This window comes from Zhihengliuella halotolerans (assembly GCF_004217565.1).
GTDB lineage: Bacteria > Actinomycetota > Actinomycetes > Actinomycetales > Micrococcaceae > Zhihengliuella > Zhihengliuella halotolerans.
Genome location: NZ_SHLA01000001.1, coordinates 2,289,145 through 2,346,815, shown reverse-complemented (window position 1 = coordinate 2,346,815; position 57,671 = coordinate 2,289,145). Strand labels below are relative to the sequence as shown.

The window sequence follows — 57,671 nt, the reverse complement described above, 5'->3', positions numbered from 1 at the left end:
CGTGCTGGCCCTGTTCTTCGTCTACACGCAGGTTCCCGAAACACGCGGCCGCACCCTCGAGGACCTAGAAGAGGACGTGACCACCGGTGCGATCCACGTCGTCGCGCCCGAAGACATCAAGTAGTCACTGCACCTCCACCCCGACCGAAAGTACACGAAAATGACACGCGCCTCCGTCCGCATCGGACTCATCGGCACCGGCCGCATCGGCCAGGTCCACGCCGCCGCGATCGCCGCCAACCCCCACGCCGAGCTGACGGGCGTCGCAGACGTCTTCGTCGACGGCGCCCGGGCCACTGCCGCCAGGTTCGGGGGCATCGCCACCGACAATGCCGAGGAGCTCATCGCCTCCGGCCAGCTCGACGCCGTCCTGATCGCCTCGCCGACTCCGACCCACGTCGACCTGATTTCAGCTTCTGTCGAGGCCGGGCTGCCAGTGCTCTGCGAGAAGCCGATCGACCTGGACATCAACCGGGTTGACGCGCTGCTGCCCAAGGTTCGGGCAGCGAGTGTGCCCGTGGCGCTCGGCTTCAACCGCCGGTTCGATCCGGCGTTCGCCGCGGTCCGGGCCCGTGTGGCCGCCGGCGAAATCGGCTCGCTGGAGCAGCTGAGCATCATCAGCCGCGACCCGGCCGCCCCGCCGGCCGACTACGTGGGTGTCTCTGGCGGCATCTTCCGCGACATGACGATCCACGACTTCGACATGGCCCGCTTCTTCCTGCCTGACATCGTCGAGGTCAGCGCCACGGGGTCTCAGCTGTTCGACGACGGGGCGCGCACACATGGCGACTTCGACACCGCGGTGACCACGCTGCGCTCCAGCTGCGGGGCGATCGTCTCCATCACGAACTCGCGGCACAGCGCTGTCGGCTACGACCAGCGACTCGAGGCCTTCGGGGCCACCGGGATGCTGCAGGTCGCCAACGCCCCGACGAGCCTGGTCAGCCTGTCGACCGCGGCCGCCGTCGAGGCCAAACCGCCTTACCAGGACTTCTTCCTCGAGCGCTACGCCGAGGCCTACGCCGCCGAGCTGGACGCCTTCATCGCCCTGGTCCGAGGAGAGAAGTCCGACAGCCCGACCTACGAGGATGGCCGGGCGGCCCTGCTCCTGGCCGACGCCGCGCAGCGCTCCGCGACCGGAGGTGGAACGGTCGCCGTCGATCTGGGCTTTTCAGCCGTCGCGGGTGCGGCATGAGCTACCGGCTGGCCGCGTGCGCGGAGATGATCTTCGTCGACGAACCGATGGTGGAGCGGGTCCGCCGGCTGAACGATCTCGGGTTCGAGGTCGAGATCTGGGACTGGAGCACCAAGGACCTGCCCGCCCTGGCGGCCACCGGAGCCTCGTTCTCCTCCATGACCGGGTATCTGCGCGGGGATCTCATCACGGTCGACGGCTCCGCAGAGCTCGTCGCCACGGCCAAGGAATCCCTCGCCGCCGCCGAAGTCGTCGATGCGCCCCGGCTCAACCTCCACGGAACCGGCCTCGGCCCCGGGGGCCTGCCCGTCACCCCGGGGGAGCGGATCAGCGGCGGGGACTGGATCCGCGCCGCGGACACTCTCCGCCGCCTCGGCGATCTGGCGGTGGACGTGGGGCGCGTCTTCATGCTCGAGAACCTCAACCTGAGCGTCGACCACCCGGGCACGCCGTTTGCCCGGGCCGAGGACACGATCGAGTTGGTCGGCGCCGTCGATCACCAAGGCGTCCGGCTCAACCTGGACCTCTATCACGCGCAGATCGGCGAGGGGAATCTCATCGAACTGGTACGTCGGGCCATGCCGTGGATCGGCGAGATCCAGGTCGCCGACGTGCCCGGGCGCTGCGAGCCGGGGACCGGGGAGATCCGCTTCGAGGCGATCTCCGCAGCCCTGCGTCAGATGGGGTATGACGGCGTCGTCGGGTTGGAGGGGTGGGCCAGTTCAGAACCCGAGCGCGCCCTCGAGGCGTTCCGCGCGGCCTTCGCCTGACCCGCCGCGACCCGGTGGAACGGCGCCGCAGGTCAGCCGCAGGCGACTAGAGCCTCCGGCGCGGGGCCGCGGTGGTGCTGCGCTCGACGAGCTGCGGGATGAGACGCGTGGCGACCGGTTCGCGCCCCGGCTCCGTGAGCCGGCTGAGCAGCGCGGTGGCCACCTCGGCGCCGATCTCGCGGTTCAGGCTGTCGATGGTCGTCAGCTGCATCAGGTGTGTGGCGGCCAGGGGAGAGGCGTCGTACCCGATCACCGACAGGTCGGCCGGCACCTCGAGCCCGCGGTCCCGGGCCGCGGCGAGGGCGCCCATGGCCATCGAGTCGTTGCTGGCGAAGACCGCCGTCGTCCCGGGGTGGGCCTCCAGCAGTGTCATCGTGCCGGCGTAGCCGGTCTCCTCGGTCGTGGCCCTCGACGGCGTGACGACGACGGGCGCGAGGCCGGCGTCGCGCATCGCCCCCAGGTAGCCGTCGAGGCGCTGTGCGGACGCGCCGCCGCCCCCCGCGACGTGGGCGATGTGCCGGTGACCGAGCCCGATCAGGTGCTCGGTCGCCAAACGCCCGCCGAGCCGGTCGTCGCTGGCAGCGAGGTCGGCCCCGGGGATCTCGGTCTCGCGGTTGCCCGCGACGACGACCGGCATGTTCGGTGGAATCCGCATCGAGGCCGTGGGCTCCGTCGCGAGTACAAGCGCCTCCACGCGTGTGCTGAGGAACCCGTCCAGGGGGTCGGACTCGATGTGCGAGTTCAGCGTGCGGTCGGAGACGGCGATGCGCAGTCCGGCCGAGGTCAAGCCGTCCTGGAGGCCTCGCAGCAGCTCGACGAACCAGAGGTTCGTGTAGTCGTCGATGACGACCCCGACTGTCCGGCTCGAGCCTCCGGCCAGCGCGGCCGCGGCCTGGCTCGGGCGGTAGTCGAGGCGCTCGATCGCCTCCAGGACGGCCGTCCGGCGCGCCTCGGAGACGTGCGGGGAGTCGCGCAGCACCAGAGACACCAGTGACTTGGACACGCCGGCGGCTTCTGCGACGTCGTAGATCGTCGCCCGTCGTGTCCGCCTCACCATCTTCGTCCTCCGCTTCGCCGCTCGGCACCCTCGTCGTGGTTCTCGAGCCTAGCCGACGGCGGAGGCCGCGCGCGGCGGGCTAGGACGCGTCGGCGATCGCGTCCTCGCACATCTGAGCGGCCCGGTCCACGGCCGCCTGCGGGGCGGAGTCGCCCGACTCGGCCAGTTCCCGCAGCGGGTCCAACATGCTCGCCGGCACGCCGGCGGCTTCCGCCGGCTCGATCATCGTCGAGAGCAAGGTGATGTCCGAGGCGTCCAGCGTCCCGTCCTGCACCGGCTCGCACGCCCGCTTGAGGGCCTCGGCCTTTGCCGTGTCCGCGACCTGACCGGCCGCCGAACTCGCCGCCTCCTCGGCCGCCTGCTGCACCTGCGTGCAGCCGGTGAGAGCGCCCGCGAGGCCGAGGATTCCTACGGCGAGCAGGGTGAGAGATCTACGCATGCCTCGAGGATAGCGGCCGTGGCTGTGCCGCAGATGTGAGGTCCGGTCGCCGCCCTGCCCGGCCGGGGACGAGAGGTAAGGCAAGATGGTCCGGTGATGAATACCAGCGCAGCAAACCCCCAGGCCGACGTCACCACCCGCATCGCCGCCGAGCTCGGCGTGAAATCGTGGCAGGTCGATGCCGCGATCGGGCTGCTCGACGCCGGCTCGACCGTCCCGTTCATCGCCCGCTACCGCAAGGAAGTCACAGGCACCCTCGACGACGCGCAGCTGCGCACGCTCGAGGAGCGCCTGCGCTACCTGCGCGAGCTCGAGGAACGTCGCGCCGCTGTCATCGCGGCGATCGCCGAGCAGGGCAAGCTGACGGACGCGCTCGCCGCCTCCCTCGCCGCGGCCGCCACGAAGACGGAGCTCGAGGACCTCTACCTGCCTTACAAGACCAAACGCCGCACGCGCGCGCAGATCGCCCGCGAGGCCGGGCTCGAGCCCCTCGCCGACGCGCTGCTCGCCGACCCCGGCCTGGATCCGGTCACGGCGGCGGCGGCCTACGTCAGCGCCGACGGCACCGAAGGCGATACCGCCGTGGCGACTGCCGACGACGCGCTCGCCGGCGCGCGGGCCATCGTCATCGAGCGGGCCAGCCAGGACGTCGAGCTGGTCACCGAGCTGCGTGAGCGACTCTGGAAAGCCGGCGTCATCCGGTCCTCAGTCGCCACCGGAGCGGGCGACGCGACCGCCAAATTCGCCGATTATCACGACTTCGCCGAGCCCGTGCACAAGCTGCCGGGCCACCGCATCCTCGCCCTGCTGCGCGGAGAGCGCGACGGCGCCCTGAGCCTGGACCTCGGCGAGGCCGACCCTGCGGATGCGGAAGCGCTGGCCGCGGCGCGCGCAGGATACGAGGCGGCCGTCGCGCGCGCCGTCGGCGCGAACGCCCCGGCGGGCACCCCGGCCGCCGACTGGCAGGCGCGGACGGTGCGGCTCGCCTGGAAGGGCCGGATCCTCTCGCGGCTGGAGTCTGACGTGCGCTCGCGCCTCTTCGAAGCCGCGGAAGAGCAGGCGATCGGCGTCTTCGCCGCGAACCTGCGCGACGTGCTGCTCGCCGCGCCCGCCGGCAACCGGGCGGTCCTGGGGTTGGACCCGGGCCTGCGCACGGGCGTGAAGGTCGCCGTCGTCAACGAGACCGGACGCGTCGTCGAGACGGCCACGATCTACCCGCACGCCGGCGGCAAATCGGGCGCGAAGTGGGAGGCCTCACTCGCCGTCCTCGAGGAGCTGGCGGCCAAGCACGCGACGACGCTCATCGCCGTCGGCAACGGGACCGCGAGCCGCGAGACCGACCGCCTCGCCGGCGAGGTGCTCGCCCGGCTCGCGAAGAACCCGGCCTACGCCGCGGCGACGGCCTCCGGCCCCAAGCCGGCGAAGGTCATCGTTTCCGAGGCTGGCGCCTCCGTCTATTCGGCCTCGGCCCTCGCCTCGGCGGAGCTGCCGGATCTGGACGTGTCCCTCCGCGGAGCCGCCTCGATCGCCCGCCGCCTGCAGGACCCGCTCGCCGAGCTCGTCAAGATCGAGCCGAAGTCGATCGGCGTCGGCCAGTACCAGCACGACCTCACCGCGGCCAAGCTCGACCGCACCCTGGACGCCGTCGTGGAGGACTGCGTGACCGCGGTCGGTGTCGACGTCAACACGGCCTCGCCCGCACTGCTCGCCCGTGTGGCCGGCGTCGGCTCCACCTTGGGGAAGAACATCGTCGCCTACCGCGACGCCAACGGCCCGTTCGCCTCCCGCAAGGAGCTCAAGAAGGTCCCGCGCCTCGGCGAGAAGGCGTTCGAGCAGTGCGCCGGCTTCCTCCGCGTCACCGGCGGCGCCCCGCTCGACGCCTCCGCGGTGCACCCCGAGGCGTACGGCCTCGCCGAGCGCATCCTCGCCGCAGCCGGCCTGTCCAAGGACGACGTCGGCACCTCCGCCGCGTCCGTCGCCGCGCTCGATCCGGCACAGTTCGTGGACGACCGTTTCGGCGTGCCCACGGTCCGCGACGTCATGGCCGAGCTTGCCCGCCCGGGCCGCGACCCGCGAGGCGAGTTCGTCACGGCCACGCTCAAGGAGGGAGTCGAGACCATCGCCGACCTCGTCCCGGGCATGATCCTCGAAGGCACGGTCTCCAACGTGGCCGCGTTCGGCGCGTTCGTGGACCTCGGCGTCCACCAGGACGGACTCGTGCACGTCTCCGCGATGAGCAACCGCTTCGTCGCGGACCCGCGCGAGGTCGTCACCTCCGGTGCGATCGTCAAGGTGAAGGTCCTCGAGGTCGACGTGCAGCGCAAGCGCATCTCGCTCACGCTGCGCCTCGACGACCCGCTTCCGGGTGAATCCAAGCACGACGACGCAGCTCCCGCCGCCCGTGCCGAGCAGCGCCGCGACGCGGGGCCGCGCGGCTCGAGGCAGGACCGAGGAGACCGGAACCGGGGCAAAGCCCGCTCCGACGGGGGCCGCGGGAAGCCGGCACCGAAGCGAGACGGCGGCGCTGCCCCGCGTCAGGGCGACGACACGGCGATGGCCGAGGCTCTGCGCAGGGCCGGTTTGGCCTGACCCGGCTTCCGGGTCAAGGGTCGCGGGGCGGGCGTGAGGCCCGAGCCGGCCCGACGGCTAGGTCTGCGAGGGCGACACCGGCGCCCTCGTAGAGGTTGAACACGCCGTGCACCCCCTGCTCCGCCAGGTGATCGACCTGGTCCTGGTGGCGGGCCGTCGCGGCGACCCGCCCCTCGAAGCCAGCCAGCCGCAGCTGGTCTAGTGCAAACGTGTTGGAGTCGTGGATCGGCATCGCGAGGACGACCGTCTGCACGAAGCCGCCGGCGCACAGCCGGGTCCAGAAGTCCTGATCCGTGGCGTCGCCTTCGAGGACGGTGTATCCCTCCTCGCGCAGGCGGGAGACCACCGCGTGGTCGTTGTCGATGCCAAGGACCCGCAAGTCGGTGTTCTCGTGGATCCGCTCGTACGTCGAACGCCCCACCCGCCCCATTCCCAGGACGACGACGTCGGCCTGGCTCGTGTCGATCGGCCGGTCCTCGAGGCGGAGCCGGTGCGGGTCCTGCTCGCGGAACCAGGTCGCGATGAGCCCGGCCAAGTGCTGGCCGCGGCCGTTGATCACCGACGAGGCGACCATGCTCATCGCAACCGCCACGGCGATGACGGTCAACCAGCCGGCCTCGATCAGCCCCGCCTCGACGCCGAGCGCGGCGACGATGATGGAGAACTCGGAGAAGTTCGTCAATACGAGGCCCAGCTTGGCGCCCGTCCGGTTGCGCAGGCCGAACACCCAGCTCAGGGCCACGAAGCCGACGAGTGTCAACGGCAGCAGCACCACGCAGAGCGCTGCGGCGACCCCGACGTCGGCCCAGGTTGGCTGCGCCGACAGGCCGATGCTCAAGAAGAAGCCGACCAGGAAGAGTTCCTTGACGCTGAAGAGCGACTTGGACAGCTCGATCGCACGGGAGTGCGACGCGAAGAGCAGGCCCATCACCAGGGCGCCGAGGTCACCCTTCAGCCCTACCGCGTCGAAGGCGAAGTACCCGGGGCCCAGCGCCATGGCCACACCGAACAGGACCATGAGCTCGCCGTGGCCGACGTGGTTCAGTGCGCGGCGCAGGAGCCAGGACGCAGGGATGACCAGCACCAAGGCCAGAGCCCATGGGCTGGGCGCGTGGCCTGCGGTGATCGTCATGAACGCGACCGCCGCGATGTCCTGGAGCACCAAGATGGCGATCGCGGTCTGCCCGTAGTACGAGCCGTCGTCGGAGCGCTCCTCGAGGACCTTGACGCACAGCACCGTCGAGGAGAAGGAGAGGGCGAAGCCGACGAGCATGAGCGTCTTCCAGTCCTCGCCCCCGGCGATGAACCCGACCACCCCGAGCAGGCCCAGGGTGCCCATCCCGATCAGGACGCTGAACGCCATGTGGATCGACGCGGTCCCGTAGGCTTCCGGGCGCAGCAGGGAACGGATATCGAACTTGAGACCGATCGTGAAGAGCAGGAGCGTCACGCCGAGGTCCGCGAGGGGTTCGAGGCCGTCGAACGCCTCGATCTGGAGGGCGCCCAGGAGGAAGCCGGCGGCGAGGAAACCGACGAGCGGCGGAATCCGGCTGACGAGGGCCAACCAGCCCAGGCCAGCGGCGGCCAGCAGAGTTACTGCGATGTCTTGCACTGCGCTCCTCGTCGTCGTGGGCGGCCCGCTGCCTCGTTGCCCGCATCACACTCTAGGGCGTCGGCTCCGGGACCGGTCAGCGGCGGCGGCGCGACGCCGTCGTGCAGGGAAATGTGACCGGGCGGAGCAGGCGACTTTGGTAAGGCTGGCATGAAAAGGTTGCGAAACACTGAGGTGAACAATTAGGCGAGGCTTCGGTCAGTAAGGCCGAACTGCGGTGACAAGGCTGGAAAACAGGCCTATTTTTGAAGCATGGAACTTACAGGAAAGCTCGAAACCGCATTCAACGACCAGGTGACCCTCGAACTCGAGGCCTCCGTGGTGTACCGCCAGCTGGCCATCGAGATGGACATGCGCGACTTGCCCGGCATCGCCGGCTGGTTCCGCGCCCAGTCCGACGAGGAGACCGTTCACGCCGAGAAGTTCATCGCGCACATGACGGACCGCGACTCCAAGCCGCAGATCGGCGACATCAACGCGCCGAAGGTTGGCACGACGACCGTGCTGGAGGCGTTCGAGGCATCCCTCGCCCACGAGAAGAAGGTCTCCGAGGCGATCCGCAACCTCTACCGCCTGGCCCAGCAGGAGGGTGACATCGACGCGTTCCCGCTGCTGAACTGGTTCGTGTCCGAGCAGCTCGAGGAGGAGGCCTCGGTCGCCGAGATCATCGGCCGCGTCAAGCTCATCAGCGAAGACGGCAACGGCCTGCTGCGCCTCGACGCCGAGCTCGGCTCGCGCACGTCCAACGGGACGACCGCCGACTCCGAGTAGTCGCGACTCGTCCGACGACGGCCCGTCGCCGGGGTGCTTTCCCGCACCTCGACGGCGGGCCGCGTGCGTTTCAGGACAGAAGCCAGTCCAGTCCCCGGAGGAGCAGCGCGCGCCGCGGCGACGAGGCATAGGACGCGGCGTCGTGTCCCAGCGCGTCGTAAAACGTCCGGGCGCCGCCGCGGACGTGGGACCAGACGATCGGGTGGCGCCCGCCCTCGTGTTCGTGCGTGGCGTGCACCTCGATCCCGGCCGTCGTGCGCAGCCAGGAATAGCGTTCGTCGTCGAGGGTGAAATCCTCGAGTTCGGCGGTCAGCGCCGAGGATTCGAGCCGAATCCGGGCCGGCCCGTAGTCGGGGTGCATTGTCCTCCCGCGTACCCAGCGCCCGCCGAGGACGTCCTCCCAACACGGCGCGTCCACGAAGCTCGTGCTCGAGGAGTGCACGGCCAGCGTCGGCCGGCCGGAGCCGGCCCAGGCGCGCAGCCCCGCGTGGGCCGCCTCGGTGCCGGGCGACGTGCCGCCGTCGCGCGGCAGGCCGACGTTGACGACGAGGAGATCCGGGGCGTCCCCTGCGAGGGTTCCGGCCGCGCCGCGGGTCGGGGCGAGGCGCGCAAGGGCGGCGTCGACGTTGACGGCCGTCCGCACGTGGGCTCCGCGATCGGCGAGCAAGCCCGCGAGGGCCTCAGAGGTCTCGGCGAACGGGTGCCAGGGATCGCTGTAGCGGCCCGTCCCGCTGAGCAGCAGTGCATCGGTGGTCATGATGGCTCCGTTTCCTTCCGCGTCAGCTCGAGCCGCGGACGATCAGTTCGGGGATCAGGTCGAGGCGGTGCACCGGACGGCCGCGGCCCTCAGCGATGCGGGCGGCGAGGAGTTGGACCGCGCTGGCGCCGACGTGGTGCTTCGGCGGTCGCACGGCCGAGAGCGCCGGGTCAGTCAGGTCCGCGACCTCGTCGTCGTAGGCCACGATCGCCAGGTCCTCCGGGATGCGCAGGCCGCGGTCCTGGCAGTGCTGGGCGAGGGCGACGGCCTGCACGTCCGAGTGCACGACGAGGGCCGTCGTCTCGGACTCGACGGCCCGGTCCAGCAGCTCATCGAAGAATTTGTCACGGCTGCGCTCGCGTGTGCCTTCGGCGAAGTCTTCGGTCACGGGGGAGACGTGAACGCCTAGAGCCTCGGTGGCCTGATGCCAGCCGCGCACGACGTGGGCGCTGGTCGGACTGACGGAGTTGGTGAGGTAGCCGATGCGCCGGTGGCCCCGCTGGGCGAGGTGCCGGACGGCCAGCTGCGCGCCGTGGGCGTGGTCCGTGCGCACCCATTCGAGCCGGCGCGCGGCCAGTTCCTCCGGGGCGCGGCGCTCGGCCAGGACGACGGGCACGGGCAGGGCGTCGAGCCACGCGAGCAGATCGCGCCCGGCCTCGCCCGTGATGGTCGGCGCGATGATCAGCCCGGAGACGGCTCCGGTGCTCAGAATGGCCTCTGCCTGCGCGCGGTCCTGGTGCGGATCGTAGGAGGAACCGCGCACCTGCAGCTTGATCCGGTGCGCCTCGGCGACGCGCCGGGCACCGTTGACGACCTGCGGCCAGTAGTAGTCCAGCGAGGGGACGACCATGCCGATGGCCCGGCCCTCCCCGGTGCCGCGGGATGCGCCCTCCCGCCCGACAGGCGACGGTGGCACCGCCCCGCCATGCACGCGTGAAAGCAGTCCCTGCTTCTCGAGGGCGTTGATGTCCCGCCGCACAGTCAGCTCGCTGACGCCGAGTTCGGCTGCCGCCCCGCGAACCGTCAGCGAGCCGTGGGAGCGCAGCGTCTCGAGGAGGTACTCCCGACGCTGCAGGCCGAACTTCGGTCGCGAGGCGCGTTCCTGCCCGCCTGCTTCCTCCGGGCTCATGGCTGGGCCTCCATGCTGACGCGCAGTCGTCCGTGGCTGCGGGCGTCGGTGCCGGCGTCGAGTGTCAGCCGCGTCAAACGCTCGCCCCACACTGCGGCCAGCAGCGGGTCCTCGAGCTCCCAGTCTTCGAACTGCGCAGCGGCCCCTGACGGCCAGTGGAGCCGCAAGCTGCGACCGCCGCCCGTGCCGGGGATTCCGCGCGGGGAGACCCGAGCGCCGCCGTCGTGCCGTTCGACCGTACCGGCCAGCAGCAGGTGCACGCACGTTGTCTCGGCGGTCCCACCGGGGATCTCCCACTCGTCGATCACCTCTACCCGCCCGTCAGGGTCGACGGTGAGGCTCCGCAGCCACGAGGAACCGGCGGGCAGATCGTACGCGCCGGCGAGTTCGAGGCTCTCGCGCGAAGCCGCCGCGCTGGCGGCGTGTGCGCCGCGCGCCGTATAGCGGCTGCCGATTCCCTGCATCAGGCCGCCGGGGGCTGGGGTCGAGTGCCACAGGCTCTGCATGGCGCGTGCCCGGTAGCGGTTCGGGCCGAACGTCTCCGCGGTGTAGGTGGGCTGGCCGGCGTCGACGACGAGCGGAACACCATCAACCGCGACGATCACCGAGCCCAGATCCAGGTGGTTGTGGTGCTCGCCGTTGTGCCCGCCCTTGAGCGATGCGGCGACTCCGCTGGCGCGCGCCACCGCGATCTGGGCCGAGTCAATCCGGTCCCAGCCGTCCGCCGGTGCCGGCGCGTTGTGCGGCGCGGATGCCGCGCGGGTGGCGAGTCTCCGCAGGACGCGGTGGATCCCGGCGGACGACGGCGGTGCGGCCGGCGCCGCGGCCGCCATCGCCTCCGCGTGGGCCGCCGTCGCTGCGTCACCGAAGCGTCGGGCCCACGGCAGCAGCACCTCCCAGACGATCGAGTCCTTGGCGCGGGCCGCCCCGTCGCCGGCGTTGACGAAGAAGGCCCCGCCCAGATGCAGCCGGCGCGGGAAAGCGAGCGTGCTGCGCAGCACGGGCACGTCGGCGACCAGGCGGCCGCCGCTGGCCTGCTCGAGAAGTTCCAGGGCCTCCAGGCAGCGGCCGGCACCGTCCCACCAGTAGGAGAAGCCCTCGTCTACCGCGCCGTCGGCAGGCAGCCAGGCCAGGTAGCGGTCCAGGCCCTCGATGACGCGTGCGACGATCCGCGCGCGCCTCTCGCGGTCGGGCTCCATGAGGAGGGCGGCGGTGAGCAGGTTCCCGTGGATCCACGGGTTCCAGTTGTGCACGTCCCCGTCGAGGCCGAGCCAGTGCCAGTCGAGCCTTTCGAGGAACGGGTCGACGGCGCGGCGGCGGGTCTCGAGGCGCATCCGGGCTCGAAGTCCGGGGACCTGCTGGTCGAGCGCGTCGCCGAGCAGGAGATCGATCCAGGCCAGCTGGGCCGCGATCTCGCCGGCGCCGAGGTCCAGGTAGGGGCGGTCGGTGTCGGGGAGGACGGCTCCGCTGGCCTCATGGGCGTCGTCGTGGGCCACCCACGCCCACGTGCTCAATTCGCACAGCAGATACACGCCATCGGCCACCTCATCGAGCCAGCCGCCGTCGGAGGAGTCCGGGGTACCGGATTCGCTGCCCGCCCAGGCCATGACGGCGGCCCGTGTGAGCCGGGCCTGCAGGTCGCGGACGCGCTGCTCGTAGGGCATGCGTTCGCCGGTGGCGTGGTAGCGCCGGAAGTGCCGCGCCAGTGGACGGGGCCAGGAGGTGGACAGGTCGGCCCGGGCCGCAGCGGCGAGTTCCCCGGGCAGTGTCGCCGGCGGCGTCGACCAGGCGCGGGCCAGACGGTCGCGGGCGTCGTCGAGCGTTTCGACGAGCTGCTGCGGATCGGAGATCGCCGGCCACGCGGCAGTGAGGGGCCCGGCGCCTTCAGGGCTGCGGTGCATCGTGCGCCTCCATGCCTGTGAATTGTTCGAGTCTGAACGATTGTGATTGTTAATGAACGAAATGATTGATTTGCATCACAAGTGAGTATTCACTGAATGGGTGAGGTGATGCAAGGCACACTTTCGCGGCTCGCAGCAGATGGAAGGAAACAGACATGACACGACGGCCCGAGGCGCTGATCGTTATGGACGGCGCGACGTTCGCCGGCCAGTTCGATGAGGCCCGGCTCGCCCGCCTGGCCGCCCTGGCCTCGACGGCCGAGCCACTCTGGACGGACACGCTCGACACTCCGGAGGTGCGCGATCGCTTGGCCGAGGTCGAGGTCTTGATCACTGGCTGGGGCGTGCCACGGCTGACGGCTGATCGACTCGAGGCGATGCCCAAACTACGGGCCCTCCTGCACTGCGCCGGGTCGGTGCGCGGGTTCGCCGGACCGCAGGTCTGGGAGCGCGGCGTCGCCGTGTCGAACGCTGCGCACGTCAACGCCGTGCCGGTGGCCGAATACACGCTCGCCGCGATCCTCTTCGACGGGAAGAAGGCGCCGTTCCTCGCCAACGACGCCCGCGTGCACCGCGAGGATTGGGCCTACGCGGGTCGCCGCGGCGAGCTGAGCAATCTTGGCCGGACCGTCGGGATCGTCGGGTTCTCGAAGGTCGGGCGACGCGTCGTCGAGCACCTGCGTTCCTTTGGCTCGCTCGAGTGCGTCGTCTACGACCCGCACGTGCCCGTGGCGGAGGTCCACGCGGTCGGCGCACGTGCGGTCGGGCTGGACGAGTTGCTGGCCTGCTCCGACGTCGTCTCCGTGCACGCTCCCGCACTGGAGTCGACCCGGCGGATGTTCGGTGCCGCTGAGTTCGCGGCGATGCGGGAGCACGCGACGTTCATCAACACGGCTCGAGGCTCCCTCGTCGACACCGACGCCCTCGCGTCGGCCTGTGCGACGGGTCGGATCCACGCGATCCTCGATGTTACCGACCCCGAGCCGCTCCCCGCCGAGTCCCCCCTGTATTCCCTGCCCAACGTCATGCTGACGCCGCATATCGCCGGGTCGCTCGGCAGTGAGACCCGGCGCATGACGGATCATGCGCTCGACGAGCTCGAGCGGTGGGCGGCCGGAGCCCCGCTCGCTGCGCCGGTGACAGCCGGCGATCTGGAGCTGAGCGCCTGATGCCCGGTCCGATCACCCTGCCCCCGCCCGATCTCGTGCTCTCGCCCTACACCGGCTGGACGCGCGAGCACCACACCGCAGTCGCCGACGCCACCCTGCTGGGGGTGCGGGCGTGGGCTGACGAATCCCACGCCCGCATTACCCCGCCCGGGCCCGCCGGCGGCTACGGGCGCGCCGTTGACGGCCTCGAGGGCTTCGCCCGGACCTTCCTGCTGGCGGGTTTCCGGCTCGCCGGCGAGGACGGCCGCGATCCGCTTGGTCTCGCCGAATGGTACGCGCAGGGCCTGCGCGCCGGCGCGGACCCGCATCATCCAGGACGCTGGGTGCGGCTCGACGAACACGACCAGGCGAAGGTCGAGGCCGCCGCCGTCGCGCTGATCCTCGACATGACGCGCCCGTGGCTCTGGGACCGGCTCGACGACGGCACACGCCAGCGCCTCGTCGACTGGCTCGCGCCCATGGTCGGCACGTGGCGCCCACGCAACAACTGGGCGTGGTTCCGGATCGTGGTGAACCAGTTCCTCAAGTCCGTCGGCGCCGACTACTCCGAGGCGGACATCGCCGAGGACCTGGCCCTGCTGGACACGTTCACACGTGCCGACGGCTGGTTCAGCGACGGCGACGAGCGCAACTACGACCACTACGCCGGCTGGGCGCTGCACCTCTACCCGCAGTTGTGGCACCGGATGGGCGGTCACGCCCCCGGCGACCACTCCGAGCGGCGCCGGAGCGACCGCGACCGGCTCGGCCGCTACCTGCAGGACGCGGTCCGCCTCGTCGGCGCCGACGGCTCACCGCTCGTCCAGGGCCGCAGCCTCGTCTACCGCTTCGCGGCCGCCGGGCCGTTCTGGGCCGGCGCGATCGCCGGCGACGACGACGGCACACCCGCCCTCGCGCCCGGCCTGATCCGCCGCGCGGCGAGCGGGATCGTCCGCCACTTCGCCGAACGCGCGGCGCCCGGCGCCGACGGGCTGCTGAGCCTGGGCTGGCACGGCTCCTGGCCCGGGCTCGCGCAGTCCTACTCGGGCCCGGGGTCGCCCTACTGGGCGTCCAAAGGCCTCCTCGGGCTGGCGCTGCCGGCGGATCACCCCGTCTGGACGGCGGTCGAGGAGCCGCTGCCGGTCGAATCTGGTGATCACGCGTTCACGATCGCAGCGCCCGGGTGGGCCGTGAGTGCGACCGCCGCCGACGGCGTCGTGCGCCTCGCCAACCACGGGACCGACCACGACCTCCCGCGCGTCGACGCGGCTGCGGACGAAGACGACACGACGGCGGCCGACGCCCCGCTGTACGCGCGCCTGGGCTATTCGACGGCCACCGCGCCCGTCCTCGGCGGGGCCGGCGCTATCGAACCGGCCGACCAGTCCGCGGCGCTCGTCGACGCGCAGGGGCGGGCGAGCCACCGGGCCGGGTTTGAGACCTTGTGGACCCGCACCGAGGACGGGGCCGTCTCGGCCGCCTCCCGCGGCGGGCAGCGCTGGGTCGCGGCTGAACGGCCCGACCGCGACCACGGCTCCGGCTGGCGTGGCCGCTCCGACCCTGCCGGGACCCTCACCGTCGTTTCGGTGCTGCGCGGGCCGTGGGAGTTGCGATTCGTCCGGCTCGAGGGGCGGGCGGCCGCACGGGCGACTGCGCTGCGCTGCGCCGGCTGGGCGGTGGCGGAACCCGGCGGGCCCGCCGCCGTCGTCGTGCCCCTGGCCGGGGCCGCCCGGGCGGCGTCCACCCGCCGGGAGGGCGCGAGCCCGCTGGCGGAGACGGTCCGGGTCGACCGCGTCGACTTCGACGCCCCCGTGCCGGGCCGCTGGTACGCGGTCGCGGTCGGTCTCGGCGCCGGGATCGGGGACCCTCCCGAGGTGGCGGTCGCCGCCCGCTCGGCCCGCATCGACTGGCCCGACGGGTGTTCGACGCCCGTGGACCTGCCCGCCTGAACGAAACCCATCACACACGAAGCACCTCAACCAACCGAGCCGCCGTCCGACGACGGCGGACGAGAAGGAGAACCGCAATGAAGCGACGCATACTCTCTACAGCCTCCGTCCTGGCCGTCGGGGCGCTCGCCCTGACCTCATGCGCCGGGGCGGCAGGAACCGCCGACGACGGCGGGGCCGAGGGCCGGACCCCGCTGACGGTGAGCGTCTGGAACTACGAGGGCACCCCGGAGTTCGCGGCGCTCTTCGACGCCTACGAGGCGGCGAATCCGGACATCGACATCCAGCCCGTCGACATCCTCGCCGACAACTACGCCGAGAAGGTCACCACGATGCTCGCCGGCGGCGACGACACCGACGTGCTGACCATGAAGAACGTCATTGACTACTCGCGGTTCGCCAATCGCGGGCAGCTCGAGGACATCAGCGACGTCGTCGCCGACCTGCCGGGCGACGAACTTGCGGGCCTGGACGCCTTCGAGCTGGACGGGGCCTACTACGCGGCCCCGTACCGGCAGGACTTCTGGCTGCTCTACTACAACAAGGACCTCTTCGACGCCGCCGGCGTCGACTACCCGGAGGACATGACCTGGGAGGAGTACGAGCAGGTCGCCGAGAAGATCGCCGCGGAGACCGACGCCGACGGCACCTACCAGCACGTCTGGCGGTCGCTGGTCCACTCGACCGCGGCCGCGCAGTCCGGGGGAGACCTGATCGGCGGAGACTACGGCTTCCTGAAGGACCGCTACGAGACCGCTTTGAACCTCCAAGATGCCGGGGCCTCTCTCGCGTGGTCGACCGCGACCAGCCAGCAGACCGGATACGGATCCATGTTCGAGACCGAGAAGGCCGCGATGGTCCCGATGGGCACGTGGTACATCGCCGCGCTGTTGAAGGCGCAGAACGACGGCGTCGCCGACTTCGACTGGGGTCTGGCGGCGATGCCGCAGCTCGAGTCCGGCGGCGAGGTCACGACGTTCGGGTCGCCGACGTCGTTCGCCGTCAACGGCAATGCCGCGCACAGCCAGGAGGCTCGCGAATTCATCGCGTGGGCCGCGGGCGAGGAGGGCGCCGCGGCGATCGCGGAGATCGGCGTGGTGCCGGCCCTGCGCACGGACGCGATCACGGAAGCCTACTTCGGGATCGACGGCATGCCCGGCGACGACGGGTCCGCCGCGGCGTTCTCACCGGACGTCTCCGCGCTGGAGATGCCCGTCAGTGAGCTCTCCTCCGATGTCGACCAGATCCTCACCGAGGAGCATCAGCTGATCATGTCCGGCGAGAAATCCGTCGATGCCGGCATCGCCGACATGGAGAAGCGGGTCAAAAATGAAGTACTCGACTAGGAGCGGGACGGGACGGCGCGGCGGACGGGAGGGATCATGAACACGTCGAGCATCGAGGCGGGTCCCCTTGCCGCAGCCGCGGCAGAGCCGGCGGCCCGGCCGGCGGCCGGCGGCGGACGCCCCGCGGGCAACCGCCGCCAGGCCAGGCGCAACACGCTGATCGGATGGTCCTTCATCCTGCCGAATTTCCTGGGGTTCCTCGCCTTCACGCTGATCCCCGTCATCGCCGCCTTCGGGCTCGCCTTCATGCACTGGAACTCGTTCTCGACCCCGCGCTGGGTGGGGCTGGAGAACTTCCGGACGATGTTCGCGAGCGAGACGTTCTGGATCGCGCTGCGGAACACGGTCGTCTACACGATCGGCCACGTGCCGCTGACGCTCGCGCTCGCGCTGGGTCTCGCCCTGCTGGTCAACCGCAAGCTCAAGGGCATTGGGCTCTTCCGGGTCGCGATCTTCTTCCCCTACATCACCTCGCTGGTGGCGGTCGCGGTGGTTTGGAACATGCTGTTCAACCCGGAGAGCGGGCCGATCAACCAGTTCCTGATGTGGATCGGGATCTCCGATCCGCCCGGCTGGACCTCCAGCACCACGTGGGCGATGCCGGCGGTCATCATCACGAGCGTGTGGAGGGACATGGGCTACTACATGGTCCTCTACCTCGCCGGGCTCCAGGCGATCCCGCGCGAGCTCTACGAGGCGGCCGAAGTCGACGGGGCCAGCGCCTGGCAGCGCTTCTGGAACGTCACCCTGCCCGGCCTGCGTCCCACGACGTTCTTCGTGGTGGTCATGCTGACCGTCGCCAGTTTCAAGGTCTTCGACCTGATCGTCGTCATGACCGAGGGCGGGCCGGGGCGCTCCACGACAGTCCTCTCGCAGCTGATCTACCGCGAGGGCATCCTGCAGGGCGAGTTCGGATACTCGTCGGCGATTTCGCTGGTCCTGTTCTTGCTGGTGCTCGGGGTCACGGTCGTCCAGTTCAGAATTCAACAGAGGAGGGAACGCTGATGTCCGGTCTCGTTAAGGAAACGAGTGTGCCGCGCACGGCCGACAGCCGGGCCCCGGAAGGGGGCGGCTTCGATGCGCCGGCGCCGATGCGCCGGGTTCCCGCGAAGGAGGTTCGCCAGCGGCGCGGGGACAGGATCACCTACGCCGTCCTCTGCGTGCTCGTGGTCCTGCTGATGGTGCCGTTCATCTGGATGGTCTCCTCGTCGCTCAAGCACGACAACCAGGTGTTCACGGTGCCGATCCAGTGGATCCCCGAAGAGTTCGTGTGGTCCAACTACGCGGATATCTGGGAGCGCATCCCGATGCTCGGCTACGTGCAGAATTCGCTGTACCTGGCCGTGATCATCACGTGCCTGCAGGTGCTCACGGGCTCCCTCGCCGCCTACGGCTTCGCCAAGGTGCGCTTCCCGGGCCGGGACTGGCTATTCCTGGGCTACATCGCGACGATCGCCGTCCCGTGGCAGGCATACATGGTCCCGCAGTACATCATGATGCAGCGCATGGAGCTGACGAACACGTTCTGGTCGCTCATCCTGCTGCAGGCCTTCGGCGCGTTCGGCGTCTTCCTGATGCGCCAGTACTACATGACCATTCCGGACGAACTCTGCGAAGCGGCCCGCATCGACGGACTCAGCGAATACGGCATCTGGGCGCGGGTCATCTTGCCGCTGTCGAAGCCGGCGCTCGCGACCCTGGCCCTGTTGACGTTCGTCAACACGTGGAACGACTACATGGGGCCGTTCATCTATCTGACCAGCAACCGGCTCTGGACGGTCCAGCTCGGACTGCGCTCATTCGTCGGCCAGTTCGACGCCGAGTTTGCGATGATCATGACCGGTTCGGTCATCTCGGTCGTGCCGATCCTGATCATCTTCCTGATCGGGCAGAAGCACTTCATCGAGGGCATCGCGACGAGCGGGATGAAGGGGTAGCGGCCATGGTGGTGCAGACGACGGTGGAGCCGGCCTCGCGCTTCGAGAGCTTCGGCGCGATGTTCGGGTACGCGTACACGTTCATGGTCGTCAACATGCTCCTGATCGTCGCGAACGCCCCGCTGGCGTTCCTGCTGCAGACGGTCGTCGACCTTGCGGGAGCGTGGCCGCTCGTGCTCGCGGCCACGCTCACGACCGGCCCCTCGTTGGCCGGCGCTTTCGCGGCGTTCGACCACCTCCGCGCGGGCGGGGCGTCGCCGCGGCCTGCACGGGCGTTCGTCGCCGAATACCGGCGGATGTTCCCGCAGGCCGCGCTCGTCTCGGCGGCCACGGGCGCCGTCGTGCTGGTCGTCGTGGTGGACGCCGCGGCGGCGGCGCGGGAGCACGCGTTCGCGGTGCTGCTGCCACTGCTCGCTCTCGTGCTGATCGGCGCGCTCGCGCTCGCGGTCACGGTGCTGGCGGCCGCGGTGTTCCGGCCCGGGGAGCGGCTCGCCGTCCTGGTCCGGGACTGTCTGTACGTCGCGGTGCGTCGCTGGTATCTCAGTCTGGCCGCGGTGGCGTTGCTCGGGCTCCTAGCCGGCATCATCCTGGTCCAGCCGGTGCTCGGGATGGCGCTCGCGCCGGCGCCGCTGCTCTACATCGTCTGGGCGAACGCGTCTTACGCGCTGACGCGCGATGGGCTCGGCCCGGACGCGTCGTAGCCGGCATGCGTTTCAGGGCTGGTCGAACGTCCGGCGCAGCCGTTCCATCTCGCGGCGGTCCTTCTTGGTCGGGCGGCCGGCGCCGCGGTCGCGGACCGGTACCTGCGGGACGACCTCGCGGGTCCGGGGCGGAGTGTGGTCGATGTAGCAGGACTGCGCGACCTGGGCGCCCACGCGCTTGGGGATCGTCCGCGTGACCTCGAGGATGCGGTCGAAGCCGTGCTGGCGGACCCGGATCTTGTCGCCCGGGACCACGGGCTGGGAGGCTTTGGCCGGGTCGTCGTTGCGGCGCACGTGGCCGGCGCGGCACGCGGCGGTGGCCGCGGATCGGGTCTTGTAGATGCGCACGGCCCAGAGCCACGCGTCGATTCGCACCTGTCCGCTCATGGCAACCCAGCATAGCTGGGCCGGACGAACCCGCGTGACGGCGCACGGAATATGGGATACCAAAATGACGTCAATGGTGTTAGCTTGGCATGAGTCACCCCCTCTGACGACAAGGATGTCCCCATGTGCACGCACGACCACGACTCCCTCCCCGCCCCTGATGCCTCCCTCGCCCGCCGCAGTGTCATCGCGGGAGCAGCCGCACTCGCCGGCATCGGCCTCCTGCCCGCCTCCGCGGCTGCCGCCCCTGCGCCGGTCGCGGGCCGCCCCGCAGCTCCGGGATACCACGGGAACGCGCAGACCCCGCCGCCGCTCGTCGTCGAGGGCGGGACCATCGTCGACCCGGTCACGGGCGACGCGATCGAAGACGGCGTCGTGGTGCTCGAGGGCGGGCGGATCGAGGCCGTCGGCGACCGCGCCTCCACCCGTCGGGCCGTTGCCGCCGTCGCGGGCCGGGCCACGGTCGTCGACGCGACCGGGCGGTTCGTCGTCCCCGGCCTCGTCGACGCCCACGTGCACGCCAACGCCCTCGAGGACGCGCGGCTGATCCTCAGCCACGGCGCCACCACGGTGCGCAGCGGCTCGTCGAGCTTCTACCAGGACGTCGCGCTCGCGTCCCTGCCCGAGTGGGCTCCGGGCCTGTCCCCGCGCATGCATGCGGCCGGGCTCTTCGTCTCGCCGGAGCTCGGCGACTCGGTGCTGGCCGACCCGGCCCTGGCGCCGCTGGCCGCGCTTTCCGACGGCGTGCACGACCCGAAGGACCTCGCGCACCTGACGAAGAACAACATCAAGCGCGGCGCGTCCGTCATCAAGACCCGCGCCAACCCGCGAGCCGGGCTGGCCGAGCAGGACCCGCTCGAGCTCGTGTACGACCAGGAGCAGCTCTCCGCGGTCGTCGCCGCCGCCAAGGGCGCCGGCGTGCTCTGCCACGCCTACAGCGCCGAGGGCATCGCCGGGGCGGTGCGCGCGGGCGTGCGCAGCATCGAGCACGGCGTCTACGTCGACGAGGCGACGCTCGCCGATATGGCCGTTCGCGGCACGGCCTTCACCCCGACGCTCGCCGGCCTCGCCTCGATGGCCGATTCCGCGAACCCGGTGCTCGCCGAACGCGGCCGCGCCTACACCCCCGTGCTGCAGGAGGCCGTGCGCGCCGCGGTCGCGGCCGGCGTCGACGTCATCGCCGGCACCGACTCCTTCGGCACGGACGTGATGCCGATCGGGACCGAGGCCCGCTCGCTGGCCAACGCCGGGCTCTCGCCGCTGCAGGCGCTGCGCGCGGTGACGACGACGCCGGCGCGCCTGCTCGGCGTCGGACGCACCGTGGGCCGCCTCGTGCGCGGGGGAGTCGCCGACGTCGTGCTGCTCGACGCGGATCCGCTGGCCGACGCCGCGGCGCTCGAGCGCGTCTCGGGCGTGATCGCCCAGGGGGTCGTGGTGCGCGACGACGCGTGAGCGGGGTCCGGTTTCAGGGCTCGGGTCCGCGGCCCAGACGGTCCGATAGGGTGATCCGTATCACTTGTCGAGCCGTCGAAGAAGCCGGAGAAGCCCATGTCAGCAGCACCTGACGGATCCGAACCGCGAGACGCCCGCGCGGGGCGCGGCGGCGGCCTGGCGGTCGTCATGCGCCCCGTCAACCACGTCGTCGAACGGCTCATCCCGTCGGCCCTCGTCTTCGCGATCGTCCTGACTTTCGTCGTCGCCGCGCTCGGCCTGGCCCTGACCGGGGCGACACCCGCCGCCGTCGTCACCGCGTGGGGCGACGGGCTGTCGGGGCTGCTCGAGTTCATGACGCAGATGGCCCTGATCCTGCTGCTCGGCCACATGCTCGCGAACACCGGACCGGTTCGCGCGCTGTTGACGCGGGTCGCCCGCCTGCCGCGGAGTGCGATGCAGGCCTACGTGTTCGTTTTCGTCGCCGCGGCGCTGGCCTCGCTCGTGACCTGGGGCCTCGGCCTCGTGGTCGGCGGGATCCTCGCCCGGGAGGTGGCCGCGCAAGGGCGCGAGCGGGGCCTCAGGCTGCATTTCCCGTTGCTCGTCGCCGCCGGGTTCGCCGGTTTCGTCGTGTGGCACATGGGGTATTCGGCGTCAGGCCCGCTGACCGCGGCGACGCCGGACTCGTTCGTGAGCGAGCACCTGGGGGCGCCGCTGCCGATCACGGAGACGGTCTTCACGACCTGGAACATCGTCGCCGCTGCCGTAACCATCGTGGCCGTGGCGGCGACGATCCTCCTCGTCTCCCCGCGCGCCCAGGACCCCGTCGTCGAGCTCGACGTGGACGCACGCGACCGGGGCGTGGACGTGGACGACGACGTCGTGACCCCCGCCGATCGGATCGACGCGAGCCGGCTGCCGACCCTGCTGCTCGGGCTGCTCCTGGTCGGCTACCTCGTCTTGCACTTCGCCGGCGGCGGATCGGTGACCCTGAACGTCGTGAACTGGACGTTCCTGGCGCTCATCCTGCTGCTGGTGCGCAGCCCGTTCGAGGTGATCGCCCTGACCAAGGACGCGGCGGGCAATGTCGGCGAGATCCTCCTCCAGTTCCCGCTCTACGCGGGGATCCTGGGCATCATGGCCGGCACCGGGCTCATCGAGCTCTTCTCCGACGCACTCGTCGCAGCGTCCACTCCGCAGACCTTCGGCGTCATGGCGTTCCTCTCCGCCGGCGTCGTGAACTTCTTCGTCCCCTCCGGCGGCGGGCAGTTCGCGATCCAGGCGCCCATCATGCTCGGGGCTGCCGACTCCCTCGGGGTCGACCCGTCGATCGCGATCATGGCCGTGGCATACGGAGATCAGTGGACCAACATGATCCAACCCTTCTGGGCGCTGCCGCTGCTGGCCATCGCGGGGCTGAAGATGCGCGACATCCTCGGCTACACCACGCTGGTGCTGATCGTCTCCGGGATCGTGTTCGCGTCGACGTTGCTCATCGTCTCCTCGTAGCCGCGCCGCCCGTCAGCGGTCCAGGAGCGCGCAGGCGTTCGCCGCCGCGTCCTCGATGAGTGCGGGCGCGGCGGCCAGCAGCTCGTCCAGCGACGCTGCGCCGGGCGCGATCGAGAACGCCGCCGTCAGCCCGGCCGCGCGCACGTCCGCGGCCGTGAGCTTGACGGTCCCGGCGATCACGACGACGGCCGCGCCGCCCGGAGCCCGAGTGCGGACAGCGTCGACGACCTTGCCGCCGAGCGACTGCGTGTCCAGCGCGCCCTCGCCCGTGAGGACGAGGTCCGCGTCCGCGAGTGCGGCGTCGAGCCCGACGGCCTCGGCGACGAGGCGCGAACCCGGCAGGACCTCGGCGGAGAGCAGAGGCACGAGTGCGAGCGGCATGCCGCCGGCCGCGCCGAATCCGGCGGTGGCGCGCAGCTCGCCGGCGTCCGCGCCGGAGTGCGCGGCGACGACGTCGGCCAGGTGCGAGAGCCCGGCGTCGAGAGTCGCGACGTCCGCGGCGCTCGCGCCCTTCTGCGGGCCGAACACGGCGGCGGCCCCGCGTTCGCCCGTCAGCGGGTTGTCCACGTCGACCGCGATCCGCCAGCGCACCCCGCGCGCCGCCGGGTGCAGACCCTCGAGATCGATCGAGCGCACCGCGTGCAGGCGTCCGCCGCCGAAGCCGGCAGCGTCGTCGTCGTAGTCGATGCGCGCGCCGAGCGCGGCGAGCAGGCCGAGGCCGCCGTCGGTGCTCGCCGAGCCGCCGATGCACAGCAGGATCTCTTCGACGCCCGCGTCCAGCAGGTGGCGCGCGATGAGCCCGACCCCGTAGGTGTCGGCGCGCAGCGGCTGCGCCCCGACGTCGCTCACGTGCGGCAGGCCGTTGCCCTCGGCGGCCTCGAGGATCGCGGTGGCGCCGTCAGCGGAGCGGCCGAAGCGCGCGGTGCGGGGCCGGCCGATCGCGTCGACCACCTCGACGGTCTCCGCCTCGCGGCCCCAGACCGCCAGCAGCGCGTCGAGCGTGCCCTCGCCGCCGTCGGCGAACGGCAGCTCGACGACCTCCGCGCGCGGGAACACCTGGCGTGCGCCGGCGGCCAGGGCCGCGGCGGCCTGCGCGGCGGTGGCGCTGCCCTTGAACGAGTCGGGCACGCACACGATCTTCTCGATGCTCATGGTTTCCTCTCCTGTCGCCTACGAGATTTTCGCACGTCTGATCGTGGCGGCCTCTAAGATGTCGGGGTCCGGAGCGAAGCCCAGCCCGGGGGCGGAGGGGAGCACGACGGCGGAGGCGTCCGCGCCGGAGTCATCCTGATGGGCGCCGTGCAACGAGTGCAGCCGCTGCGGCCAGGTGAGGAACGGGACCTCGAGCTCGGGGTGGGGCGACCCGTCACCCGCGAGCTGGACCGGCATCGCGGCGATCACCTGGGCCGCAGCGGCGAGCGCTGGGCCGTAGTAGAAGTTGTGCGGGACGACGGGCACCCCCAGACGGGCGCCGGCGTCGTACACCTCGAGCATCGAGGTGATGCCGCCGATCTTGCCGACGCTCGGCTGCGCCACGGAGACGGCGCCGGCGGTCATGTCGGCGACGAGCCCGTGCACGCCGGAGGCGTTCTCGCCGGCCGAGACGACCCCGTGGCGCCGGTTCAGGCGCGCGAGCGCGGGTGAGTCGTCGGGCGGGAAGACCGGCTCCTCGAGCCAGTGCAGATTCAGGTCCGCCAGGCCGGAGAGCGCGGCGTCGGCGCCGGCCTCGTCCCACGCGCAGTTCACGTCGACCATGAGGCGGGCCTCGGCGCCCGCGGCGCGGCGCGCGGCGGCGATCGCGTCCCTGGTCGATTCGTGCAGCTTGAACGCGGTGAAGCCGTCCGCACGAGCCCGTGCGATGTGGAAGGCGACCTCGACGGGGTCCTCGCCGTAGTGGACCAGGGAGGCGTAGGTCCGCACGCTCTCCCGCGGGGCCGCCGTGTGATCGCGGCGCTGGGCGATGAAGGACCGCAGCGGCAGCTCCTCGCGCTGCGCGGCGATGTCCCAGAGGGCGATGTCGATGGCCGAGAGGGCGTAGTGCACCGGGCCGGTACGGCCGAACGCGTGGAAGGCGTACTCGGCGTCGCGGCGGACGGCCGCCGGATCGGCCGGCTGGCCGATGAAGAAGGGCGCGACCATCTGTTCGAGGGCCGCCCACGTCGCCGGGTTGGTCTTGTGTCCGAAGGCCTCGCCCCAGCCCGTCACACCGTCCGCGGTCGTGACCGCGACCATGAGGGATTCCATCGCCGTGAAGGTCTTGGACGATGCGTTAAAGGAATCAATAGACTCTGATTTGTCCGTCGAAGCATCGCGGCGGCCTGCGTCGAACGGCAGCGACGTGAGGACGAGTTCGATCCGGATGATGGCGGAATGACGTGCATCGGACGGCCTCGGGGTGCTCGGCATGACTCTGATCCTTCTGGGGCTGCGGGTGCGGGTGCGCCACTCGGACGCTTTTTCCGGGAGGGGAGTCGGTCACCACCACCTGTGGTTGACCTCACAACTCCGGTAGCTTACCGTGGAGAACGAACTATTGGAAAGCGCATTCCCGCAGAGGTCTCGATGTAGGTCGCCGTGGGTTTCTACTCAAGGAGTCAGCCATGCTGTTCCACACCACCTTCCGGCGTCGAGGCGCCGGCGCACCGAGGGAGACGGTCCTGTGAGCGTCCTCGCCGAGATGCAGAATCTGTCCAAAGTCAAAGGCGGCAAACGCCAGTACAAGGACAACAAGGCCGGCCACATCTTCCTGCTGCCGTGGACGATCGGCCTCTTCGCGATCACCCTCGGGCCGATGGCGATGTCGCTGTACCTCTCCTTCACGAACTACAACCTGCTGCAGGCGCCCGAATGGATCGGCGGCGCGAACTTCGTGCGCATGTTCCAGGACGACCGCCTGATCAACTCCCTGCAGGTCACGTTCACGTACGTGCTGGTCGGCGTCCCCCTGCAGCTCATCGTCGCGCTGCTCATCGCGCTCCTGCTCGATCGGGGCATGCGGGGCCTGGCCTTCTACCGGTCGGTCTTCTACCTGCCGTCGATGCTGGGCTCCTCGGTCGCCATCGCGGTGCTGTGGAAGCAGCTTTTCGGCACGTCCGGCCTCGTGAACCAGGTGCTCGCGATGTTCGGCATCGAGGGCATGGGGTGGATCTCCAATCCGGACACCGCGTTGAGCACCCTGATTCTGCTGCACGTGTGGACCTTCGGTTCGCCCATGGTGATCTTCCTCGCCGGCCTGCGTCAGATCCCGGCGATGTACTACGAGGCGGCCTCGATCGACGGCGCGACCCGATTGCGCAAGTTCGTCAGCATCACGCTGCCGCTGCTGAGCCCGATCATCTTCTTCAACCTCGTGCTGCAGATCATCGGCGCCTTCCAGAACTTCACGCAGGCGTTCATCGTCTCCAACGGCACCGGCGGCCCTGCGGACTCCACGATGTTCTTCACGCTCTACCTGTACCAGCAGGGCTTCAAGGGCTTCGACATGGGCTACGCCTCCGCCATGGCCTGGCTGCTCGTGATGATCGTCGGAGCCTTCACCGCCGTCAACTTCCTCGCCTCCAAGTATTGGGTGTTCTACGATGATTGAGCAGAAGACAGACTCCAGCGCCACGGTCACAGCCGAAGGCTCCTCCGCCCCGCCGCAGACCCCCGCCGAGGTGCGTTCCGCGACGGCCCCGCCGCCCATGAACAAGTACCGGCCGAGCCCGCGCGTCGTCCTCCGGGCCGTCATCAAGCACGTGGTCATGGTCGCCTCCGCGCTGCTGATGATCTACCCGCTGCTGTGGATGATCGTCAGCTCCCTGCGACCCACGGATGTGATTTTCCGCGAGCCCGGCCTGTTCCTGACGACCTTCGAGTGGGCCAACTACGAACAAGGGTGGAATGCGCTATCCCACCCGTTCAGCCACTTCCTGATGAACTCGGCGATCGTGGTCTTCGGCTGCATCCTCGGCAACCTGATCTCGTGCTCGCTAGCCGCCTACGCCTTCGCGCGGCTGGACTTCCGGTTCAAGAAGATCATGTTCGGCCTCATGCTCATGACGATCATGCTGCCGATCCACGTCATCATCGTGCCGCAGTACATCATGTTCTCGCAGATCGGCTGGGTGAACACGTTCCTGCCCATCATCATCCCGAAGCTGCTGGCGACGGACGCGTTCTTCATCTTCCTCATGGTGCAGTTCATCCGCGGCATCCCGAAGGACATGGACGAGGCCGCCCGCATCGACGGCGCCGGCCACGCGCGCATCTTCCTCCAGGTGATCCTGCCGCTCATGGTCCCTGCACTGGCGACGACCGCGATCTTCACCTTCATCTGGACGTGGAGCGACTTCTTCACCTCGCTCATCTACCTGACCGACCCGTCGATGTACACGGTCCCGGTCGCCCTGCGCGCCTTCATCGACGCAACGGGCGAGTCCAACTGGGGTTCACTGTTCGCGATGTCGATCGTCACCCTGCTGCCCGTGTTCCTCGCGTTCCTCCTCGGCCAGAAGTTCCTGGTCAAGGGCATCGCGACCACCGGCATCAAGTAGCACCAGCACGACGCCGGGGCGTCACCGCAGCGTGCGGTGGCGCCCCGAGCGCTTTCCCCGCCCCAGCCAGCAGTCCTCACGAGAGTGAGCCGTTCAAGGAGTCAACGCGCAAGTGAGCGAATCGAATCGCACCCGCTACGTCATCATCGGCACCGGAAACCGCTGCGAGATGTACATCAACGCCATCCTCGGCGACCACGCCGACGTCGCCGAGCTCGTCGCGCTCGCGGACACCAATCCGGGCCGCGCCGCCTACTACCAGGACGTCATCGAGCAGACGTACGGCGAGAAGACCGAGTCTTTCGATCCGGCGGCGCTGACCGGGTTCATCACGGAGGAGAACGTGGACCGGGTCATCATCACGAGCCCCGACTTCACACACGCCGACCTGGTCTGCGAAGCGCTCGAGGCCGGCGCCGACGTCGTCGTCGAGAAGCCGCTGACCGTGAACGCGGCGGCCGCCGAGCGCATCGCCGACACTGTGGAGCGCACGGGCCGGGAGGTGATCGTGACGTTCAACTACCGGTACTCGCCGCGCAACACGGCGCTCAAGGCTGCGATCGCCGACGGACTGATCGGCAGGGTCACCTCGATCGACTTCTCCTGGGTCCTGGACACCGTGCATGGCGCCGACTACTTCCGGCGCTGGCACCGGATCAAGGAAAACTCCGGTGGGCTCCTGGTGCACAAGTCCAGCCACCACTTCGACCTCGTCAACTGGTGGCTCTCCGACGTGCCCGAGCGCGTCTACGCGGCGGGCGGCCTGAAGTTCTACGGGGCCGACAACGCGGCGGAGCGCGGTATTGCGGCCCACGAGCGCGGCACGCGCGAAGACAGCGCCGCGGATCCGTTCGCGCTGGACCTGCGCAGCGACGAGCGCCTCGAGGGCCTCTACCTCAAGAATGAGGAGCACGACGGCTACCGCCGCGACCAGGACGTGTTCGCACCAGGGATCACCATCGAAGACAATCTGGCGCTGACCGTGAACTACTCTCGAGGCGCCGTGCTCAGTTACTCGTTGAACGCGCACAGCCCGTGGGAGGGGTATCGGGTCGCCGTCAACGGGACGGAGGGGCGCCTCGAGCTCGACGTCGTCGAGCGGGCGGCGGTCCTGCCGGCCGCCGGCGGTGCGCCCGTGGACCCCTCGGTGACCGAGGACGGGCACGACAATCCGCTGCGCGCCAGTGGTGAGCGCCTGGTGCTGCAGCGCCACTGGGAGGAGGCGCACGAGCTGGAGATCATCAACGGGGAGGGCGCCCACGGCGGCGGCGACAAACTGCTGCTGGCGGACATCTTCCGTGGGCCCGGAGAGGACCCGTACGGGCGCCCGGCTGGTCTTGTGGACGGGATCCAGGCGATCGCCGTGGGGATCTGCGGAAATGAGTCCCTGCTCCGGGGGCAGGTGGTGCACGTCGACGACGTCGAGCTGGGTCTCGACGCCGCCTCGAACGCCGGCCGTGTCCGCGCGGCCGCGCTCTAGGGGAGGGGCGCGCATGGCGAGAATCCTCATCACGGGCGGCTCGGGCCGCCTCGGCCGCAGCGTCGTCGCCGGTTTCGCGGCCGCTGGGCACGACGTCGTCAGCCTCGACCGGCAGCCCCCGCCCGATCCGGTCGACGGCGTCGCCTACGAGAGCGTGGATCTGCTCGACGCCGAGGCCGCGCGCTTGCTGTTCGCCCGTGTCGCACCGGAGGCCGTGGTCTCCCTCGCGGCTATCGCGGTGCCCTTCAGCGCCCCCGAGGACGTCATCCTGAAGACGAACGCCGCGATTGCGCACAACGTGACCGACGCGGCCGTGGAAGCGGGCGTGCGCAAAGTTGTCGTCGCGTCCAGCCCGTCGATCATGGGGTACGGGTCGCCGGCCGGCTGGGTCCCGCCGCGGCTGCCGCTCGACGAGGACGTGCCCCCGCAGCCCTGGCACGCTTACGGGCTCTCGAAGTACGTGGCCGAGCAGGTCGCCGCGATGTTCGCGGCCAAGCACGGTCCGGGCGACGGGGAGAACGGGGTGAAGTTCGCGTCGTTCCGGCCCTGCTACGTGATCGCGCCCGAGGAGTGGGCGGGCGCGCCGACGCAGCAGGGGCACACCGTCGTCGAGCGGCTCGACGACCCGAAGCTCTCCGCCCCGGCGCTGTTCAACTACGTCGACGCCCGCGACGTGACCGACTTCCTGCTTCTTCTTCTCGAGCGGATGCACCTGATCGAGAACGGGGACGTCTTCTTCGTCGGTGCCGCCGACGCGATGGCCCGGGCGCCGCTCGCCGACGTCATCCCGGAGATCTACCCCGAGCTGGCGCACTTGGCGGGCGGGCTGGTCGGCTCATCGCCAGCCTTTAGCATCGAGAAGGCGCGCCGCGTGATCGGCTGGGAGCCCAAGCGCAGCTGGCGTACCGAATTGCCGAACTAGATCCTTCGTCCAGGACCGGGCGTCGGGGGTGCCGCTACGGCGCTCGCGGCGCCCAGTTCTTTTAAAGAGAAAGCTCGGTTGCCGCATGCGTGATGCTCAGGCGGCATGCATGGACCCTTGACCTTTGCATGTGACGCGCATTACGTTCGACGTTGGAAAGCGCAATCCAAACACTCTGTCATCACTCGACCCAGAGAGGGATCGGCTCAAAGATGAATCGTTTCAGAAAGCCATTGAGGCTCAGCCTCGCCGTTGTCACGGCCGGGACGCTGGCCGTGGGAACTGCGGCCGGAGCTACAGCGGGACCACCCGCCGCGACCACGACGGCACCCGCGTCCGGCACGGACCAGGCCGTCGAGTTCACGTTCGACTTCGGCACCCCGCAGAGCCCTGTCGCCGACGGGTTCGTCCGCGTCGACCACGAGAACATCTACACGGAAGAGGCCGGCTTCGGCATCGTCGACAATCCGGGCTTGGCCTCCCGGGACCGGTCGACCGGCGACGACGCACTGGCCGGGGACTTCGTCCTCGGCGCGCAGTGGGAGTTCGGCGTCGACGTCCCCGACGGCCGCTACGACGTCGAGGTGTGGGCCGGCGATACGCTCGCCGGCACCTCCAGTGTCCGGACCACGATCGAGCTCGAGGGCGAGGAATCCGGCCACGTCCGGCCCGCGAAGGAGGCGGTCGCCAGCGAGGTCTTCTCCGCCGACGTGACCGACGGACAGCTGAGTGTCGGCGTGACCGGCGCCGGCAACGGCTATGTCAACGGCCTCCGGGTCACCCGCACCGGGGACGCGGGCGCGGTCGAACCGGAGCCGACCGAGCCGCCGGACGAGACCGACCCCGCCGCGATCGCCGCCCCGCAGTCGCTGCGCGTCGCCCATGTCGCCGACGGGGCCATCGCGATGCGCTGGAACGAGGTCCCCGCCGCCGAGGGCTACATCCTGACCCGCGCCGACGCCGTCGATGGCGAGTACGTCGAGGTCGCTCGCTCCGGAGAGCGCGAGGTCTTCGCGACCGACGAGGCCGCGGACACCTCCGGCCTGAACTACTACCGCGTGCACACGATCGCCGACGACGGGAGCTCCGCGGCGTCCGCTGCCGCCGTCGTACCCGCTCTCGGCGCCGAGGCTCCCGACCTGCCCGAGGGTGGCACGCTGCGCCTGGACTTCGGGCCCGGCGCGGTCGCCGGCGGACACCAGGGCGTTGACGCCTCCACCGCATACGACGTGGAGACCCGTCTTGGCTTCGTCGACCCGTCCGCCGTGACGGGCGCCGATCACGGCGGAGACGATGCCCTGCGCGCGGACTCCGTGACGGTCTCCGGTACCGAGTTCGTCGCGGACCTCCCCAACGGCGACTACACGATCGGGGTCGTTGCCGGAAGCGCCGAGGCCGCCACCGACATCTCGATCACCGCCGAGCGGATGCTCAAGGTCGCGCCCGTCGAGAAGTCGGCAGGCGAGTTCCACGAGATGGAGTTCGACCTCTCGCTTGTCGACGGCCAGCTCAACCTGGAGTTCGCCGGCGACGCGGCCAATCTCGCCGGTCTGACGATCACCCGGCGCGGAGAACGCGAGGCCGGCGCGGAGCCGACGGTGTACATCACGGGCGACTCGACCGTGCAGACGTACCGGGACGACTTCGCCCCGCAGGCCGGCTGGGGTCAGATGATCGAGCGCTTCCTGTCCGACGACGTCGTGGTCGACAACCACGCCATCGGCGGCCGCTCCTCGAAGAACTTCATCAGCCAGGGGCGGCTCGACACGGTGCTCGGCCAGATCCGCCCGGGTGACTACCTCTTCGTGCAGTTCGGCCACAACGACAACTCCTACGGCGTGGACGACCGCTACGCGGCCCCGGCCGACTACCGCAACTACCTGCGCACCTATGTCGACGGCGCAATCCAGCGCGGGGCAACCCCGATCCTCGTGACTCCGGTGTCCCGCCGTTCCGTCGACGAGGCCACGGGCGAGTTCAACGTCTCCTTCCCCGCCTACGTGCGTGAGGCCACGGAGCTCGCGGCCGAAACCGGGTCCGCGCTCGTCGACCTCTCCGCGTCCAGCCGCGGCTACCTGAACGAGATCGGGCCCGAGGAAGCCAAGTCGGTCTTCCTGTGGGTTCCCGCGGGCGTCTACCCGAACCGTCCCAATGGCACCCAGGACGACACCCACTTCCAGGAATACGGCGCCATCGCGATGGCCCGCCTGATCGCCCAGGACATCGAGCAACTGGACGTGCCACTGGCCGATCAGGTGCGCGACGTCGAACCGCCGGCCGAGGTGCCCGCCGCGCCCGCCGGCGTCGTCGCCTCGAACGTCTCCGCCACGGGCGCTACGCTCAGCTGGAACGAGGTCGACGGAGCGGACATCTACAAGGTGTACGGCAAGGAGACCTCAGCCGGCGAGAACGAGTACGCGCTGCTCACAACGTCGACCGTCCCGCTCGCGAACGTCACCGCGCTCGAGCAGGGGATCGCCTACGATCTGCGCGTCGTGGCCGTGAACGGGCGCGGCGATTCGGACCCGTCGGCGGCCGTGAACATCACGACCAAGGCCCCGCTGCACAAGTTCGACTTCCAGCTCTCCGGCCATGCCACACTTGAGGGCTACACGGCCTTCGAGGAGACCACCGTCTACAGCGAGGAGCTGGGCTACGGCTTCACCGATGCGGTCCCCGGGGGCCGCGACCGCGGGACGGACTTCGATCCGACGCCGACCGACCTGCAGCGCGACTTCGTTCTGCCGAGCGCCGACACCCCGATCGCCGTCGACGTCCCGGACGGCAGCTACGCCGTGGAAGTCATCTGGGGCGACATGATCGGAACCGCCCGCCTCGGCGTCACGATCGAGGGCGAGGACTTCGGCTCCTCCACCGCCGGCCGCGGAGGCACTTCGAGCCGGATCCTGCAGCCCATCGTCGTGCGCGACGGCCAGCTGAACATCGAGGCATCGGGCTGGCTCAACGGTCTGGAAATCACCCCGCTGATGTACGCGCCGACCGGGCTCACCGCCGGAGACGTCGCCATCGACGGGCGCGACGTCTCCGTCCCGCTGAGCTGGAACGCCACAGACGACGCCGTCGGCTACCGCATCTACCGTCAGGCGGCCGGGGCTGATGCGCGCACGGCGATCGCGGACACCGAGGCTGCGGAGTTCGTCGACACCACGGCCGACGTCGGGCTGGTGTACACGTACACCGTCGTCGGCCTCGACGCGGCCGGCGGGGAGTCCGTCCCGTCCACCGAGCTCGAGGTGACGACGATCGACGAGACCGTGGCCACCGCGCCGGTGCCGGAGAACCTCACGGTCGGCGAGGTCGGCAAGAACTCGGTCGAGCTCACGTGGAACGTGGTCGATGAGGCCCTGTTCTACCACCTCTACCGTGCCGAGCCCGGAGGCGAGCTCGTCCTCGTCGATCGCAGCGACGAGCCGACCTACACCGACACCGACGTGCTCACCACCATCGAGTACACGTACGCCGTGGCATCCGTGAATGCCGGCGGCGCCTCCGAGTTGTCGGAGAGCGTGACGTCCCCGGCGGAGACGAAGCTGGAACGCCAGGCCGAGCGCATCAACCGGGCTCCCGTCGCGGCGCAGAGTGACGGTGGAGTCTACGTCGGCTGGCCGCTGCTGGGCGGCGACGAGACCGACGCCGGCTTCCACGTGTACCGGGACGGCGAGCGCATCACCGAGGCGCCCGTCACGGACAGCACGAACTTCGTCGATTCCGACGGCACCGCCGGCTCGACGTACCGGTTGAGCACCGTCTCCGACGACGCCTCCGACGGCAGCGGCAAGGGCCATGGAAAAGCCAAGGGCAAGGAGAAGAACAAGGACAAGGGCAAGGGCAAGAAGAAGGGGCATGACAAGCACGCCGACGAAGGTTCCGGCGAGTACTGGGCCAGCGCCGAATTCGGCGTCTGGGACGGCCAGACCCTGGACATCCCGCTGAACACGCCGGATGACGCCTATTCGAAGGACGGTCAGCCCTTCAGCTACCGGGCCAACGACGTGTCCGTCGGCGACGTGGACGGCGACGGAGAGTACGAGTACATCGTCAAGTGGGACCCGTCCAACTCGCAGGACAACTCCCGCTCCGGCTACACGGGCAACGTCTACGTGGACGCCTACGAGCTCGACGGCACGCAGCTGTGGCGGATCGACCTGGGCCACAACATCCGGGCCGGCGCGCACTACACGCAGTTCCAGGTCTTCGACTACGACGGAGACGGCAAGGCCGAGGTCGTCATGAAGACAGCCGACGGCACCGTCGACGGTGCGGGCGAGATCATCGGCGACTCGCGCGCCGACTACCGGAACTCGGACGGGCGCGTCCTGACCGGGCCCGAGTACCTGACGGTGTTCTCCGGTGCCACGGGCGAGGCGATCGACACCATCGACTACGTCCCGGCCCGCGGCGACGTCGGATCCTGGGGCGACACCTACGGCAACCGCGTGGACCGCTTCCTCGCGGGGACGGCCTACCTGGACGGCGAATCGCCGAGCGCCGTCTTCTCCCGCGGCTACTACACGCGCACCGTCGTCGCGGCGTTCGACTTCGACGGGGAGAAGCTCAGCGAGCGTTGGGTCTTCGACTCGGACGTGGCTGGCAAGGAGTTCGCCGGACAGGGCAATCACTCGCTCTCCATCAACGACGTCGACGGCGACCAGAAGGATGAGATCCTCTTCGGTTCGCTGACGATCGACGACGACGGCACCGTGCTCTACAACACCGGTCTCGGCCACGGCGACGCCCAGCACGTCTCCGACTTCGATCCCTCGCGCCCCGGCATGGAGGTCTTCTCCGCGCACGAGGATATGGGGCGGTCGGGGAACCGGGGTCTGACCATGCGGGACGCCGCAACGGGCGAGATCCTCTGGGACACCCCGGCCACGCAGGACATCGGCCGAGCGGCCATGGGAGACATCGACCCGCGGCACGCGGGTGCCGAGGGCTGGGGCATCGGCGGAGACGGCTCGTGGAACTCCAAGGTGGGCTACCTGATGTCGGCATCCGGCGAACTGATCTCGGAAACCATTCCGGCCGCCAACTTCCTGACCTTCTGGGACGGGGATCTGCTGCGGGAGATCGGCGACCACGACTACGACGCGGAGGCCGGCGCCGGCGTGCCGACCATCGCGAAGTGGAACTGGGAGACCGAACAGGCCGACGAGATCTACCGCGCTGAGGGAACGCTGACGAACAACAGCACCAAGGGCAACTTCGCCCTGCAGGCGGACCTGTTCGGCGACTGGCGGGAGGAGATCATCACGCGGACCGAGGACTCGTCGGCGCTGCGGATCGCCACCACGACGATCGAGACCGAGGAGCGGCTCTTCACGCTAATGTCGGACTCGCAGTACCGCCTGTCCGTCGCGTGGCAGAACACCGGCTACAACCAGCCGCCGCACACGTCCTACTTCATCGGCAAGGACATGGAGGAGCCCGAGGCACCGCGGCTAGCCTTCACGGCCGACGCCCCGGAGGTCGAGGAGGTCTCGGCCCGATAGCGCCGGCGACAAGAAGGGCCCGCTCCCGACGGAACGACCGTCGGGAGCGGGCCCTTCTTGTCGAATGCAGGGATGGTTCAGCGGCGCAGGACCGCCGGGCGCTGTCGGCCGGCGACCTCGACGCTTGGCCAGCGCGGGTCGACGCTGAGAACCTCGACGGCGGCCGAGCCGTCGTCGCCGAAGGTGAGCAGGACGGTGTCCTCGACCTTGGCGACCAGACCCGAGGCCGGATCCGCACCCGATGGGTTCCATGCGAAGGCCTGCTGATTCACGATCGCGTCTGTCACGCCGGGCTCCAGGCGCGGATCGCGGCCGTTGTAGCCGGCAGCGCCGCCCTGGTGGTGCAGGGTCCACTCGTCGTCGGCGAAGCCGTGCGACGGGTAGGAGGCCTGAATCGCGGGCAGGACCCGGTCCATCGTCGCGCCCGGGACGAGCTGGGCGAAGATGTCCGCTTCCACGTCGAGGATGCGGGCATCCAGGTCCGCTTCGCCGGGCAGCAGTTCCCCGAACGTCACCCAACGCGTGACGTTGGCGATGAGACCGTGACGGCGCGCGCAGACGACCGCCATGGCGCGGCGGCCGATCGGGGCGTTCGTCGGCAGCGGGTGCCGGTGCTCGGCGCGGTAGGCACCGGAGACGAGCAGGACGACGGGGTCGGCGCCGAACGCGATGATGCGCCGGCCGAGTTCGGCGGCCAGCTCCATCTCGGTGGTCTCTTCGGTCACTTCCGACAGCACGTCGGTCAGGGCTGCAGCCGCGTCCCGGCAGAGCGCGCGGTAGCGATCGACCTCGACCGGCAGGAGGGACGCACGAGCGGCGCGCAGCTCGGCTCCGACCTGCTCCTCGCTCAGGACGTTCCACGCCCCCGCCGCTGGATACCAGGCGGCGACGTCGTTCAGGCTCCCGTGCCACGGCAGCACGTGCACGCTCACGCCGTCCGTCTCGCCGAGCTCCTCGCTGCACAGCCGGGCCGACTCGTTGATGAAGAGCCCGATCTCCGTGCCGTCGCGGTGCACCAGGGCGGCGGCGATGGGCGCGCCGGCCAGCGAGATGTGGACGCGCGAGCCGCCGAGATACCAGGTCAGGGCCGCTGTGGAGGTCAGCAGCAGCGCGTCGGACCGGTGCGCGTCGAGGATCTCGACGATGCGGGCGTGTTTGGTCGCCTGCTCCGTGGCGAGGCGGTCCCGTTCGTGGGTGGGCAGGGTGCTCATGTGAACCTCAGATCGGGGGTAGGTAAACGTTAGACTACGCGCTGACGAGTGAGGACACCAGAGCCTCGACGCGTTCGCGCGGCACGATCCCGTCCAGGACGAGGGTCCGCACCCGCCGCCGGACCGGGGAGCCCGGGCGCGTCACGGCCGGCTCGTCCCACGCGAGCGAGGCCCCGATGCCGGGGTAGCCCGCGCAGCGCACGAACCAGGGGTCCGGGTCGGCGGAGACGAAGACGAGCGTGGCGGGACCGCGGCCCGACCCGGTCTCGGGCTGGGCGTCGGTGCCGGCCAGCGGGTGGCCGTCGTTCGAGGCGAAGTCCGCCGAGACGGCGACCCAGTCGCTGACCGTCCCGTGCACGGCCTCCTCGCCCTCGGCCTCCGCGGTGTAGATGCGGGCGTCGGCAACCGCGGGCAGCCGCCAGAAGAAGCCGCCGTACCCGCCGCCGGGGCGCCCGTTCGAACCCGGGCTGCCGAGCGCGACGGGTCGGTTGCCAGCCGGCGCGAGGGAAAAGGAGAAGTCCAGCTCCCAGCCGTTCGCCCCCACATCCGCCACCGGGCGCGCGCTAACCTGGCGGTCCTCGGTCAGGAGCGCCGCGCCGTCGTAGCCGGTCCACTCGAGCCGGGCGCGCAGCCGCTGACCGCACGTGCTTTCGGCCTCGGCGTCGTGGATGACGGACTCGGAGAGGGTGCGGATGCGCCCGTGGTCGGCGCGCCAAACATAGCGCCCGGCGTCGCGCGTGTAGGTGCGCCCGCCCCAGAAGTTGCACCCCTCCACGTCCTGCAGCGCCACCGAGACACCCAGGTGCCACGTGTGATCCAGGGGCTGCTGGTCGGTGACGACGACGCCGGAGAGCGTGCGCACCCGGTCCAGGAACGGACGCGGCCCGTTGGCGGCGGAGATGTCCTCGCCCGTGCGCAGGTCGGCGACGGGTACGGGCGCGGCCGAACCGGCCGGGGTCACGGCGAGCGTGCCGGAGACGGCCGGGGCCGCGGCCCACGGAGCGCCGAGTGAGGAGAAAGTCGACGAACCCTTGACCGCCCGGTCGATGAGGTTCTCGATGTGGGGGACGATCGGGCGTTCGTCCTCGCCCTCGCCGGCGAACGTCACGTGTTCGGGACGGATCTGCGCGGGGTCCGCGGCGGTGCGGACGGCCTCGAGCACGCGCATGAACGCGCCCGTGCTCTCGAGCGGGCTGAGCAGGGTGTCGGCGGCGCCGGCGCGGACGTCGATGAGGTTCTCGAGCAAGTTGGTCCGGCCGAACGTGCTCCGGCTCCCGGATCCGCCTGCGGGTGCGTCCGGGTTGGGTGTGACGACGAGCTCGTCGCGCGTGTAGTAGAGGACGGCGTGTCCCTCGGTGCCGTACACCGTGATCCACGGGTCGTGCTGCTCGGTCGCGCACACGGTCAGCGCGCACGTCACGTCGACGCCGCCGGCCGTCGTCAGGCGGATGCTGGTGGTGTCGTCGGCCTCGATGCGGTGCGCGTGGTGCAGTTCGGTCGCGAGGTCCACGACATCGTCGCTCGCCCGCGCGCCCGCGATGTGCAGGGCGGTCTGGACGGCGTGGGCGAGCGGGTTCGTCGCGACCCCGTCGACCACCTGCACACCGTCGAGGACCCGGCGCCCGGCCCACGGCGCACGGTCGTAGTAGCCGCGGGTGCGCACCCAGGTCCCGCTCGCGCCGACGCTGCGCAGGGTGCCGATCGGGCCCTCGGATCCGTCGGCGGGGGAGAGGACCTCGGAGATCTCGTCGAGCGCGTGCGAGCCGATCGACTGGAAACCGACCTGAACCCGCGCCCCCGCCGCGGTTGCGGCCGCCAGCAGTGACTCGTACTGCTCGAGGGTCGCCGTCGGCGGCTTCTCCAGGTACAGGTCGGCGCCGAATTCGAGGGCCCGCAGGCCGAGGTCGTGGTGGGTGCTGATCGGCGTCGAGACGATGACGATGTCGGGGGTGATCCCCGCCGCGGAGACGTCGTCGAGCGAGGCGAAGACCGGCGTGTGCGCACCGCGGACCTCCGGACCTGGGTCGTTGAAGTCGACGCCGGCGAGCAGCCGCATCTTGCCCAACCCCACGAGGCGCTCGATGTTGATCAGGTGCTGCCGGCCGAAACCGTTCAGACCCACCAGTACGACGCCGGCCGGCTGCTTCTCTGCCATCTCTTACCTCTTCGTTCGTCTCGATCGATCAGCGGCCCCGGCGCGCGCGGGCGCCGGGGCCGCCCGGGTACCGGCTCAGACGCCGGCGGCCGTTTCGGCGGGCGCGCCCGCGCGCGCCGATTCTAGATGCGGGAGCACGAGCTGCACGTAGCGTTCCTTCATCGTCGCCAGCGTCAGACGCGGATCCTGGTCGTTGACCTCCTGGTTGAAGATCTCGACCTCGACCGGGCCGGTGTAGCCGGCCTGCGCCGTCCACGTCGACAGCGACGCGAAGTCGATGTACCCGTCTCCCATCATGCCCCGCGACTTGAGCGCGTCGGCGGCGATCGGCAGGTTGAAGTCGCAGACCTGGTAGCTCGCGAGCCGCCCCTCGGCGCCCGCGCGCGCGATCTGCTCGCGCACCTGCGGGTCCCAGTAGACGTGGAACGTGTCGACGACGACGGCGACCGCGTCCGCCGGAAGGCCAGCGGCCATGTCGAGGGCCTGGCCGAGCGTGGAGAGTACGGCGCGGTCCGCCGCGTACATCGGGTGCAGCGGCTCGAGGACGAGTCGCACGCCGTGCTCCTGCGCGTACGGGACCAGGTCGGCGAGCCCGTCACCCACGCGGGCGCGGGCGGCGGCGATGTCCTTGTCGCCCCGGTCGCCCTCGCCGCCGAGCACGTGCGCGGCCGCCGGCAGGCCGCCGACCACCATGATGAGGCTGTCCGTGCCGATGGTCGCGGCCTCGCGGATCGCCGCGCGGTTCGACTCCAGCGCTGCGGCCCGGGCCTCCGGCTCCGTCGCGGTGAGGAAGCCCCCGCGGCACAAGGTCGAGGCCTTGAGGCCGGCACCGGCGATGATCTTCGCGGCCGTCTCGGCCCCGCCGGCGCCCTCGAGCAGGTGGCGCCAGGGCCCGATGTGCGTGAGCCCGGCCTCGGCGGTGACCTCGACGGCCTCGCGCAGGTCGAGGTTCGGCGTGGTGCCCGTGTTCAGGGCGAGTGGGAAGGCGCTCGAGCTCATGCGCGGGCCCCCTTCTGCTCGATTCCGTACACGGCCAGCAGCTGCGTCATGCGCTCGGCCGCGAGCTGCGGATCGAGCAGCAGGCCTGCCTTGTCGGCGAGCACGAACGTGTGGGCCAGGTGGGCGACCGAGCGGCCCGAGTGCAGGCCGCCGACCATCTGGAACCCGGACTGGTGCCCGTTGAGCCACGCGAGGAACGCGATGCCCGTCTTGTAGTAGAGCGTCGGTGCGGAGAAGATGTGCTTGCCGAGCTCGCGGGTCGAATCGAGGATCGCCCGCCCGCGGTCCGCCTCGCCGGCGTCGTACGCCTGCAGCGCCGTGGACGCCGCCGGGTAGATCGCCGCGAAGATGCCCAGCAGGGCGTCCGAGTGCAGCTCGCCGTCGCCGTGGATGAGCTCGGGGTAGTTGAAGTCGTCGCCGGTGTAGAGGCGGACGCTCTCCGGCAGCGCCGAGCGCAGCTGCGTCTCGTGTTCGGCGTCGAGCAGCGAGACCTTCACGCCGTCGACCTTGTCCGCGTGCTTCTCGATGAGGCGCAGGAACGTGCCCGTGGCGGTCGCGACGTCGTCGCTGCCCCAATATCCGGCCAGCGCCGGGTCGAACATCGGGCCGAGCCAGTGCAGGATGACCGGCTGCTTCGCGGCGTCGAGCAATTGCGAGTAGACGTCCAGGTAGTCCTCGGCGTTCCGGGCGACCTTCGTCAGCGCCCGCGAGCACATGATGATGATCTTCGCGCCGGAGGACTCGACGACGTCGAGCATCTCGAGGTAGGCGGCGGTCACGGCCGCGAGCCCCTCCGGCCCGGCGGAGACCGCGGCCGGGTCGAGCTGGTCGGTGCCGGCGCCGCACGAGACGAGGTCTCGCACGGTCTTGCCGGCCAGCGCCGGGTACTTCCCGGAGGAGACGACGTCGGCCGCCTCGGCCGCGGAGCGCCGGATCAGCTCGCACGTGGCCGCGTAGTCCAGGCCCATGCCGCGCTGGGCGGTGTCCATGGCGTCGGCGACGCCCAGGCCGTAGGACCACAGCTCGTGGCGGTAGGCCAGCGTGGCGTTCCAGTCGAGCTCGGCGTCGGCACCGGGGGTGTTATCGGCGGTCATGAGCGGGATGACGTGGGCTGCCGCGTAGACGTGGCGCGAGGTGATCGGCGCGGACGGGCGCGTGAACTGCCCCGGGCCGTACATCGTGTACTCGCTCAGCGTGCCGTAGGCCGACGGCAGCGTCAGGGTCGGAAGGCTGGTTGCGGTTGTCGTGCTCACAGCGAGATCTCCGGGACGTCGAGGGTGCGGCGCTCGGCGGCGGACTGCAGGCCCAGCTCCGCGAGCTGCACGCCGCGGGCTGCGGAGAGCAGCCCGAAGCGGTGCTCGCGACCGGCCACGACGTCGGCCAGGAACTCCTCCCACTGCAGCTTGAAGCCGTTGTCCAGATCGGCATTGGCCGGGACCTCGGACCACTGGTCGCGGAAGGACTCCGTGACCGGCAGGTCCGGGTTCCAGACCGGCTTCGGCGTGTGCGCGCGCTGCTGGGCGACGCACTTGTTCAGGCCCGCGACGGCGGAGCCGTGCGTGCCGTCGATCTGGAACTCGACGAGCTCGTCGCGGTACACGCGCACGGCCCACGAGGAGTTGATCTGCGCGACGACCTCGTCGCCGGCCGGGGTCTCGAGCTCGAAGATGCCGTAGGCGGCGTCGTCGGCGGTCGCCTCGTAGGGCTCGCCCTTCTCGTCCCAGCGGGTGGGGATGTGGGTGGCGGTCTTGGAGTTCACGGACTTCACCGTGCCGATGATGCCCTCCATGACGTAGTTCCAGTGGCAGTACATGTCGGTGGTCATCGAGCCGCCGTCGGCGAGCCGGTAGTTCCAGGACGGGCGCTGGGCCTCCTGGATCTCGCCCTCGAAGACCCAGTAGCCGAACTCGCCGCGCATCGAGAGGATGCGGCCGAAGAAGCCCTCGTCGACGAGGCGGCGCAGCTTGACCAGGCCGGGCAGGTAGAGCTTGTCGTGCACGACGCCGGCGGTGATGCCGGCCATCTGCGCCTGACGGGCGAGGTCGACGGCCTCGGTCAGGGTCTCCGCGGTGGGCTTCTCGGTGAAGACGTGCTTTCCGGCGGCGATGGCCTTGGAGAGGGTGTCGTAGCGCAGGGACGTCATCGACGCGTCGAAGACGACGTCCACGGAGGGGTCGTTGATCATCGCGTCGAGGTCGGTGGTGTACTGCTCGACGCCGTGCAGCTCGGCCAGCTCCTTGATCTTGGCTTCGTTGCGGCCGATCAGGATGGGCTCGACGGTGACCTTGGAGCCGTCGGCCAGCGTGATTCCGCCCTGGTCGCGGATCGGGAGGATCGAGCGCAGCAGGTGCTGGCGGTAGCCCATACGGCCGGTGATGCCGTTCATGGCGATGCGAATGACGCGGGTCTCGGACATGTCGGGACTCCTCTTCGGAGGTGATGTGGAATAAGAAAATAGTTGGGAATGCGCTTTCCAAGGTAGTGTCGGAGTGATCGACGTGTCAACTGTCACACGTGAGGAGTCGCGGCCCCGCTCGGCGGCGGCCCGAGAGAAAGGTCGTGCCATGGCTGTTCGGCTCGCAGATGTCGCCAAGGAGGCGGGGGTCTCTCAGGCCACTGCGTCGCGCGTCCTCAACGGATCCAAACGCACACCCTCGCAGGAGATTGCCGACCGGGTGCGTTCGGCGGCCCAGCGGCTCGGCTATTTCCCCAACGCCCAGGCGCAGGCCCTCGCCCGCAGCAGCGCGGGCCTCGTCGGCCTGATCGTGCACGACATCGCCGACCCCTACTTCTCCTCGATCGCCCGCGGCGTCCAGCGCGGGCTCGACGGCAGCGGGGTGCAGCTGCTGCTCAGCAGCACCGGTCGCGATCCGCAGGCCGAGCTCAGTGCCGTGCGGTCATTCCTCTCGCACCGCACTGATGCGATCGTGCTCGCCGGTTCCCGTGGCATCGAGGACGATGACGATCTCGTGGCCGCGCTCGAGCAGTATCAGGCCAACGGGGGCAAGGTCGTCATGATCGGCCAGCCCCTCGCGCTGGCCGGCGGCGTCCACCTCGACAACGAGGGGGCGGCGGCGGAGCTGGCGCAGGAGTTGCTGCGCCTCGGACACCGGCGGTTCGCGGTGCTCGCCGGCGACCAATCCCTGACGACGGCGCTCGACCGCGTCTCCGGTTTCCTCGCCAAGCTGAAGTCCTCGGGCATCGATCCCGTCCTCGTGCGGGAGGGGGCGTTTACGCGCGACGGCGGCTACTTGGAGATGGCGGACCTGATTCGTTCGGAGGCGCTCGAGCTGCCAGCCGGCCAGGTGTGCGTCTTCTGCGCGAACGACGTCATGGCGCTCGGGGCGATGACGGCGATCCGGGAGGCCGGGCTGCGGGTCCCGGAGGATGTGGCGGTTGCCGGCTTCGACGACATCCCCACGCTGGGTGACCTCGTGCCGTCGGTCTCGACCGTGCGGTTGCCGCTCGAGGAGATTGGCCGCATGGCCGGCGAGTTTGTGCTCACCGACGGTGACGAGCAGCGCCGGCTCGTGGTGTCGGGGCACCCGGTGCTGCGGGAGAGCACCCGGAAGTTGTAGTCGGGCAGCCATGGGCGGGTCGCGTCTGCGCGGCGTGGAAGATGCAGCTGAATCGATCACGTGAGCGGCATTGATGCCCTCAAGGTATCAGCCGATCGCCAAGATGAAAGATCGATCGCCCCCATATTCCTTGACCGGTGATCGCCGTCACACCTAGATTGAACGGGAAATCGCTTTCCGAATTCCGCGTCATCCGCGGCGGGATCCGACCGCGGCCTGTGGGCCGACCGGCGGGGAGGGGGCGGAGAAATCTCGTGGTCACTCGCTGCGGGAAGATCCATTCAATGAGGAGGAGCACCGTGCATCACGCCAAAGGACAGCGCCGCACAATCGGTCGTCGACTGGCCCAGGCTGCGGCGATTGCCGCCGCGTCAGCAATGGCGCTGACCGCCTGCGGTGGCGGGGGAGAGGCCGATAGCGGCGACGACGGCAAGGTCGAGCTGCGGTTCAGCTGGTGGGGCGCCGACGCGCGCCACCAGAGCACGCTGGAGATCATCGACGCCTTCGAGGCGGAGAACCCGGGCATCGAGATCAAGCCCGAGTACGGCGACTGGGGTGGCTACTGGGACAAGCTGGCCACCCAGGTGGCCTCCGGGGACGCACCGGACATCATTCAGATGGACGACAAGTACTTGCGCGAGTACGGCGACCGCGGCGCGCTGCTGGATCTCGAGGGTGTCGACGTCTCGCAGTTCGACGAGGGCACGATCGAGAACGGCACCACCGACGACGGTTTGCTTGGCATCACGACTGGCATCAACGCGATGGTCCTCATGACCAATCCGGAGATCTTCGAGGAGGCCGGCGTCGAGCTGCCCGACGACGAGACGTGGACGTGGGACGACTACGCGGAGATCACCAAGGAGATCACCGAAAACACCGACGGCAAGTACGGGGCGACCGGCCCCAACGAGCCGGCGGGCCTGCAGATCTGGGCCCGTCAGGCCGGAAAGCACCTCATCGGGGACGACGGCGCCCTCGGCGTCGACGAGTCCGATATCGAGGAATACTTCCAGCACCATCTGGACCTGGTGGAGAACGGATCGTATCCCGGGGCCTCGATCATCGCCGAGGACCAGAGTCCCGGCCCCGACCAGTCCCTCACTGGCACCGGCGTCGCCGCGATGGGCATGTGGTGGACGAACCAGCTGACAGCGCTCTCGGGTTCCGCGGGCGTCGACCTGGTGCCGCTGCGCATGCCCAGCCACACGGGCGACTCGAGTGACTCGGGCCTCTGGTACAAGTCCTCGATGTTGATGTCCGGTTACTCGCAGTCCGATCACCCGGAAGAGGTCAAAGCGTTCATCGATTTCTTCGTGAACTCGCAGGAGGCCGGCGAGCTGAATCTGACGGACCGCGGTCTGCCGTCGAACGGGGACGTGCGCGAGTCCGTGGTGGCGCAGCTCGAAGGCCAGGATGCGGTCTCGGCTGACTTCATCGCCGACATCGAGGACGAGCTGGGCGCGGCCGAGCCGATCCCGGCGATGGGGTTCAGTGAGCTCCAGGACATCATCTACCGCTACGAGCTCGAGGTGTTCTTCGGCCGGCAGTCCCCGGCGGACGCGGCTAAGGCTGCTCGCTCCGAGATGGAGAACGCGATCGGCTAGTAGTGCGCGCACGACACCCCGGCGGGGTCGGCGAACCGGGCCGAGAGCTCGAATCGCCGGCCCCGCCGCCGTGCGGAACCGGGGAGCGCGACTGATGCCGATCCCGGTGACGATCTGATAAAGATGTGTGACGAGTCACACGAACTGAGCTATGCTGGCAATCGAGCGCAATTGGAAAGCGCTTTCACGTCCTATAAATGAAACGTTCCAACTCGGGATCGCCGCCACGGCGGATGCGGGCTGCGGAACACATTGAGAAGGTGGGGAACATGAAGTTCAAGCGACTTGCACAGGCGGCCGCGGTCACGGCGGTATCGGCCCTGGCCCTGACGGCCTGCGGCGGCGGATCGGAGGAGGCGGGGTCCGGCGGGGACGGCGACGTCACCCTTCGTTTCACCTGGTGGGGCTCCGACGCCCGCGCCCAGATCACTGAGCAGATCATCGAGTCGTTCGAGGCGGAGAACCCGGGTATCGACGTCGTCCCCGAATACGGCGACTGGAACGGCTACTGGGACAAACTGGCCACGCAGACTGCGGCCAACGACGCCCCGGACATCATCCAGATGGACGCGCAGTTCCTGCGCGAGTACGCCGACCGCGGCGCGCTGCTGGACCTCTCCGGCGTCGAGACGTCGCTCATCGAGGACTCCGTGCTGGACAACGGGCGCACTGAGGAGGGCCTGTTCGGCATCACGACCGGAATCAACACGCCGATCATCCTGGCGAACCCTGACGTGTTCTCCGAAGCTGGCGTCGACATGCCAGATGACTCCACGTGGACGTGGGATGACTTCTCCGCCATCGCGCAGGAGATCAGCGAGAGCGGTGACGGGATCTACGGCGCTGGCGCGCCGGCCGAGCCACTCAACATCCAAGTCTGGCTGCGTCAGCAGGGCAAAAACCTGACGACCGAGGACGGGCAGCTCGGCCTGAATGCAGCCGATGCCGAGGCCTACCTGCAGCACCTGCTCGACCTCACCGAGAACGGGGCCTTCCCGCAGGCGTCCCTCATCGCGGAGGATCAGACGGCCGCAGTCGACCAGTCGCTCGTCGGCACCGGCAGCGCCGCGATGGGCACGTACTGGTCCAACCAGCTCTCCGCCATCGGCACGGCCTCCGGCTCCGACGTCGTCCCGCTGCGCTACCCGTCGCAGACCGGCGACGCGAACGACGCCGGCCTCTGGTACAAGGCGTCGATGATGCTCTCGGTCGCCGCGGGCTCAGATCACCCGGAGGAGGCGCAGGCGTTCGTCGACTACTTCGTGAACAACGTCGACGCCGGCCTGATCGGCATGACCGAGCGCGGCCTGCCGTCGAACACCGAGGTCCGCGCCGCGGTCGCTGAGGAGCTCGAGGGGATGGACCAGGCGTCCGCCGAGTTCGTGGAGGCCGTCGAGCCGGAGCTCGGCGAGGTCGAGCCGGTGCCACCGGTCGGATTCTCGGAGTTGCAGGACATCCTCGGCCGGTACGAGCTCGAGGTGTACTTCGGTCGCCAGAGCCCGGCCGACGCCGCCGAGTCCATGGTCGCGGAGATGGAGCTGGCGATCGGCTGATCGCGGTCCGCCCGATACCACGTCGGCCCCTCCCTGCCATTGCGGCGGCGAGGGGCCGACGTCGTTTCAGGGGCACAACAAAGAACGACGGCGGCATTCGCCGCCGTCGTCCTCTGATCTTGCGCGGGGATCAGCCCGCGAGCGTGACCCGGCCGTCGACCTGGCGGGTCAGCCCGCGCGGGTTGGACTCCTGCAGGTCCTCCGGCAGCAGGGCCGCCGGCAGGTTCTGGTAGGCCACCGGGCGCAGGAACCGGTCGATCGCGAGGCTGCCGACCGACGTCGTCCTGCTATCCGACGTCGCCGGGAACGGCCCGCCGTGGACCATCGCGTGGCCAACGTCCACGCCCGTCGGCCAGCCGTTGGCGAGGATCCGTCCGGCCTTGCGCTCCAGCACCGGCAGCAGGGCAGAGGCCGGCGCGTGGTCGGCGTCGGTGAGGTGCAGGGTCGCGGTCAGCTGGCCCTCGAGCCGTTCGGCCGCGGCGACGAGTTCGGTGGCGTCCGCGTAGCGGATGACCAGGGAGGCTGCGCCGAAGATCTCCTCGTGCAGGACCGGGTTGGACAGGAACGTCGGAGTGTCCGTCCCGTAGACCACCGGGGCTGGCGCATTCGCGGTGCCGCCTGCGACGCCCCGTCCGATCACCTCGACGCCGGCCTGCGCGCCCAGCGCGTCGGCGCCGGCGGTCCAGGACTCGGCGATGCCGCGGGTCAGCATCGTCTGGCCGGCCTGGGCCGCTGCGGCGCGGCCGATCGCCTCGACCAGCGCGTCTCCCGCCGCGGAGGAGGGCACGAACACGAGGCCGGGGGAAGTGCACAGCTGGCCGCTGGACCCGGTGACCGAGCCAAGGTATGCGGTGGCGAGCGCGTCGAGGTCGCCGGTGAGGGCGCCGTCGAAGAAGAACACGGGGTTGATGGAGCTCATCTCCGCGTAGACCGGGATCGGCTCGGGGCGGGCGGCGGCGGCCTGCATGAGCGACGTGCCGGCGCCACGGGAGCCGGTGAAGCCCACGGCCTTGATGGCCGGGTCGGTCGCGAGGGCCTGGCCGATCGTCGAGCCGGGGCCGTAGATCAGCGAGAAGACGCCCGGGTGCAGGTCGAATTCGGCGACGGCGGACGTGATGGCCGCGCCGACGAGCTCGCTTGTGCCGGGGTGCGCGTTGTGGGCTTTGAAAACGACGGGGCAGCCGGCGGCGAGGGCGCTGGCGGTGTCGCCGCCCGCGGTCGAGAAGGCGAGCGGGAAGTTGCTGGCGCCGAAGACCGCGACAGGGCCCAGCGGGATCTTGCGCTGGCGGATGTCCGGACGCGGCAGCGGCTTGCGGTCCGGCAGGGCGGGGTCGACGCGGACGCCGCGGTGGTTCCCGGCGCGCACGACGCCGGCGAAGAGGCGCAGTTGGTTGCACGTGCGTCCGCGTTCGCCGACGAGGCGTGCCTCCGGCAGGCCGGTCTCTGCCATCGCGCGCTCGACGATCGCGTCGCCGGCGGCTTCGATGTTCTCCGCGATCCGCTCCAGGAACGCCGCATGCGTCTGGGGCTCGAGCGCGCGGAACGAGTCGAAGGCCTCGCCTGCGGCGGCGGTGGCGGCCGTGAGCTGGTCGGCGTCGATGAGGGAGTAGGCCGGTTCCAGCGGTTCGTTCGTCGCGGGGTCGAAGCCGTTGACGGTGCCGCCGTTGCCGGTGACGGACGCGCCGGCGATCAGTGACCGGCCCGTGAGGGTGATGTTCTGGGTGGGCATCGAATGTGCTCCTTTGCTTCAGGCGTTCTGCAGCGCCGCGGACCCAGGGCGGATGCCTGCGGCGTCGATGAGGTCGGCGAGATCGGCGAGGTCTCGTTCTGTGAGGTCCTGCAGGGGCGGGCGGACGCTGCCGGCGTCGCGGCCGACGGCCTTCAGGCCGCCCTTGACGATCGAGACGCCGTAGCCCTTCACACGGTCGCGGATCTCCAGGTAGGGCAGGACGAAGCGGTTGAGCTTCTCGGTCACCGCGGCGCGGTCCTGGCGGCGGACGTCGGCGTAGAACTCGAGGGCGAACTCGGGGACGAAGTTGTACATCGCCGAGGAGTAGGTGCTCATGCCGAGCTGGAGCATGGGCAGGGCGAAGGTCTCCGCGGTCGGCAGGCCGCCGAGGTAGAAGAGACGGTCGCCGTTCTTCGCAACGACGCGGGTCACGGCCTCGATATCGCCGGTGGCGTCTTTGAACCCGATGAAGTTGGGGTGGCGTTCGGCCAGGGCAGCGACGGTGTCGGCACCGTAGATCGCGTTGGCGCGGTTGTACACGATGACCGCGATGTTCGTTGCGGCGCAGACCGCGTCCACGTGGGCGAGCAGGCCCTCCTGATCGCACTCGGTCAGGTAGGGCGGCAGCAGCAGGAGGCCCTCGGCGCCGGCGGCCTCGGCGGCCCGAGCGTTCTCGACGGCCTGGTAGGTCGGCCCGCCGGCGGAGGCGAGCACCGGGGTGCGGGTGCCCGCGACGTCGACCGCCATCGCGACGACGCGGGAGGATTCCGCGGGGGAGAGGCTGAAGCCCTCGCCCGTGCCGCCGGCGGCGAAGAGGCCGGCGACGTCGAAGCTCGCCTGCCAGTCGAGGTGGCTTCGGTAGGCCGCCTCGTCGATCTGCAGGTCGGCGTCGAACGCCGTGACGGGGAAGGAGAGCAGTCCGTCTTTGAGTTTGGCGGCAAGCTCGGCCGGCGAGTACTGGGTCACGGGGTCCGTCCTTGGTGGCGGTTGCCAGCGCGCGCCCGCCGTCGGAGACGGGGCGCGTGCTGTGTACGGGTCGGTATCACCGCCAGCCTAGGTGCGCCGAGTAATGCCTGTCCAAGCCCAAAAATGGATAGATCAATACCCTCAGGGCATCACACGCGCACGGGCTGCGCGTCGCGCGTGAGCAGGTCCGTCATGCGGCGCAACGCCGGGTTCTTGGCGCCGCGGCGCCAGATGGCGTGCAGTTCGACGGCGTTCGACGCCTCACCGGCGATCGGGAGGTAGGTCACGCCCTCGATGCCGAGACGCCTGGCCGACTCCGGCACGAAAGCGACGCCGCGCCCGGCGGCCACGAGGGAGACCATCGTCAGGATCTGGCTGACGGTGTGTACGACGTTGCCGTGCTCGACGGGCATGTGCCGGATCGCCAGATCGTAGAAGTAGCGGGCCTTCGTCGGCGAGTGCATGATCAGCGGCACGGCCCGCAGGTCTGCGGCCGTGATCGGCTGCCGCGCCTCGGCGAGGTGGTGGTTCTCGGGCACGGCCAGCAGCAGCGATTCGGCCAGCAGCAGGCGGGAGGCGAAGTGCTCGGTGTCGAACGGGGGGCGGGCCAGCCCGACGTCCAGCTCACCGTCGGTCAGGGCCTGCAGCTGCTCGCTCGTGACCTGTTCGCGCAGGTCGAGGTCGACGTCGGGGAGGGCTCGGCCGAGACGGGCCAGCAGGGTGCCCAGCACGCTGAAGCCGGAGGTCGCCGTGAAGCCGATGCGCAGCACGCCGGCCTGTCCCTGCGCGATGCGGCGAGCCGTGAAGGGTGCCTGCTCGGCCGCGACCAGGAGTTTGCGGGCGTCGGCGAGGAAGGCTTGGCCAGCTGCGGTGAGTGCCACCTTGCGGTTATCGCGCTCGACGAGCTGCACGCCGACGGTCTTCTCCAGCTTCTGGATCTGGCGGCTCAGGGGTGGCTGCGTCATGTTCAGGCGCTCGGCGGCGCGTCCGAAGTGGAGCTCCTCCGCAACGGCCACGAAGCTCTTGATCTGGTCCAACGTAAACACTATGCACTCCGGGTATGGAAGGAAGGCGCGTGGGGTCTAGCTACGCATACTAGCGCCTTGTGTGGCCCACCTCACCCTTCAGTCGCCTCTTCGACGCCGTCAGGTGAGTCCGCATAGCCGCCGCCGCGCCCGCGGAGTCGCCGTCGCGCAGCGCGTCGAGCACAGCCCGGTGCTCGCCGGCCGCTGCCGTCACTGCGGACGATTCAAGCCGGACACGCGGCATGGCGATCATGGTCGCCCCTAATTTGTCGACGGCGTCGAGCAGGAAGACGTTGCCCGTCGCCGCGGCGATTCTCCGGTGGAATGCGAAGTCATGGGCGACGGCCTCAGCGGGGTGCTCGGCCGCCCCCTCGAAGCTGACGACGGCGTCCGCGAGCGCATTGAGGTCCTGCCGGGTCGCGCGCTGGGCGGCCAGGCCGGCGGCCTCCGGCTCGATCGCCAGACGGTACTCCAGGAGGGCCAGCCGGTCGGCGAGCGTTCGCACCGGCGGCAGCGTCGTCGTCGGAGCCGGCGGGGGCGCGAGCGCGAAGCTGCCCGCGCCCCGTCGGGTGTGCACGAACCCCTCCGCCTGGAGCCGCGTCATGGCCTCGCGCACCGCGGAGCGACTCAGGCTGAACTCCGCACGAAGGGCGGACTCGCTGGGCAGGCGCTCGCCGGGGGACACGTCGCCCGCGACGATGCGCCGCCGGAGGGCCGCCACCAGCTCGGCGGTGCGGGATGACACCATGGCTCAGTGCCGCCCGAAACCGACGGAGTCCGTCGTCCAGGCACGCGCCTGGTCGGAGAGGGTCACGCCGAGGCCCGGTCGATCCGGCACGACCATGCGGCCGTCGCGCGTCTCGAGCCGCTCGTTGAAGAGCGGGTCGAGCCAGTCGAAGTGCTCCACCCAGGCCTCGCGCGAATAGGCGGCTGCGAGGTGGAGATGGATCTCCATGGCGAAGTGCGGGGCCAGGTCCAGGCCCGCGTGGTCCGCCAGCGCGGCCAGTTTCAGGAACTGCGTGATGCCGCCGACGCGTGGTGCGTCGGGCTGGATCACGTTGCAGGCGCGGGTCTCGATGAGGCGCGTGTGCTCACCGACGGACGCCAGCATCTCGCCCGTAGCGATCGGTGTGTCCAAGCGCCGAGTGAGGTCGGCGTGGCCCTCGGCGTCGTACGCGTCGAGCGGCTCCTCGATCCAGACCAGGTCGAACTCCTCGAGCCGGCGCCCCATGCGCAGGGCGGTGGCGCGGTCCCACTGCTGGTTCGCGTCGACCATGAGCGGCACGTCGGGGCCGAGGTGCTCGCGGATGGCGGCCACGCGCCGGAGGTCCTCGGCGGAATCCGGCAGGCCGACCTTGATCTTGATCCCGCCGATGCCGTCGGCCAGCGAGGCTGTGGCGCGATCCTTGATCTCCTCGATGCTCGCGTTGAGGAAACCGCCGGAGGTGTTGTAGGTGCGCACGGAGTCCCGGTGCGCGCCGAGCAGTTTGGCCAGCGGCAGGCCGGCCCGCTTGGCCTTGAGGTCCCAGAGTGCGACGTCGATGCTCGCCAGCGCCTGCGTGGCCACGCCGGAGCGGCCCACCGAGGCCCCGGCCCAGAGGAGTTTCGTGTTGAGCTTGGCGATGTCGTTCGGATCCTCCCCGATCGCCAGCTCGGCGACCTCGGCGGCGTGCGCGTACTGCGCCGGCCCGCCGGCCCGCTTGGAGTAGGAGAACCCGAGCCCCTTGTGGCCCTGCTCGGTAGTGATCTCCGTGAAGAGGAAGACCACCTCGGTCATGGGACGTTGGCGCCCCGTGAAGACCTTGGCGTCGGAGATGGGTGTGGACAGCGGCAGGGTCGCGGTGGAGAGGCGGATGTGGCGGATGGCGTCGGCAGTGTGGGTCATGAATCCATCGTTCAAGTTGAGAACTTGTCCGACAAGTGATTCATCCGCATCGGTATGACCGCATGCGCGGGCGGTATCGGCGCGTGAGCTGTCCGCCACGCGAGATGTCGCTGGCCCCCACGTGACGGCGGCGGGCCCCGAAAGAGGACCCGCCGCCGTCGTACCGCGGTTTACGCGTGGATGCGCGGGATCAGTACCGCCGCTGCGCCTGCGGGTTCAGTTCCTTCTGCTTCTTGGCCTTGGCGTCGATCGCCGAGTCCAACTTGAAGGTGTCCAGGCCGACGGAGAGGTCGTTCGAGTAGACGTAGCCGTTGTAGTAGTAGGACGACCACGTGCCGCCGCCGGAGAGGCCCTCGCCGCGGTCGAACCAGGCGACCTCCTTCGGGTTCTTCGCGTCGGTGAAGTCGAAGACCGACGTGCCGCCCTGGTACCAGGACTGCACCATGAGGTCCTTGCCCTTGACTGGGATCAGCGAGCCGTTGTGGGCCACGCAGTTCTCGTTCTCGGTGTTGATGCGCGGGATCTTGTAGTACGAGGCGAAGTCGAGCTTGCCGCCCTTGAGTTCGTAGATGGCGTTCGCGCCGAGTTCCGGGCCGAACTCCTCGGTGCAGGTGGCCCAGCCGCCGCCGCCGAGCTCGTCCGTGAAGACGACCTTCGTGGCGTCATTGTTGAACGTGGCCGAGTGCCAGAACGCGAAGTTCTCCGTGTCGCGCACGCGCTCCGTGACCACGGGGTTCTCGCGGTCGGAGATGTCCATGATGATGCCGTCGCCCATGCAGGCGCCGGCGGCGATGTCCTTCTTGGCGTACGTGGTGATGTCGTGGCAGCCCGAGGTCGCGCTGGCCCAGCCGCCACCCTCGTAGCCGCCGTCCGGGAAGAGGTTCGGCTCGGACACCACGGCGGCGGCCGTCGGGTTCTTGACCGGGATCTTCACGACGGAGATCAGATCGTGCGGGGGCTGGCAGTTCGCCAGGGCTGCGTTGGGCGAGTACGACGAGACGTAGACGTACAGGTCCTGGCCGTTCTTCGACGGCGCCATCGAGTTCGTGTGCGAACCGCACTTGGTCTCGACGGACTTGATGTACTGCGGATCGGCCGGGTCGCTGATGTCGAAGACCCGGATGCCTTCCCAGTAGTTCTCCGGGTCCGAGGTGCGCTCGCTGCCGCACTTGTCGTCGACCATGCGGGCGTCGACCGAGGCGATGAGGATGTCGCCGTAGACGGAGACGTCGTTCTGCGCGCCCGGGCAGTAGACCTCGGTCAGCTTGGAAGGCTCTTTCGGGTTGGACAGATCGTAGACCGTGAAGCCGTCGTAGTTGCCGGCGTACGCGTAGTTCCCCTCGAACGCGAGGTCCGAACCGGTGCCCTGCAGCGTCCCGTCCATCGGGATGTTGCTCAGGAGCTCCATGTTGGAGCTCTCGGTCTCACCGGGAGCCACGTCGGGTTCCCCGGCGGCAGTTTCCTGCTGGCCCGGGAAAAGCTTGGGCTGCGCCTGCTCTGACGGCTGGTGATTGTGCTCGAACGGGTCCTCATGGCCGGGGTGTGCGGGCTCGGCGAGAGCGGGCGCGGCTGCCGAGATCGCGGATCCGGCCAGCAGAATCGCCGCGGCAGTCGCCAGTGCCGCACGGCGGCGCGGGTGCGTGTGATTGTTTGGACGCATGGGTGCGTCTTCACCTCCTGGATCGTGTGCTTGTATTGTTGCCTGCAACACATAGATTCGTCCAGCACTTGTTAAAGGTCTATTGCATGAAGTTCTTGTATGAGGAGAGAGTTGACCCATGAATGATAAATCCCCTAGTCAAGGTGCAACATTCAAGCAATCGACGCGGAGGCGCTCTGGGCGGGGGCGCTCACTTGCCGCGGCCCTCACTGCTGCAGTACTGACACTCGCCCTCACATCCTGTGTGGCTGCCGGGGCCGTCCCGGGAGATTCTCAAGGCAAGAAAAAACCCGAGCCGACGGCGACCAGCTCGGCTCCTGCCGTCGTCGTGCCGGGTGCCCCGGGCGGTGGCAACGAGACGGGCGCGCCGGGGACCGGCGACCCGGATACGGGGGAGTCCTGGAACGAGGCGGACGCCGAGTTCATGGCGATGATGATCCCGCACCACGCCCAAGCCGTGGCGATGACGGATATGGTGCCGGGGCAGGCCGCCTCGGAGGAGCTGAAGAACCTCGCTCGCCGTATGAACCTTGAGCAGGGGGCCGAGATCCAGTACATGGTCGACTGGCTGAGCTCGCGCGACGTGAACGTGCCCGCGGAGGCTGAGGATGGCTGGGCGCCCGGCGGCATGCACATGCACGGCATGCTGAGCGATGAGGAGATGGCCGCGCTCGCCGAGGCCGACGGCGAGGAGTTCGATCGGCTGTTCCTGGAGGGCATGATCAAGCACCATGAAGGGGCGATCGTGATGTGTGATTCGGTCCAGATCCAGGGCATCGACGACACGGTCCAGGAGATGTCGACGCACATGTCGTCGAGCCAGTCGGCGGAGATCGGACGCATGCGGGACCTGCTGGGCGCGCTCTAGGATCCGCGTCCGGAACGCCGGCGCGAGCCGGGCAAACGAAAGCGGCCGCACCGTGTACCGGTGCGGCCGCTCAAGCGCACGACGACTGAGCCGTCGCCAGGGAAGCGTCAGGCGGGTTGTGGAGAGACTTCTTGGATCGCGTGGTCCGAACGACCCGTCCAGACCTTGATGACCGCCCACGCTGCTGCGGTGAGCGGCACGGCCAGGATTGCGCCCACCAGGCCGCTGATCACCGTGCCCATGGTCAGGGCCAGCAACACGACCAGCGCGTGCAGGCTCAGCGTCCGCGCCATCACGATGGGCTGCAGGAAATTGCCCTCCAGCTGGTTCACCAGGATGACCGCGCCGAGGACGGCCAGGGCCACGACCCAGCCATTGGCGACGAGGGCGACCAAGGTCGCCAAGATGCCGGCGATCGTGGCTCCGACCATCGGGATGAAGGACGCGAGGAAAACGATGACTGCAAGAGGCAGTGCCAGCGGTACGCCGAGCAGCAGCAGCGCGATGCCGATGCCGAGGGCGTCCACGGCGGCCACGATCGCGGTACCGCGGATGTAGCCGCCGAACGTGTCCGTTGCTTCGGAACCGGACGCGCGCCAGCGAGCCAGGTGCTGTTCAGGGATCCACGACAGGAAGAATTCCCAGATCCGGTCGCCGTCCTTGAGGAAGAAGAAGAGGATCACCATGAGCAGAACCGCCCCGGTGACGAAACTGCCCGCAGCGGAGAGACCGCTGAGGGCGCCGGAACCGAACTGGCTGCTCGTCAGGAACGCCGCGGCCGCCTCCACAGCGTCGTTGACGGTCTGGTTGACGTTGTCCTGGCTGAGATTGAAAGGCAGGTTCTGCGCGAGGTTGTCGATCATCGACTGGACTTCGCTGAAGCCCTGGACCGCCTGTTCGACAAGGCTCGGCCACTCGTGGATCACGGAGACGACCAATCCCCAGCCGATCCCGCCGAGTACGATGATCGATCCCAGGAAGACAGACCATGCGGCGAGGAGCGGGCTCATGACCTTGCGGAACATGCGGACCACCGGCCACAGAGCGCTGGCGAGGATCAGAGCGATGATCAGAGGCAATATGGCTACGCTGACCTGCTGGAACGCCATGACCGCGACGGTGCCGATCGCCAGCACCAGCAGGAGCTGCGCCGCCCGCGTGGCTGTCATGCCGAGGAAATCGCTCCACATGCCGGCAACGCGCCCGGTCCCGTGGGTGCGGTCCGGCCGGTCGCCGGCCGGTCGGGCGGTGGCCTCCATGCGGCGGCGTCGGAATAGACCGAATGACATGGCGCTCCTTCGTTGCGGTGACCGTCCCGTACCCGGGGGTCACCATGAGGTGGACAAACCTGAGATCAGGTTACATCTTAGGCGTGACTAGAAGCGGGAAGACGAACCGGCGCCGGAAAAGCCGCCGCCACTCGACCCGTACCCGGTGCTGGTGCTTGAGGACCGCGCGGCCTCCACCGCGGAGGTGCCCTCGGAATGCCAGGTCCTGAACGAGTGGCCGTGCAGCAGGAAGAGCGCGGGGTAGGTGACGTCGAGGATGTTCCCGTGCGAGCCGGTCGCGGAGCGGCGGGTCGAGTCCATCTCCTCCCGCATCGTCGTCCGTTCCGCATCGGTCTTCGCGTAGGACTCGGTGACCACGTCGGCGAAGGACTCGAAAAGGTCGGAGAGTCGAACACGCAGCTTCTGCAGATCATCGAGTGCCAGCTCGGCCGTGATCTGCCGTGCCGTGAGGCGGGAGCCGATCGAACTCAGATCGACGCGCGCCCGGCCGGCGAACTCCAGCAGCTCACCGGCCTCGGGGCTACCGGCGGCCGCCGGTTCGAGGTCGACGAGCTCCGGGACCGCGTCCACGTCCTCCCGGAACCTGGCTGCCTGCCGCTTCCACGCGGCCTGCCACTCGCCGCTCATCGTCAGCAGGTCGGCGGCGTCCGCGACGACGTCGTCGAACGCGTCCAGGGCCGCCGTACGGTCCGCCCAGGTTCCGGCGCGATCGGCGGCCGACTTCGCCGCCCGCGCGCGCTCGTCCATACCGCCGAGCTCCTCCCGCTCGGCGAGCAGGTCCCGGCGCTCCTGTGCGAAGGTCGCGTACCGCTCCAGCACCTTCGCCCCGTACGAGGACGTGGAGGGGATGCGTTTGGCGTTCTGGTCGGTGGCCCGCAGGGCGGCCGACACACTGGCCAGGTGGTCGTCGCCGCGGACGAGTGCCGCGTCTACCTTCTGGCGGTTTCCGCGCCGGTACCCGGCGACGCCGAGCGCGGTGAAGAGCCCGCCCGCGGCAAGTACGCCGCCGAAGACGTAGAACCCCGGGTGCCGGTACCAAGGCCGCCCGATCAAGATGGCGGCCTCCTTCACGCCGGAGAGTACACCCGCGTCCCAACGCCCGGCCCGGAAGTCGGACTTCGTCGCCTCCTGAATGCGATCCTGCGCACCTTGGGAGACCTCGCGGTCGTCGCCGAAGTAGGTGCCGACCTGGCGCCCGCGAGGATCCACCGCGAGGATGAAGAGCCCGTCCGCCCACTTCTCGTCGTCAGCGGAGATCCACTCCGGGTTGTCCGTCCGGGCGTAGTTCAGGACGGCCTCGTTCAATTGGTTCGCCCCGCTTCCGTCGATGGTGAGTACGACGACGTCGGTCGGCACATGGAAGTCGATCTCGTTGATCGCTGCGGCGAGGGCCGCCTCGTCGAGAGCGTCGGACGTGTCGGCGATCTCCACTGTTGACGGCGCTGCGGCTGCGGCGCGCTCCGCGCCGGCGACGAGACCGGATGCCGCCAGGCAGAAGGCGAGCATCAGCACGGCGACAGTCGCAATGAACGGCCGCGACGTCGTCGTGCGGCGGTCGAATCCGGGGCTTGGCGCTGCCATGGCGTCGTCAGGCCCCGGCCCCGGGATCGCCCGCCGTGATCCGGTCGATCAGGAGGAGCTCGGCGTCAGTGAAGCTCGTGTTGACGAGCGCGCCGAGGTTGTCGTCGAGCTGGCCGGTCGAAGAGGCGCCGATGAGCACCGAGGTCACGCCGCCCGAGCGCAGGAGCCACGCGATGGACATCTGCGCGAGGCTCTGCCCGCGCTCTGCGGCGTGGCGGTCGAGGTTGCGCACGATGGCGAGGTTCTCCTCGGTCAGGCCGGACAGCGAGCTGCGTCCGCCCGACGGGGTGGCGTCCGCGTTCTCCAGGTACTTGTTCGTCAAGAGCCCCTGGGCCAGCGGGGTGAAGGCGATCGAGCCCATGCCCTCGCGTGCCAGAGTGGCGAGCAGCCCGTCCTCGACCCAGCGGTTCAGGAGGGAGTAGGAGGGCTGATGGATGACGAGGGGCGTGCCCAGCGAGCGGGCGATCTCAGCGGCTTCGGCCGTGCG

The 57,671-nt window shown here is 69.8% G+C and carries 45 protein-coding genes (2 of these 45 only partly in view); 22 read left to right on the top strand and 23 right to left on the bottom strand.

Annotated features, from left to right (window positions below; translation table 11 throughout):
- The 3 genes in view from EV380_RS10620 to EV380_RS10610 are tightly spaced (at most 36 nt apart) and all read left to right on the top strand, a layout consistent with a single transcriptional unit that may run on beyond the window.
- Positions 1 to 124: the 3' portion of a sugar porter family MFS transporter gene (locus EV380_RS10620; RefSeq protein WP_242607582.1), read on the top strand. The gene continues 1,319 nt to the left of window position 1, outside the view; 124 of the gene's 1,443 nt are visible here — the last part of the coding sequence; the start codon falls outside the window, past its left edge; the stop codon is at positions 122 to 124.
- Positions 125 to 160: 36 nt separating this feature from the next.
- The gene (gene iolG, locus EV380_RS10615) at positions 161 to 1,195 is read left to right on the top strand and encodes an inositol 2-dehydrogenase (protein WP_130451118.1); all 1,035 of its coding nucleotides are present in this window, start codon (positions 161 to 163) and stop codon (positions 1,193 to 1,195) included.
- Positions 1,192 to 1,965: a TIM barrel protein gene (locus EV380_RS10610; RefSeq protein ID WP_130451117.1), complete on the top strand. Its 774-nt coding sequence runs from the start codon at positions 1,192 to 1,194 to the stop codon at positions 1,963 to 1,965. Before iolG ends, EV380_RS10610 begins: the two co-directional genes overlap by 4 nt.
- Positions 1,966 to 2,011: 46 nt before the next feature.
- On the opposite strand, the gene EV380_RS10605 is transcribed toward EV380_RS10610, so the two are convergent.
- Complete coding sequence (locus EV380_RS10605; RefSeq protein WP_423219025.1) at positions 2,012 to 3,019, bottom strand: LacI family DNA-binding transcriptional regulator; 1,008 nt, start codon at positions 3,017 to 3,019, stop codon at positions 2,012 to 2,014.
- A gap of 82 nt (positions 3,020 to 3,101) precedes the next feature.
- A complete protein-coding gene (locus EV380_RS10600) occupies positions 3,102 to 3,461 on the bottom strand; it encodes a hypothetical protein (protein WP_130451115.1) in 360 nt (119 codons plus the stop codon).
- Positions 3,462 to 3,557: 96 nt separating this feature from the next.
- Between EV380_RS10600 and EV380_RS10595 the strand changes: the two genes are divergently transcribed.
- Positions 3,558 to 6,050, top strand: coding sequence for a Tex family protein (locus tag EV380_RS10595; protein WP_130451114.1), 2,493 nt, complete (start codon positions 3,558 to 3,560; stop codon positions 6,048 to 6,050).
- Between the two features lie 13 nt (positions 6,051 to 6,063).
- On the opposite strand, the gene EV380_RS10590 is transcribed toward EV380_RS10595, so the two are convergent.
- Positions 6,064 to 7,662, bottom strand: coding sequence for a cation:proton antiporter family protein (locus tag EV380_RS10590; protein WP_130451113.1), 1,599 nt, complete (start codon positions 7,660 to 7,662; stop codon positions 6,064 to 6,066).
- Between the two features lie 252 nt (positions 7,663 to 7,914).
- Here EV380_RS10590 and EV380_RS10585 point away from each other — a divergent pair, with 252 nt between their 5' ends.
- Positions 7,915 to 8,433, top strand: coding sequence for a ferritin (locus EV380_RS10585; protein ID WP_130451112.1), 519 nt, complete (start codon positions 7,915 to 7,917; stop codon positions 8,431 to 8,433).
- 70 nt (positions 8,434 to 8,503) lie between these two features.
- Here EV380_RS10585 and EV380_RS10580 read toward each other — a convergent pair whose 3' ends face one another.
- From EV380_RS10580 to EV380_RS10570, 3 genes are read right to left on the bottom strand one after another with little or no spacing between them, the layout of a single operon-like run.
- Entirely contained in the window at positions 8,504 to 9,190 is a 687-nt protein-coding gene (locus EV380_RS10580; protein ID WP_130451111.1) for a ThuA domain-containing protein, read from the bottom strand.
- A gap of 22 nt (positions 9,191 to 9,212) precedes the next feature.
- Positions 9,213 to 10,319 carry a substrate-binding domain-containing protein gene (locus EV380_RS10575; protein ID WP_130451110.1) on the bottom strand — a complete coding sequence of 369 codons (1,107 nt, stop codon included), beginning with the start codon at positions 10,317 to 10,319 and terminating at the stop codon, positions 9,213 to 9,215.
- Entirely contained in the window at positions 10,316 to 12,220 is a 1,905-nt protein-coding gene (locus EV380_RS10570; protein ID WP_130451109.1) for a heparinase II/III domain-containing protein, read from the bottom strand. Before EV380_RS10570 ends, EV380_RS10575 begins: the two co-directional genes overlap by 4 nt.
- Before the next feature lie 155 nt (positions 12,221 to 12,375).
- On the opposite strand from EV380_RS10570, the gene EV380_RS10565 reads away from it, so the two are divergent.
- From EV380_RS10565 to EV380_RS10540, 6 genes are all read left to right on the top strand, one after another.
- Positions 12,376 to 13,389: a hydroxyacid dehydrogenase gene (locus EV380_RS10565; protein WP_130451108.1), complete on the top strand. Its 1,014-nt coding sequence runs from the start codon at positions 12,376 to 12,378 to the stop codon at positions 13,387 to 13,389.
- The gene (locus EV380_RS10560; RefSeq protein ID WP_130451107.1) at positions 13,389 to 15,317 is read left to right on the top strand and encodes a DUF2264 domain-containing protein; all 1,929 of its coding nucleotides are present in this window, start codon (positions 13,389 to 13,391) and stop codon (positions 15,315 to 15,317) included. Before EV380_RS10565 ends, EV380_RS10560 begins: the two co-directional genes overlap by 1 nt.
- 77 nt (positions 15,318 to 15,394) lie before the next feature.
- Positions 15,395 to 16,663 carry an ABC transporter substrate-binding protein gene (locus tag EV380_RS10555; protein WP_130451106.1) on the top strand — a complete coding sequence of 423 codons (1,269 nt, stop codon included), beginning with the start codon at positions 15,395 to 15,397 and terminating at the stop codon, positions 16,661 to 16,663.
- 36 nt (positions 16,664 to 16,699) lie between these two features.
- Positions 16,700 to 17,668, top strand: a complete 969-nt coding sequence (locus EV380_RS10550; RefSeq protein ID WP_130451105.1) for a carbohydrate ABC transporter permease — start codon at positions 16,700 to 16,702, stop codon at positions 17,666 to 17,668.
- On the top strand, positions 17,668 to 18,600 hold the full coding sequence (locus EV380_RS10545; protein WP_207219391.1) for a carbohydrate ABC transporter permease: 933 nt from the start codon (positions 17,668 to 17,670) through the stop codon (positions 18,598 to 18,600). The genes EV380_RS10550 and EV380_RS10545 overlap by 1 nt, the downstream gene beginning before the upstream one ends.
- A 5-nt stretch (positions 18,601 to 18,605) precedes the next feature.
- Complete coding sequence (locus EV380_RS10540) at positions 18,606 to 19,301, top strand: DUF624 domain-containing protein (RefSeq protein WP_130451104.1); 696 nt, start codon at positions 18,606 to 18,608, stop codon at positions 19,299 to 19,301.
- 12 nt (positions 19,302 to 19,313) lie between these two features.
- Here the strand turns inward: EV380_RS10540 and EV380_RS10535 are convergent, their stop codons facing one another.
- Positions 19,314 to 19,688 (bottom strand): RNA-binding S4 domain-containing protein, encoded by a 375-nt coding sequence (locus tag EV380_RS10535; RefSeq protein WP_130451103.1) that lies wholly within the window; start codon positions 19,686 to 19,688, stop codon positions 19,314 to 19,316.
- Between the two features lie 123 nt (positions 19,689 to 19,811).
- On the opposite strand from EV380_RS10535, the gene EV380_RS10530 reads away from it, so the two are divergent.
- Both EV380_RS10530 and EV380_RS10525 read left to right on the top strand, forming a co-directional pair.
- The gene (locus tag EV380_RS10530) at positions 19,812 to 21,140 is read left to right on the top strand and encodes an amidohydrolase family protein (RefSeq protein WP_130451102.1); all 1,329 of its coding nucleotides are present in this window, start codon (positions 19,812 to 19,814) and stop codon (positions 21,138 to 21,140) included.
- A gap of 168 nt (positions 21,141 to 21,308) precedes the next feature.
- Positions 21,309 to 22,628 carry a short-chain fatty acid transporter gene (locus EV380_RS10525; protein WP_130452190.1) on the top strand — a complete coding sequence of 440 codons (1,320 nt, stop codon included), beginning with the start codon at positions 21,309 to 21,311 and terminating at the stop codon, positions 22,626 to 22,628.
- A 12-nt stretch (positions 22,629 to 22,640) separates the two neighbouring features.
- Here EV380_RS10525 and EV380_RS10520 read toward each other — a convergent pair whose 3' ends face one another.
- Both EV380_RS10520 and EV380_RS10515 read right to left on the bottom strand, forming a co-directional pair.
- Positions 22,641 to 23,780, bottom strand: coding sequence for a glycerate kinase (locus EV380_RS10520; protein ID WP_130451101.1), 1,140 nt, complete (start codon positions 23,778 to 23,780; stop codon positions 22,641 to 22,643).
- An 18-nt stretch (positions 23,781 to 23,798) separates the two neighbouring features.
- Positions 23,799 to 25,034, bottom strand: coding sequence for a mandelate racemase/muconate lactonizing enzyme family protein (locus EV380_RS10515; protein WP_130451100.1), 1,236 nt, complete (start codon positions 25,032 to 25,034; stop codon positions 23,799 to 23,801).
- 271 nt (positions 25,035 to 25,305) lie between these two features.
- Between EV380_RS10515 and EV380_RS10510 the strand changes: the two genes are divergently transcribed.
- The 5 genes from EV380_RS10510 (at position 25,306) to EV380_RS16995 (ending at position 35,078) form a co-directional block, all read left to right on the top strand.
- Positions 25,306 to 26,214 (top strand): carbohydrate ABC transporter permease, encoded by a 909-nt coding sequence (locus EV380_RS10510; protein ID WP_102157300.1) that lies wholly within the window; start codon positions 25,306 to 25,308, stop codon positions 26,212 to 26,214.
- A complete protein-coding gene (locus tag EV380_RS10505; RefSeq protein WP_373278128.1) occupies positions 26,207 to 27,163 on the top strand; it encodes a carbohydrate ABC transporter permease in 957 nt (318 codons plus the stop codon). Before EV380_RS10510 ends, EV380_RS10505 begins: the two co-directional genes overlap by 8 nt.
- Before the next feature lie 112 nt (positions 27,164 to 27,275).
- Entirely contained in the window at positions 27,276 to 28,643 is a 1,368-nt protein-coding gene (locus tag EV380_RS10500; protein ID WP_423219024.1) for a Gfo/Idh/MocA family protein, read from the top strand.
- 13 nt (positions 28,644 to 28,656) lie between these two features.
- On the top strand, positions 28,657 to 29,565 hold the full coding sequence (locus EV380_RS10495; RefSeq protein WP_102157294.1) for an NAD-dependent epimerase/dehydratase family protein: 909 nt from the start codon (positions 28,657 to 28,659) through the stop codon (positions 29,563 to 29,565).
- Positions 29,566 to 29,777: 212 nt separating this feature from the next.
- On the top strand, positions 29,778 to 35,078 hold the full coding sequence (locus tag EV380_RS16995) for a rhamnogalacturonan lyase family protein (RefSeq protein WP_130451098.1): 5,301 nt from the start codon (positions 29,778 to 29,780) through the stop codon (positions 35,076 to 35,078).
- 77 nt (positions 35,079 to 35,155) lie between these two features.
- Here EV380_RS16995 and EV380_RS10485 read toward each other — a convergent pair whose 3' ends face one another.
- From EV380_RS10485 to EV380_RS10465, 5 genes are all read right to left on the bottom strand, one after another.
- Positions 35,156 to 36,289 carry a M24 family metallopeptidase gene (locus EV380_RS10485; protein ID WP_130451097.1) on the bottom strand — a complete coding sequence of 378 codons (1,134 nt, stop codon included), beginning with the start codon at positions 36,287 to 36,289 and terminating at the stop codon, positions 35,156 to 35,158.
- Positions 36,290 to 36,323: 34 nt separating this feature from the next.
- Complete coding sequence (locus tag EV380_RS10480) at positions 36,324 to 38,444, bottom strand: DUF6807 family protein (protein ID WP_130451096.1); 2,121 nt, start codon at positions 38,442 to 38,444, stop codon at positions 36,324 to 36,326.
- 75 nt (positions 38,445 to 38,519) lie between these two features.
- Positions 38,520 to 39,443, bottom strand: a complete 924-nt coding sequence (locus tag EV380_RS10475) for a sugar phosphate isomerase/epimerase family protein (protein ID WP_130451095.1) — start codon at positions 39,441 to 39,443, stop codon at positions 38,520 to 38,522.
- Positions 39,440 to 40,621, bottom strand: a complete 1,182-nt coding sequence (locus tag EV380_RS10470; RefSeq protein WP_130452188.1) for a dihydrodipicolinate synthase family protein — start codon at positions 40,619 to 40,621, stop codon at positions 39,440 to 39,442. The genes EV380_RS10475 and EV380_RS10470 overlap by 4 nt, the downstream gene beginning before the upstream one ends.
- Before the next feature lie 71 nt (positions 40,622 to 40,692).
- A complete protein-coding gene (locus tag EV380_RS10465) occupies positions 40,693 to 41,859 on the bottom strand; it encodes a Gfo/Idh/MocA family protein (protein WP_130451094.1) in 1,167 nt (388 codons plus the stop codon).
- Between the two features lie 148 nt (positions 41,860 to 42,007).
- On the opposite strand from EV380_RS10465, the gene EV380_RS10460 reads away from it, so the two are divergent.
- The 3 genes from EV380_RS10460 (at position 42,008) to EV380_RS10450 (ending at position 46,181) form a co-directional block, all read left to right on the top strand.
- Positions 42,008 to 43,021, top strand: a complete 1,014-nt coding sequence (locus EV380_RS10460; protein ID WP_130451093.1) for a LacI family DNA-binding transcriptional regulator — start codon at positions 42,008 to 42,010, stop codon at positions 43,019 to 43,021.
- A 299-nt stretch (positions 43,022 to 43,320) separates the two neighbouring features.
- The gene (locus tag EV380_RS10455; protein WP_242607581.1) at positions 43,321 to 44,628 is read left to right on the top strand and encodes an ABC transporter substrate-binding protein; all 1,308 of its coding nucleotides are present in this window, start codon (positions 43,321 to 43,323) and stop codon (positions 44,626 to 44,628) included.
- A 269-nt stretch (positions 44,629 to 44,897) separates the two neighbouring features.
- Complete coding sequence (locus EV380_RS10450; protein ID WP_130451091.1) at positions 44,898 to 46,181, top strand: ABC transporter substrate-binding protein; 1,284 nt, start codon at positions 44,898 to 44,900, stop codon at positions 46,179 to 46,181.
- A 130-nt stretch (positions 46,182 to 46,311) separates the two neighbouring features.
- Here EV380_RS10450 and EV380_RS10445 read toward each other — a convergent pair whose 3' ends face one another.
- The 6 genes from EV380_RS10445 to EV380_RS10420 all read right to left on the bottom strand — a co-directional run bounded on the left by EV380_RS10445 (position 46,312) and on the right by EV380_RS10420 (position 53,446).
- Complete coding sequence (locus EV380_RS10445; RefSeq protein WP_242607580.1) at positions 46,312 to 47,910, bottom strand: aldehyde dehydrogenase (NADP(+)); 1,599 nt, start codon at positions 47,908 to 47,910, stop codon at positions 46,312 to 46,314.
- 18 nt (positions 47,911 to 47,928) lie between these two features.
- A complete protein-coding gene (kdgD, locus tag EV380_RS10440; protein ID WP_102157997.1) occupies positions 47,929 to 48,876 on the bottom strand; it encodes a 5-dehydro-4-deoxyglucarate dehydratase in 948 nt (315 codons plus the stop codon).
- Positions 48,877 to 49,025: 149 nt separating this feature from the next.
- Positions 49,026 to 49,922 carry a LysR family transcriptional regulator gene (locus EV380_RS10435; RefSeq protein WP_102157996.1) on the bottom strand — a complete coding sequence of 299 codons (897 nt, stop codon included), beginning with the start codon at positions 49,920 to 49,922 and terminating at the stop codon, positions 49,026 to 49,028.
- A gap of 49 nt (positions 49,923 to 49,971) precedes the next feature.
- A complete protein-coding gene (locus tag EV380_RS10430; RefSeq protein ID WP_130451090.1) occupies positions 49,972 to 50,649 on the bottom strand; it encodes a FadR/GntR family transcriptional regulator in 678 nt (225 codons plus the stop codon).
- Between the two features lie 3 nt (positions 50,650 to 50,652).
- Positions 50,653 to 51,786 carry an L-talarate/galactarate dehydratase gene (locus EV380_RS10425; protein WP_130451089.1) on the bottom strand — a complete coding sequence of 378 codons (1,134 nt, stop codon included), beginning with the start codon at positions 51,784 to 51,786 and terminating at the stop codon, positions 50,653 to 50,655.
- Between the two features lie 190 nt (positions 51,787 to 51,976).
- Positions 51,977 to 53,446, bottom strand: coding sequence for an LVIVD repeat-containing protein (locus EV380_RS10420; RefSeq protein ID WP_130451088.1), 1,470 nt, complete (start codon positions 53,444 to 53,446; stop codon positions 51,977 to 51,979).
- Between the two features lie 244 nt (positions 53,447 to 53,690).
- Between EV380_RS10420 and EV380_RS10415 the strand changes: the two genes are divergently transcribed.
- Positions 53,691 to 54,314: a DUF305 domain-containing protein gene (locus EV380_RS10415; RefSeq protein ID WP_165391938.1), complete on the top strand. Its 624-nt coding sequence runs from the start codon at positions 53,691 to 53,693 to the stop codon at positions 54,312 to 54,314.
- Between the two features lie 107 nt (positions 54,315 to 54,421).
- Here the strand turns inward: EV380_RS10415 and EV380_RS10410 are convergent, their stop codons facing one another.
- The 3 genes from EV380_RS10410 to EV380_RS10400 form a co-directional block, all read right to left on the bottom strand.
- Positions 54,422 to 55,603 carry an AI-2E family transporter gene (locus tag EV380_RS10410; RefSeq protein ID WP_130451086.1) on the bottom strand — a complete coding sequence of 394 codons (1,182 nt, stop codon included), beginning with the start codon at positions 55,601 to 55,603 and terminating at the stop codon, positions 54,422 to 54,424.
- An 87-nt stretch (positions 55,604 to 55,690) separates the two neighbouring features.
- Positions 55,691 to 57,184 carry a DUF5129 domain-containing protein gene (locus tag EV380_RS10405; RefSeq protein ID WP_130451085.1) on the bottom strand — a complete coding sequence of 498 codons (1,494 nt, stop codon included), beginning with the start codon at positions 57,182 to 57,184 and terminating at the stop codon, positions 55,691 to 55,693.
- 7 nt (positions 57,185 to 57,191) lie between these two features.
- A protein-coding gene (locus EV380_RS10400; protein WP_242607579.1) for an aldo/keto reductase crosses the window boundary here: on the bottom strand, positions 57,192 to 57,671 show its final stretch. 558 nt of this gene lie beyond the right edge of the window; 480 of the gene's 1,038 nt are visible here — the last part of the coding sequence; its start codon lies beyond the right edge, outside the window; it ends in the stop codon at positions 57,192 to 57,194.

Excerpts from the sequence above, each read along its gene's own strand:
- iolG (WP_130451118.1), top strand. The coding sequence starts at position 161 with ATGACACGCGCCTCCGTCCGCATCGGACTCATCGGCACCGGCCGCATC.
- EV380_RS10610 (WP_130451117.1), top strand. The coding sequence starts at position 1,192 with ATGAGCTACCGGCTGGCCGCGTGCGCGGAGATGATCTTCGTCGACGAA.
- EV380_RS10600 (WP_130451115.1), bottom strand. The coding sequence starts at position 3,461 with ATGCGTAGATCTCTCACCCTGCTCGCCGTAGGAATCCTCGGCCTCGCG.
- EV380_RS10595 (WP_130451114.1), top strand. The coding sequence starts at position 3,558 with ATGAATACCAGCGCAGCAAACCCCCAGGCCGACGTCACCACCCGCATC.
- EV380_RS10585 (WP_130451112.1), top strand. The coding sequence starts at position 7,915 with ATGGAACTTACAGGAAAGCTCGAAACCGCATTCAACGACCAGGTGACC.
- EV380_RS10580 (WP_130451111.1), bottom strand. The coding sequence starts at position 9,190 with ATGACCACCGATGCACTGCTGCTCAGCGGGACGGGCCGCTACAGCGAT.
- EV380_RS10575 (WP_130451110.1), bottom strand. The coding sequence starts at position 10,319 with ATGAGCCCGGAGGAAGCAGGCGGGCAGGAACGCGCCTCGCGACCGAAG.
- EV380_RS10570 (WP_130451109.1), bottom strand. The coding sequence starts at position 12,220 with ATGCACCGCAGCCCTGAAGGCGCCGGGCCCCTCACTGCCGCGTGGCCG.
- EV380_RS10565 (WP_130451108.1), top strand. The coding sequence starts at position 12,376 with ATGACACGACGGCCCGAGGCGCTGATCGTTATGGACGGCGCGACGTTC.
- EV380_RS10560 (WP_130451107.1), top strand. The coding sequence starts at position 13,389 with ATGCCCGGTCCGATCACCCTGCCCCCGCCCGATCTCGTGCTCTCGCCC.
- EV380_RS10555 (WP_130451106.1), top strand. The coding sequence starts at position 15,395 with ATGAAGCGACGCATACTCTCTACAGCCTCCGTCCTGGCCGTCGGGGCG.
- EV380_RS10550 (WP_130451105.1), top strand. The coding sequence starts at position 16,700 with ATGAACACGTCGAGCATCGAGGCGGGTCCCCTTGCCGCAGCCGCGGCA.
- EV380_RS10545 (WP_207219391.1), top strand. The coding sequence starts at position 17,668 with ATGTCCGGTCTCGTTAAGGAAACGAGTGTGCCGCGCACGGCCGACAGC.
- EV380_RS10540 (WP_130451104.1), top strand. The coding sequence starts at position 18,606 with ATGGTGGTGCAGACGACGGTGGAGCCGGCCTCGCGCTTCGAGAGCTTC.
- EV380_RS10535 (WP_130451103.1), bottom strand. The coding sequence starts at position 19,688 with ATGAGCGGACAGGTGCGAATCGACGCGTGGCTCTGGGCCGTGCGCATC.
- EV380_RS10530 (WP_130451102.1), top strand. The coding sequence starts at position 19,812 with ATGTGCACGCACGACCACGACTCCCTCCCCGCCCCTGATGCCTCCCTC.
- EV380_RS10525 (WP_130452190.1), top strand. The coding sequence starts at position 21,309 with ATGCGCCCCGTCAACCACGTCGTCGAACGGCTCATCCCGTCGGCCCTC.
- EV380_RS10520 (WP_130451101.1), bottom strand. The coding sequence starts at position 23,780 with ATGAGCATCGAGAAGATCGTGTGCGTGCCCGACTCGTTCAAGGGCAGC.
- EV380_RS10515 (WP_130451100.1), bottom strand. The coding sequence starts at position 25,034 with ATGCCGAGCACCCCGAGGCCGTCCGATGCACGTCATTCCGCCATCATC.
- EV380_RS10510 (WP_102157300.1), top strand. The coding sequence starts at position 25,306 with ATGCAGAATCTGTCCAAAGTCAAAGGCGGCAAACGCCAGTACAAGGAC.
- EV380_RS10505 (WP_373278128.1), top strand. The coding sequence starts at position 26,207 with ATGATTGAGCAGAAGACAGACTCCAGCGCCACGGTCACAGCCGAAGGC.
- EV380_RS10495 (WP_102157294.1), top strand. The coding sequence starts at position 28,657 with ATGGCGAGAATCCTCATCACGGGCGGCTCGGGCCGCCTCGGCCGCAGC.
- EV380_RS16995 (WP_130451098.1), top strand. The coding sequence starts at position 29,778 with ATGAATCGTTTCAGAAAGCCATTGAGGCTCAGCCTCGCCGTTGTCACG.
- EV380_RS10485 (WP_130451097.1), bottom strand. The coding sequence starts at position 36,289 with ATGAGCACCCTGCCCACCCACGAACGGGACCGCCTCGCCACGGAGCAG.
- EV380_RS10480 (WP_130451096.1), bottom strand. The coding sequence starts at position 38,444 with ATGGCAGAGAAGCAGCCGGCCGGCGTCGTACTGGTGGGTCTGAACGGT.
- EV380_RS10475 (WP_130451095.1), bottom strand. The coding sequence starts at position 39,443 with ATGAGCTCGAGCGCCTTCCCACTCGCCCTGAACACGGGCACCACGCCG.
- EV380_RS10470 (WP_130452188.1), bottom strand. The coding sequence starts at position 40,621 with ATGTACGGCCCGGGGCAGTTCACGCGCCCGTCCGCGCCGATCACCTCG.
- EV380_RS10465 (WP_130451094.1), bottom strand. The coding sequence starts at position 41,859 with ATGTCCGAGACCCGCGTCATTCGCATCGCCATGAACGGCATCACCGGC.
- EV380_RS10460 (WP_130451093.1), top strand. The coding sequence starts at position 42,008 with ATGGCTGTTCGGCTCGCAGATGTCGCCAAGGAGGCGGGGGTCTCTCAG.
- EV380_RS10450 (WP_130451091.1), top strand. The coding sequence starts at position 44,898 with ATGAAGTTCAAGCGACTTGCACAGGCGGCCGCGGTCACGGCGGTATCG.
- EV380_RS10445 (WP_242607580.1), bottom strand. The coding sequence starts at position 47,910 with ATGCCCACCCAGAACATCACCCTCACGGGCCGGTCACTGATCGCCGGC.
- EV380_RS10430 (WP_130451090.1), bottom strand. The coding sequence starts at position 50,649 with ATGGTGTCATCCCGCACCGCCGAGCTGGTGGCGGCCCTCCGGCGGCGC.
- EV380_RS10425 (WP_130451089.1), bottom strand. The coding sequence starts at position 51,786 with ATGACCCACACTGCCGACGCCATCCGCCACATCCGCCTCTCCACCGCG.
- EV380_RS10420 (WP_130451088.1), bottom strand. The coding sequence starts at position 53,446 with ATGCGTCCAAACAATCACACGCACCCGCGCCGCCGTGCGGCACTGGCG.
- EV380_RS10410 (WP_130451086.1), bottom strand. The coding sequence starts at position 55,603 with ATGTCATTCGGTCTATTCCGACGCCGCCGCATGGAGGCCACCGCCCGA.
- EV380_RS10405 (WP_130451085.1), bottom strand. The coding sequence starts at position 57,184 with ATGGCAGCGCCAAGCCCCGGATTCGACCGCCGCACGACGACGTCGCGG.